Here is a 57,671-nt window from a genome sequence, read left to right as displayed (position 1 = left end):
CGCGGCCATGGAGCTCGGGACGGGCAAGCCGCTGCGGGTGGGGGCCAATGGCTCGTGGGTGCAGGGCACCTATGGCGTCGAGCTGGGCTCCGGTCTCGCCTCCGCGGTCCACACCTCCGGTGCCGCCTTCGAGCCGGAGGAGTCGCGGACGGGGACGCAGTCGCTCCCCAACCAGCCCGCGAGCGAGGGCCCCCAGTCGCCCAAGGGCCAGATCGGGCAGCCTCCGGCCGCGAAGGACCAGTAGCACGGGGCCGGTGCCCACGCTGGAGAGCAGCCGGGCGGGCGGGCGCTCGACAGAGACCCGCTTGGTAGCCCGGAAGCCTCGCGGTGCCCATCCCTGAAGGCGCGGCTGCTCCGCTCTCGCACCTCGCGAGCGGCGGGAGCGCCAGACGTGTTCCCGGGAGACGGACATGCACGACAGCGGTTTCAGACGGTGGGTGGTGATGGGGGCGCTGGCCTCGGCTTCGTGGCTGGTTTCGGCGTGTGGAGCCCTTCCGCAGCAGGGGAACACCTATGAGGTCGCCCCCGGCTTCGCGCGGACCCCTCAGCTGAGCGGCTACAACGGCACCATCCAGGACAACCCCACCAGCATCGACCCGCGGACGCCCGAGGCGCAGGGCACTCCGGGCCGCTCCCTGCGGATGGACCCCGGAGAGCGGGCCCTGCTCCAGTCACAGGGCGGCGCCGCCATGGGCGGCAGTGGCTCCACTCCACCCGCTCCGGGCCCCGCGGGCGGCCCGCTGTACGAGGAGCTCGGCGCGGAGGGCAGCGCCATCGCGCCGTCGAACGACGTTCCCGCCGCGCAGGGCGTGGGCAATGACCGGCCCACCAACCCCAATACGCCGGGGGGTGCTCCCGCCCGGCGCGATGCGCGGGGCAAGTAGGCCGTCCCGCGTCAGGAGCGTCCTCGCGGTGCCGGAGGGGTCCGGCGCCTCGGGAGACCCCTGTTCCGGGCATTGGCTTCACACCCCTTCATTCATGGACCCGGGCTGGCGCTGATGCCTGCCCGTGAGGAGAGCAACGGACATGCGCGGAAGCATTCGCAGGTGGTGGGCGGTGGGAACCCTGGCCTCGGCGTCGCTGCTGTTCCCGGCGTGCGCGGACACGAACAAGGGCACGGATACCGCCACCCAGGAGCAGATGGGCACGGGGGGCGCGGGCAGCGCGGGCATGGAGGGCCAGGAAGGCATCGGCGGCTCCGGCACCGCCGGCACGGAGACGCACAAGGCAACCCATGGCGCCAAGGGCGGCGGAACCATGGCCCGCGACGCGGGAACGCCGGGCCCGGCGGACGCGGGCACGGGTGGCGCGGGCCTGGACTCCGAGAGGGAGTCCGGAGACCTCCCCACGAAGTAGGCGGGAGGCCCGGGACGGGACTACCGCGAGGCCAGCATGACCTCGGTGGGGTCCTTCCCGTTGAAGCCGCTGGCGAGCCCCTCGGCGAGCGTCCGGTGTTCGGCGTCGCCGAGCGTGGCCAGCCGGTCCTCGGGGCCGTGGGCGAAGCGTGCCTCGAGACGGGCGAGGCGGCGGTGGGCCTCCTCGATGCGAGCGCGGGGCACGCGGCCGGACTCCACCGCGCGCACCAGCGCCTCGATGCACCGCCGCTGCACGCCCGCCTGATGGCAGACGAGGAAGAGGTCCACGCCGGCCAGCGTGCCCTGCACCGTGGCCTCCTCCACCGAGTAGTGGCCGGCGATGGCCTTCATCTCCAGGTCATCGCTCACCAGGACGCCGTCGAAGCCCATCTCCTGGCGCAGCATGCCGTCGAGCACGCGGTGGCTCATGGTGGCGGGCACCTTGGGGTCGAGCGCGTCGAAGAGCACGTGCGCCGTCATGAGCGAGGCGAGCCCCGCCTGGGCGAAGGCGCGGAAGGGAACCAGCTCCACGCGGCGCAGGCGCTCCATGCCGTGGGGCAGCCGCGGCAGCGTCAGGTGGCTGTCCGAGGTGGTGTCGCCATGTCCGGGGAAGTGCTTGCCGCATGAAGCCACGCCGCCGGCCTCGAGGCCGCGCCCCAGGGCCACGCCCATGCGGGCCACCTCGTCCGGGTCGCGGCTGAAGCTGCGGTCGCCGATGACGGGGTTGGCGGCGTTGGTGTCCACGTCGAGCACGGGGGCGAAGTCCCAGTCGAAGCCGATGGCGCGCAGCTCGTGCGCGAGCAGCCGGCCCACGCGCTCCACGAGGGCCACGTCGCCGCGCTGGCCGAGCTCGCGCATGGGGGGCAGGGCGGTGAAGGGCGCGCCGCGCAGCCGCGCCACGCGTCCACCTTCCTGGTCCACCGAGAGGATGAAGGGCCGGCCCGCGCGCGTCTTGATGTCGCGGCACAGGGCGGCCGTCTCCTGCGCGGTGCCCACGTTCCGCTTGAAGAGGATGGCGCCGAAGATGCCGTCCTTCATCAGCGCGGCGAAGTCGTCGTCGATGCGGGGGCCGGGGAAGCCCACCATGAAGAGCCGGGCACAATCCCGGTAGAGAGCGTTGCTCATGGGGCCGTACCTTCTCACGCCCTTCACTTCACGGGGAGGGAAGAGCACGGCGGATGCTCGCCGCCGTACGTGGCTGCCTGTCCATCCGTCAGGAAGGCCGCACTCGGGAGGAGGGGCGCCGGGCGGGCCCAGCCATGGCTCTCCTGGCGGGAGACGAAGTTCCCTCAGCCCATGACGGGGAGCAGCAGGGCGGAGGGAAGCTTGCCGCCCTGGCGGGGGGCGTAGCGGTCGGCGAGCAGCTTGACCCCATCGGGCATGGGCACTTCGACGTCCCGCTCGACGAGGACGTCATGGGTGTCCGCGGGAGGAAACGCGAGGAGACGCGCGAGGAAGCGGCTGGCGAGGGTCATGGCCGCCCATGATTGCACTCCGGCCCTTGACGCATCACACCTGAAATGAGGGCGACTCCTCTCTAGTGAGGGGCGCGAGATTGCCATCCAGGTCAGCCGCTCCGGAAAGAGAGGAAGCCACCGTGAGCACGATTCTCCTGGTCGACGACGAACCGGATCTCCAAGAGCTCTACACCGATGTATTGGAGGTCATGGGCTACCAGGTCATCCATGCGCACGATGGCCTGGAGGCCCTGGAGAAGGCCCGCCAGCAACGGCCGGACCTGGTCGTGACGGACTGGATGATGCCTCGCATGGATGGCGTCGAGCTCTGCCAGCGCCTGCTCCACGAGCCGGGGCTCGAGGGGGTTCCCATCATCCTTCATAGCTCCCGGCGCGCGCCCCGGATTCCCGGCGTCCGCATGACGCTCTCCAAGAGCTGTCCGCTGAACGAGTTCGAGGACGCCGTGGCCCAGGTGATCGACGAGAGCACCGGCGAGGTCCTCACCCCCGCTTCCCTGGAGACCTCCGAAGGGACTCCCGTGGAGGCCCTCGTGGAGCTCCACCACTGAGGGCCCCCGCCGTCAGCGGACCGCTCAGGGGTCTGGCTGGAACCGCGGGTCCGCGAGGAAGGCCTCGTCGGTGAGCGCACGCAGGAACGCGGCGAGGTCCGCCTTCTCCTGCGCGGTCAGCTCGAGTGGGTGAAGGGTCGGATCCGTATTGGGATGACCCTGCCCGCCCTGGGAGTAGTGCTCCACCACGTCCTCCAGCGTCGCCAGCGAGCCGTCGTGCATGTACGGCGCGGTGACGGCCACGTTGCGGAGACTCGGCACCTTGAACTTCCCCCGGTCCGAGGGCCTCTCGGTGATGGCTTCCCGCCCCAGGTCGGGGTCGTCCGGCCGTGTGCCGTTGTTGTGGAAGCCGTTGTTGGTCAGGTTGAAACCCACGTGGCAGTGGAAGCACTCGGCGCGCTCGGAGAAGAAGAGGTTCATCCCGCGCTTCTCCGTGTCTGAGAGCGCCGTGTCCTCGCCCTTCTGGAACCGGTCGTACCGGCTGTCACCACTGACCAGGGTGCGCATGAAGGACGCGAGGGCCTTGGTCACGCCCTCCGGGCCGGGCTTCTGGCCATACGCGGCCTGGAACTGGCGCACGTAGGAGGCATCGGCGGCCACGCGGCTCACGACGTCCTCCATGCGCATGTCCATCTCGAGCGGATTGACGATGGGCCCGATGACCTGGTGTTCCAGGGTCGGGGCACCGCCGTCCCAGAAGAACGAGGTGTTCCAGGCGAGGTTGAACAGGGGCGGCGCGTTCCGGGTGCCGAGCCTGCCCTCGACACCTTCGCTCACACGCCGGGGATCGGCGAACGCGTTCTCCTGCTGGTGACAGCTCGCGCACGCCACCTCGCCCGTGCGGGAGAGGCGCGTGTCGAAGAAGAGGCGCTTTCCCAGCTCCACGCGTTCACGTGACAGGGCGTTGTCCTCGGGGACGCGCATGGCGGGGAAGCCCGAGGGCACGGTGACGAGCTCGCCGGTGCCGCACGCGGTGAGCACCGAGCCCAGGAGCATGATGGACAGGAGGCGCATGTCAGTGGTGCTCCTGCTCGAGACGGAGGAAGCGCGAGCCACGGAGGTTCTCGGCCAGGGAGTCCGCGAGCGCTCCACCGTGGACACGCCGCTGCTCGTCGTTGGTGATGTCCGGCTGAGCGGCTCCAGCGGGTGACACGAGGAGGCGGTTGAAGTCCGCGATGAGCTCGGGGCCGGTGCCGCCCTCGGGCGTGAGGGTGAAGGGGGCATCGAGCTCGAGGGCGACGAAGCGCTTGTCCTCGCCCACGTGGAAGAAGAAGTTCTTCCAGGCGCCCGAGTCCTGGACCTGGCCCTCGAACTTGAGGAACACGTAGCCGGGGTTCCAGCTCCAGTACATGTCCGAGTCCACGTCCAGCGGCGCGTCCATGGCCGAGGCATCCGAGTGGTTGAGCTTCGCGCCGGACCCGCAGGACTCCGGCACGCCGATCGAGACGGCCATGCCGCGGTAGTTGCCCGCGGGCGCCTGGACGTAGACGTTCAGGGACTCGGGCCGCTCCAGGTCCAGCAGGGTCACCCCGTACGGCAGCCGGTGGCCCTGGGCGTCGACCAGCTCCGCGCTGACGCGCTCTCCGCTCTCGCCGAGGAGCGCCACCTGCGAGAGGTACAGCCGCGCCTTCAGGGTCTTGAAGGACGCGCCATGGGAGGAGGTCACCGGGTTGCCGAGCAGGAGCGGGGCCGTGCCAGCCATGAAGTGAACGCCGAGGCGCGTGATGGGGGCCGATGCGTCCACCGTGGAGGGGGGGAGGCATGTTTCTGGCGTGGCGGAGGAGTTGTCCCCACACCCGATGGCGAGCGAGGACGCGAGAGCGACGGCCACCCCGAGGCGCGTCGTCCGACCCTTGCTTCCCACCCACGTGAACCGCCCCGGTACCGCGACCGCCGTCTCACCCTTGCTGTTCATGTTCGTCTCCTGGCTGCGCTGGAGGCAGTGATTTGCCCCGAGCGCACCCGGAGACGCGGATGCCGCGGTCGAATTACAGGTGGATTATTCGAGCGATTTGCTCAGCGCACCTCGGCTTCCCGGAACACCACGCCGTCCAGCTCCAGGCGCTTCACCGCCTCCACCAGGCGCTCGCTGGCGAAGATGAAGCCCGGCGCATCACGGAAGCGGAAGACGTCGACGTCCTCGGGCAGCGAGGAGGCGTCGAGCCAGAACTTCTTCGGGAGGGGGTTCGGGTTGTTGCCACACGTAGGGCAGGCAGGATTGCGATCTGGCGAAAGGCATTCAGGGTGGAACTGACCGTGCAACTCCAACTGCAGTTCCAGCAACTCTGGATGCTTCTTCTGCCGGAAGCGTACCTTGATGGGGCAGCCTTGGAGGCCTCGTATGCCGGCCACCTGTAATTGCTCCAGTGCCTCCCGGCGCACGTAGAGTGTCCAGGGGTTCTGCATGAAGAGCTGGCCGAAGTAACCCAACCCCGAGCCCTCCACCGGGCCGAAAGCCGCGCCTGATTTCAGCATGGCCCATTTGGGAGCAAGGGGACGTACCAGCTCGCGAAGTCGGACGAACTCCTCGAAAGATACCGGTTCTGGCTCGTGGAGCTTCTCCCGTTCCGGAAGGCTCGAAACATCCACGCAGGGATACTGGAGTCCCCCAAAACCGCCACCCATGCGGCAGGCTGGACATGGCTGCGACCAGTCCAAGCCGGGCAGGCTCCACTTGTGTCCGGCGTTCAGGTTCCCCGTATAGAGGGGAGCGTCGTCTCCTGTGACTCCATAGAACTTCAAGCGTCTCTTCCTCCAACCCGTTGAGCCGTCAGTCCGCGAAGAGCTGGGGGCCCGGCGATACAACCTGGTGGCCGTAAGGCACGATGGGACCCACGATGTCGAAGCGATAGGCCAATTCGAACGCTTTGCGCATCATTTCCTCCCGCGGCAGTGTCTGGTGGAAATTGGCATTCATGAACTGCCGCCATGCCGTGTTCCACAGACCGCCGTTCGCGCCACGATGAATGCGCAGGTGCACCTGCTCCGGGATGGCCATCGTCCATGCGTGGACGTCGATGCCACTGTTCTTGAACCACTGCCTGAACTCCTGCGCCTGGGGGAACAGGTGGTGCTTGATCAGCGTTCCTTCGAGCCGGGGAAAGGCCGGGAGGAAGCCCTGCCGGTAACGGAAATGGAACGTCATCCGGGGCCGTGCATCCTCCCGGAGCCCCGCGCGTCTCCAGTTGCGATGGATGCTGGGACTGCGCATGGGGGGGCGGTAGCGCGCCAACTCCGCACCATGTGCCAGCGGAGCATGTGCCACGGCCTCCGGGTCCACGTCTTCGCAGCTGAAGACACCACACTCGCCCTCATCGCATGCGAGCACGACGCACTGATCGGCGCTCGGGGCTTCGCACGCGATGGGGCCGGTGTGCACCGCCGGAGACGTCGTGGCGCATGCGGACAGCAGCAGGACGACAGCAAGAGATAGGGGGCGCGGGAGCGGTCGGGTCACGGGAGCCCGGAACTGTATCGGGTCCCGTGGTTCAGAGGGCGTAGACCCTCACCCCAACCCTCTCCCAGACGGAGAGGGAGCTACTTGCGCAGCAGCGTGCCCTCGAAGAAGAAGGCCAGGGCCGCGGCCACGATGAGCCACGTCCACAGCGGCACGGGCGGGCGCTCCGAGTCCGCGCTCGAGGCCTTCACCGTCTCCTCGCCGAAGTGCGCGGACAGCGCGTCCTGCGGCAGCCGGCTCAAGTCACTCTCGGCCGGGTCGAGCGTCGCCGCGAAGGCCAGCGCGGGCACCGCGTTGCCATCCGCGCCCAGCACCGAGAACGTCCCCGGCTGCTCCACCGGACCCACCAGCACCGTGCCGTCCGGCTGCGCCTTGTGTGGCACCTCCTTGCCGTCCGGCGCCTTCACCGCCGACACCTTCTGCGTGCCCTCGGGCCGCAGCGTGAGCGTCTCGCCCACGCGCACCTTCTGCTCCTCGCGCTCCTCCAGCGAGCCCGCCAGGTACGCCGCGAAGCGCTGCATCAGCGGCAGGAAACTGGTGCGGATGGGGAAGTCGCTCCAGTCCCGGTCCACCGTGCTGGTGAAGAGCGCCACCCGGCCCTTGCCCCTCCTCGCCACCGCCACCGCCGGAGCGCCGTCCTCGTACGTGGCCAGCACCTGGCTCGCGCCCTGGGCCGTGCCGCTCCCGTCCGCCTCCAGCAGCATGTACCGGTAGAAGCACGCCCCCACGAGGCCCTCCTCGGCGCGGCCCGTGAACGGCGCGAAGAGCGGATGCTCCACCTTCACCTGCGCCAGCTTCGCCGCCTTGCCCTCCGCGTCCGGGTCATCGCGCTCCACGCTGGTGCGCACCAGCCGCAGGTTGCGCGGCAGCAGCGCGCCCAGCCGCGTGTTGTACGCCTCCGGATCCACGTGGTCGCCCACGCTGATGAAGAGGCCTCCGCCGTTCTCCACGAAGGCGCGCAGCTTCGCCGCGTCCGCCTCCTCCGGCGCCGTCACGTTCAGCAGGTACACCAGGTCGTAGCCCGTGAGGTCCTCGCGCCACCCGGCCGCCGCGTCCCGCACCGCCACCTGCACCGGCGAGCCCGGCGCCGACAAGGCCGCCTCCATGAAGAAGGCCTCGTCCCGGTAGCGCGTCGCGTGCGGCGCGCCGTTCACCACCAGCGCCTTCAACGGCCTCGGCACCGCCAGCACGAAGGCCCGCCGGTCATCCTCGGCCAGTCCGTCCGGCGTCAGCATGCCCTGGCCCACCACGGTGCCTCCCTGCTGGAAGCGCACCGTCAGCGACTTCTGCGCCGTGCCATTCGCCGGCACGTCCACGAAGCCCTTGCCCACCGTGCTCTCGCCCACCCGTACCGCCGCCTCCAGGTCCTTCAGCGGCTGGTCCGAGAAGTTCTTCACCGTGAAGGTGAAGAGGAAGGCACGCGGGCCCGCCTGCAGCGCGGGCTCCACCTTCAAATCCACCAGCGCGTGGTTGGGCAGGGCGTCCTCGCCGTTGGCCGCGTCGCGCAGCACCACCTCGGGCCGCACCGCCTCGCCCGTGGGGCCCTTCACCGTGGGCGTCGGCGCCTCCAGGCGCATGGAGCCGGCCGTCAGGTCCGACACCACCACCAGGCGCTTGCCCGCCACCGGGCTCTCCTCCAGCGAGCGCGCCGCCAGGTCCAGGCACCGCGACAGGTCCGCCGCCCCATACGTCGGCTGCGCCTCGTCAATCACCTGCCGCAGCTTCGAGCGGTCGAAGCCCGGCGCCGCGGGCGGCAGCGGCGAGCCCGTGCACACCAGCACCGTCGCCGGCTCCTCGGGCCGCAGGTCCGCCAGCGCGTCACGCGCCTCGTCCCGGCCGCGCTCGAAGAGCGACGTCCCGTCCGACCAGCGCATGGACAGCGAGGCGTCCAGCACGATGGCCGTGGCCGCCGGGCCCTTCACCACCGCGGCCGCCTCGGCGTCCTGCTTCAGCTCCGGCCTCGCCAGCGCCACCGGCAGCGCGAGCAGAATCAACGTGCGCAGCGTGTACAACAGCAGCCGCTTGAGCTTGAGCCGGCTCGCGGTGCGCTTCTGGCTGCGCAGCACGAAGGCCAGCGGCCCGAAGGGATGGGGCCTCGGCCGCCGCCGGTCGAAGAGATGGATGAGCAGCGGAATGAAGGCGGCCAGCGCGCCCAGCAGCATCCACGGGTGTGCGAACGTCACCGGCGCCTCCCGCGCTTGCCCAGGTAGCGCAACAGCACCTCGTCCAACCGCTCGTCGGTGCGCACCAGCTCGTAGTCCACGTCCGCCTCCGCGCAGGCCGACTTCACGTTCGCCAGGAAGGCCCCGAACTCCTCCAGGTAGCTCTCCTTGATTTCACGCGGATTCACCTCGATGCGGCCCTCGCCCTCCATGTCCAGGAAGAGCGTGGGGTCATCGAAGGGGAAGGTCAGCTCGGCCGGGTCCACCAGGTGGAACACCGACACGTCGTTCTTGCGCTGCCGCAGCGCGAGTATCCGCTTGAGCGCGTCCTGGTTCTCGTCGAGGAAGTCCGACAGCACGATGACGGAGGAGCGGCGCGGCAGCACCTCGGCGAGGTGGTCCGCGGCGGACAGCAGATTCGTGCCCCCATTGGGCGCGGTGTTCTCCAGCGCGTCCAGCAGCACGTTGAGGTGGCCGGCCGAGGCGCGCGGGGGCACGTCCTGGAAGCGGCCATTGGTCATCACCGCGAGGCCGGCGGCGTCCTGCTGGCGCACCAGCAGGTAGCACAGCGCACCGGCCAGCGTGGTGGCGGCCTCCAGCTTGGAGAGCGCGCCGCTGCGGTAGCCCATGGAGGCGGACGCATCCACCACCATCACCGCGCGCAGGTTCGTCTCGTGCTCGAAGCGCTTGACGTAGTACTTGTCGAACTTGCCGTAGGCCTTCCAGTCCAGGTGGCGCAGCTCATCGCCGGGCGCGTACTCCTTGTGCTCGGCGAACTCCACGCTCTGGCCCTGGTGGGGGCTCTTGTGGAGGCCGGACAGCACCCCCTCCATCACCGCGCGGGCGCGCAGCTTCACGCCCTGCAGCCGGGCCAGTGTCTGGGAGTCCAGCAGCATGCGCGGGCGCTATCCCTTCACCATCGCGACCAACTGGTCCACCAGCTTCACCGACGTGGTGCCCTCGCTCTCGGCGGTGAAGTTGGGCAGCACGCGGTGACGCAGCACCGGGCGGGCCACCGCCTTCACGTCCTCCACCGAGGCCACGAAGCGTCCATTCAGAATCGCCCGCGCCTTGGACGCCAGCACCAGGTACTGGCTCGCGCGAGGCCCCGCGCCCCACGACACGTTCTTCGCGATGAACTCGGGCACGCCCGGCTCCTTGGGCCGCGTGTGCCGCACCAGCTCCACCGCGTAGCGCACCACGTGGTCCGGCACCGGCACCCGGCGCACCAGCTCCTGCAGCGCCAGAATGCGCTCGGGCGAGAGGATCTTCTCCAGCCTGGGCTGCGAGCCGCCCGTGGTGGACTTGACGATCTCCACCTCCTCCTCGGCGGTGGGGTAGCCCACGTCCACCAGGAACATGAAGCGGTCCAGCTGCGCCTCGGGCAGCGGGTAGGTGCCCTCCTGCTCGATGGGGTTCTGCGTGGCGAAGACGAGGAAGGGCAGCTCCAGCGGGTAGGTGCGGCCACCGGCGGTGACGCGGTACTCCTGCATGGCCTGCAGCAGGGCGGCCTGCGTCTTGGGCGGGGTGCGGTTCACCTCGTCCGCGAGGATGATGTTGGCGAAGAGCGGCCCCTTGAGGAACCGGAAGGCGCGATGCCCGGTGGCCTTGTCCTCCTCCAGGATGTCCGTGCCGGTGATGTCCGAGGGCATCAGGTCCGGGGTGAACTGGATGCGGTTGAAGGACAGGTTGAGCACGTCCGCCAGGGTGGAGATGAGCAGCGTCTTGGCCAGGCCGGGCACGCCCACGAAGAGGCAGTGGCCGCGGGCGAAGAGCGCGATGAGCAGGTGCTCCACCACGTCGCGCTGCCCCACGACGCGCTTTTCGATCTGCCCGAGAATCTGGGCTTTGGCCCGGGCGAGCTCCTCGACGGCCTGAAGGTCCTCGCTGGTGGCTTCCGGTACCGGTGTCGGGGCGATGGGGGCGGCGTTTTCCATGAGAAGGGTTCTCTTAATCTCGGGCGGCGCGCGGTCCAAGGGGTTCGCGGGGGGTCCGCGGCACGAACGTGGGATGCCAACCGTTCCAGAGGGCGGGTATTCCTGCCACAGGACGTTCGTCCGCTCCAGGACACCCTGTGTCCGGTTCCCTACCCCCCAGGGGGGGTCGGCCGGACCCGAGACCGGGGGGATGCCGGAGGGAATGACCCCCTTACCTTCCCCCGGTTCGTCCCTCGGGGCCACTCCGGCACGTCCTCCCCCTCCGAGGAGGCCTCGTCCGGCGAGGAAGGGAGCGGTACCCGTCCGGTTGCCTCGACCCCCTCCGAGCCGGCTCCCGTGCCGCTCCAGCCGGAGCCCCCTCCCGTCCAGCCCTGGTTCCACCGGCTCGGCGGGCCGCAGGACGACTCCGGGACGGGGCTCGCCGTGGATGGGGCGGGGGACATCTCCGTGGTGTGGCTCTCCACGCCGCGCGAGGACGACGAGCGCGAGTCCGTGCCGGGCCAGCGCCGGGGCCTCACGCTGGCGAAGTACAGCCCGGATGGGGCCGAGCGCTGGGCCCGGGACTTCTCGCGGATGCGCGTGGCCTCGCCGCGCGTGGCGGCCTCGCCCTCGGGGGAGGTGTTCCTCTCTGGCAACGCCTTCCTGTACCCCCTGGACTTCGGCCTGGGCGCGGCCACCGATGGCTTCGTCGTGAAGTTCTCCGGCGAGGGCCAGCCCCTCTGGCAGCGGCGCGCGGGCCAGAAGGTGTACGGCCTGGCGGCGGATGGCGAGGGCGGGGTGCTCGTCACGGCCGAGGAGTGGACGCCGGAGGGCCCCGTGCCGGTGCTCGCCCACCATGACGCGCGGGGGGCCTTCCTCTGGGCGCGGCAGCTGGACCGGGTGGACGAGGGGACGCAGCTGCACGCCCTGGCGCTCGCGCCCTCGGGCCGGACGCTGCTCGCCGGACGCCTCGTGGGCCCGCTCACGGTGGATGGCCGGGCCTTCGGGAGCGCGGGGGGCCAGGCCCTGTTGCTGCTCGCCTTCGAGCGGGATGGGCGGCTCGCGTGGGGCAAGGAGCTGCGGGGCGTGGACGGCCACGTCACCGGGCTGCGGCCGGAGCGCGACGGGGGCGTGGTGCTGGTGGGCGAGCTGCGCGGTCCCCTGTCCTGGGGCGGCGCGCGGCTCTCGGGCTCCGAGGCCTTCGTCCTCGCGGCGGGCCCGGACGGCGCCGAGCGCTGGGCCCGACCGCTCGCCTGTGACTCGAAGCCGGCCTCGCCCGTGGTGGCGCTGGACGAGGCGGGCCAGGTGGTGGCCGTCTGTGGCGGCACGTTGAGCGCGTACGCCCCCGAGGGCTCGCAGCGGGACCAGCGCACGGTGTCTCCCGGCGAGTGCCCCGAGGGCGGCTGCCCGGTGGCCTGCACCACGCTGGACTTCGTCCCGGGGCGGGGCTTCACCCTCGCGGGCTACCAGCGCCACGGCGTGCGCTCCGGCGAGGCGTGGGACCAGGACGCCTTCCTGCGGCTGCTCGCTCCGTGAGCCGTCCGCCGTCCCCTGTTTCCCCAGAAATCGGAAAGAACCCGGTGGGTCTCCCCCGCTGAAACCCTCCGGGCACGTCTCGTGCGAGGGGGAGGCGTGGGACGGGGTCGCCCATGCGCGCACCTGGAATGGGAGCGCGGCAGGCAGGGGAGCGGAGGAGGAGAGAAAGACTTGAGCGGGCGGGTCTTACCCGCGACAGTCAGAAGCTATGGATCAGGGACGGCGCGCCGCGGACCGCAAGGCCGTGGGTCTGCTGGTGAAGCTCAAGCACACGGATATCGGCAACTTCGTCGAGGAGTTCGCCGTCAACATCAGCCCCGGGGGCATGTTCATCCGTTCGCGCGAGCCGCAGCCGGTGGGCACTCCGGTGAAGTTCGAGGTGCGCATCGCCGATGGTCTCCGGGTGATGAAGGGCTCGGCGGTGGTGCGCTGGGTGCGGCCGCCCGAGGACCTGTCCGGGCCTCCCGGCATGGGCATCCAATTCACGGAGCTGGACGCGCCCTCCCAGTCGCTCGTCGACCGGATGTTGCAGCGCAAGGGCGAGGTGTCTCCGGCGGCGCCCTTGGCCGCTCCTCCCGCCGCGAGGCCGGCGGCCGCTCCTGGGGTGGCGCCGGTGCAGGCGATTCCCACCGTGGCGCCCGTGGCCCCCGGCACGCGGCCCGTTCCCGCGGCCCGTCCGCCCGAGCCCCTCGTTCCGCCTCCGCCGCCGCCCGTCACCGCCGTCGACATTCCGCTCGACGAGCTCATCGCCGCCACGATTCCGCCCGAGCGAGCGCGAGCCGAGCCTCCGCCCGCCGCGAAGCCGCCCGTTCGCCAGAGCAACAGCATGCAGGAGTTCGATCTGGCGGACCTCTCGGCGGCGGCCACGCCCGGGCCCGCCACGCCGTCTCCGCCCGCGCGCGCCGGTCAGGCCAGCAGTGCGGTGGAGCTCGAGCTGGAGTCCTCCGACGACGACGAGCCGCTCGAGTTCGCACGGCCCGTCGCGGGTCAGCCCATGCGGCCCGCGGCGAGGAAGCCCGCGCCACCGCCTGGTGCCCGCCCCGCGGCTCCAGTGGCTCCTGTGGCCCCTCCCGCTCCCGTGGCACCCAGGGCTCCCCAGGCGCAGCCGGCGGCCCCGCAGCTCGCACCGGTGGCCGCGAAACCGGCGGCCCCGCTGCCTCCCGAGCCCAAGAGTTCCCCCGGGCAGGTGCGCACCGTCTTCCTCACGCCGCCGGCGAGCCTCGAGAGCAAGGGCCCGGTGATTGGCATCGACCTGGGCACGTCCAACTCGTGCGTGGCGGTGGTGACGAACAACAAGCCCGTGGTGCTGCGCTCGCGCGAGGGCTACAACACCATCCCCTCGGTGGTGTCGCTCTCGTCGCAGGGCAAGCTGCTGGTGAGCCACCGCGCGAAGAGCCAGGTGCTGCTGCGCCCCGAGCAGACCATCTACGGCGCCAAGCGCCTGGTGGGGCGTCCCTTCGACAGCGCGGTGGTGAACCAGGTGCGCGAGCGCTTCCACTACGAGATCATCCCCGACGCGCGAGGCCGTGCGGCGGTGCGGATGGGCGAGCACGTGCTGTCGCTGGAAGAGGTGCAGGGCATCATCCTGCGCGAGTGCAAGGAGTTGGCGGAGCAGCACCTGGGGCAGAAGGTGGAGCGGGCGGTGGTGACGGTGCCGGCGTACTACTCGGAGCCGCAGCGCGAGGCGGTGCGCCGGGCGGGGTGGATGGCGGGGCTGAAGGTGGAGCGGATTCTCAACGAGCCCACCTCGGCGGCGCTGGCGTACGGGCTGAACCGCGAGGTGACGAAGAAGGTGCTCGTCTATGACCTGGGCGGCGGCACCTTCGACGCGACCATCCTTCGAATCGACCGGAACGTGTTCGAGGTGCTGGCCACGGGAGGCGACATCTTCCTGGGCGGCATGGACTTCGACAACGTGCTGGTGGACCTGTTGCTGGAGCGCTTCCAGCAGCAGGAGAAGGTGAGCTTCCAGGGAGATCGCATCGCGCTGTCGCGGGTGACGGACGCGGCCGAGCGGGCGAAGGTGGCGCTATCGGAGTCCAGCTCCTACGAGGTCCACATCCCGATGCTGATGATGGACGAGTCGGGGCAGCCGAGGGACCTGCACGTCACGCTGACGCGGGCGGAGATGGAGAAGGCGTGCCTGCCGATGGTGATGCGCACGCTGGACGTGGTGCGGGACGTGCTGCTGGACGCGAAGATGAGGCCGGGGGACATCGACGACATCCTCATGGTGGGCGGGCAGGCGCGCATGCCGCTGGTGCGCGAGAAGCTGAAGGAAGTGTTCGGCAAGGCGCCGCACGCGGGGGTGAACACGGACGAGGCGGTGGCGCTGGGCGCGGCGTTGTACTCGAGCGCGGTGGACAAGGTGAGCAGCGTGGTGCTCATCGACGTGCTGCCGATGACGATCGGCGTGGCGATGCCCGGTGGAGCGTTCACGCGGGTCATCGAGCGCAATACGCCGCTGCCGGCGCAGCGCTCGTTCGCGATCTCCACGACGCGGGACAACGAAGAGGTGATGGAGCTGTCCATCTTCCAGGGAGAGGACACGCACATCTCGGCGAATGAGTACCTGGGCACGGTGCGGCTGGAGGGGCTGCCGAGGGGGCCGAAGGGCTCGGTGCGGGTGGCGGTGACGCTGCGGCTGGATTCCGAGTGCGTGCTGCACGTGACGGCGCAGGAGTACTCGACGCGCAAGGAGATGAAGGCAACGCTGGCGACGCGCTACACGCCGGAGGAGCTGCGGCAGCGGCTGGGGGTGGCCTCGGACGCGGCGAAGGCGGCGGAGGAGCGGCGCGGCCAGGACCTGAAGGAGCGCTCGGGCCGCTTCTGGGGCTTCCTGAAGAAGGTCGTGGGCAAGGCCTGAGGGAGTTCATGGTGCCCCCGCCGCGTTGCTGTCTCCCACGCTCGTGGTTGCTCGTTGGCCTCGTGCTGTGGGAGGCCAACGGCCAGACAGGATGCACCGATCGCAACAGCGTGGTCGGGCGCATCACTCCTGAGCACTTCTGGTTCAAGACGACCGTTGAGAGGTCCGATGCGCAACCGGGTGGATGGCAAGCCGTCTGCATCCACGCCCGCATCACGGAGGGCGACTCGGGGGCGACGACCGTCTGCAAGTTCGAGGTCGGCCTCCCTCTACGAAACGGCCAGAGGGAAATTCCTCTGTGGGTGGCTCGGCGGGACGCGGCGGAGATGGCCAATCGCGCTGCGTACAAGGTCCTCTCCAACGCTCCGCGTGGAGAAATGATGTTCACGCTGTGTAGCAATTTCAAAACCCTCTATGACCTGATGCTCAGGGAGAAGCATCCGGGCGCTCTGGTGGGAGCCTGTGTCTCCGAAGGTATCGAAACCGTCCTCTTCGACATCCCGAGGCCTTCCAAATCATGAAGGCATTCACGAAGGCGGAGCTCATCCGCATTGCGCACCAGCACTACCCTCCCGGAAGCACCGTCTTTGTCGACATCGACAGGTCCACACCCGAATTCCAGCGTTGGTCCGCTGCTTGGAAGACGGCGCTGGCCTGGGAGCCCTGGGACTCTCTTCTCAGTGAACTCATGGCTGCATTTCCCGGCCGTCCCGTCGGGGACGTGACGCAACCTGGTATGTCCGCCTGTCTCCGGTGTTGTGTGTACCTGGAGAAGCCACTACCCGAGGGAGGGCGGGTTCTGACCCGTCTGGCTGGTGCTGTGAGCGTGCTCGCCCCGCTCTATCTCGTCTACGTCACGGTGCAGCACATCCGGGCCGATGACACACGGACCCGGCCGCAGCTCTTCTTGCAGCCACCGGACGAAATCAGGCCGCACGCGGAACTGCTCGTGCATCAGCTGGAGCGGGCACTCGGCTACCAGCCATTCCCGCTCGGACTGGCCAACGAGCCTGTTCCCGGCCGATGCGTCTACTTCCTCAATGGAGGAGAGCCCTCGTTGCTCGATGCCCTTCTGGGCAGGGATCTGGGCAACCTGCCCTGAGTCCATGGGCACCGCCTGGTGCCCCTCAGGCCGCGCCTCCCTGGGCCTCGGCCATGGGGCAGGGAATCTCCAGCGTGAACGTGGCCCCTCGTCCTGGCCCCTCGCTGTGGACCTTCAGCGAGCCCCCCAGCTCCTGCGCCGCCAGGGCACTGGAGTGCAGACCGAAGCCGTGCCCGTCCTCCCGCGTGGTGAAGCCGTACTGGAAGATGCGCAGCAACATCTCCGGTGAGATGCCCACGCCCGTGTCCCGGATGTCGATGCGGACGTAGTCTCCAGGGCCTCGCTCCAGCGTCACGATCAACCGCCGCTCACCCGTGGCCGCACGCTCCAGGGCATGGCTGGCGTTGCTGATCAGATTGACGAGGATCATCAGCAGCTTGTGCTTGTCCGTCAGCACCGGAGGGAGCGCCGTCAGGTGCCGCTCCACCCGCGCTCCATGACGGGCGAGCCCGGCCGCGTTGATGCGCAGCGCGTCCTCCAGCAGCTCCTCCAGGTGCACGGGCTCGTGCATCCGTGGCGTGCGCGCGTAGTTCTGCTGCACCTTGACGATGTCGCCAATGTGCTCGGTGTACCGGCCCACGTCATCGAGCAGCAAGAGCAGCTCCTTGCGCTCGTTCAGCAGGGTCTCTCCCAGCTTGCCCAGGAAGGGCGTCACATGCCGGCCGCGCTCGTCCTGCGTGAGGAAGGTTCCAACGTCGGCCTGGTGCTCCTGGAGCATGCCCGCCACCCGTCCCACCTGCTCGAGCTTCATCCGGCCCATCCGCTCCCGGGCGAGCTGCGCCGCGGTGTAGACGCTGTTGAGCACGTTGCCCACGTTGTGCAGCACGTTGGTGGCGATCTCCGCCATGCCCGCGCGCCTCGCCGTCTGCACCAGCCGGACATGCACGTCCTGGAGCTCGCGCGTGCGCTCCTCCACCCGCTGCTCCAGGTGCTCGTTGGCCTGACGCAGCGCCTCCTCGCGCTGTTGGACCTTGTCGGCCATGGACCGGATGGCCCGCGCCAGCTGTCCCAGCTCGTCCTCGCGTGAGGTGTTCAGCTCCACCTGGAAGTCACCGGCGGCCACCCGCTCCGCGGCCTGGCTGAAGGCCAGCAGCGGCCGGGTGACGTGCCGACGGAGCACCCAGGACATGATGGCCAGCTCCGCCACCAGCGCGACGAGGCCCACCAGCAGCACCTGGCGCGCGGCGCGGAGCGCGGGCTGGGACACCACGCGCTCGGGCAGCACCGTGACGAAGTTCCAGCCGGGTCCCTCGAGCCGGGACATGCCGATGTACTCCTCATGCTCCGGCAGCTCCGCCACCGTCTGGCCCGGCGGACCGTGGCGCACCTGCTCGAAGATGCTCCGCAGGCCGCGCTGCTCCTCCTCGGTGACGCTGGGCGCTTCCTCGCTGTTCTTCCCGCCGCTGCCCGGGATGTAATAGACGCCCGTGTCTCCTTCCCGGGTGAACCGCGGATGGGCGATGAGCTGACCGTCGTCGCGGAAGAGCAGGTTGTACGCGCCGGGCAGATGGTCGTTGATGGTGCGCGTCATCAACTCCTGGATGAGCACGTCGTGGCCAATCGTCGCGACATGCCGGCCCTCCAGGTCCAGCGGCGTGGAGACCGAGACCATCCAGCTCTTGTCCACCGGATCCGAGTAGACGCCGCACCAGACCGTCTTCCGCTCCGGGTTCTTCCCCGGCTGGCTCAGCTCGTAGAACTCGAGCGTGAGGAAGGACTGAGTGCTCTCGGCCTCCTGGGTCCACGTGGGACGCTCCGGCCAGTAGAGCACCAGCACGTTTTCCGGCAGCACGACGTAGGTGTTGGTGAAGCGCGTGTGCAGGGCGGGCCCGTACTGGGCGAGCACGTCATACGCGGCCAGGATGCTCCGGCGCAGCCCCGCGCCCATCCGGACGTCCTTGGGCACCATGAGGCCCGGCATCTTCGTACCGTCGAAGCGCTCGGGGCGGTTGCGGACGCTGCCATCCGCCAGCTGGACGAAGAGGCGGTCGAAACGCGCGTCCACCTCCTCCGGAGTCAGGGCGAGGAGCCTCTCCTCCAATGCCTTCAGCAGCACGGCGTGGTTGTCCTGCGCCAGCACGAAGATGCCCTGCTCGCGCTGGCTGCGCTCCACCACGTACCGCTCCAGCCTCGCGAGGTTCTCGGTCCGGACCGACTGCAGCACGTGCAGGTAGCTGAAGAGCGTGGCCAGGGCCACCACTCCCGCGATGCGCGCCCCCATCTGCAGGAGCGTCGAGCGCGACAGGGAGCGACGGCGGGAGAACGGCATGGCGCGGCCTCTCTCGGGCGGGAGTTTCCGATTCTAAACGGTATTCCTTCTTTGATGTCCCAAGCATTGAGAAAACCCCTGATTTTTCTCGGAGTGCAGTAGGGCCACCCTCCGCGTCCTGTGCCGATGATTCAGGTGAAAGGCCTACATGCCGAGCCGCGGGCGGGGCTGATCCCAGCGGGAACGTGTCCTTCTTGGAGGCGCAAGGGGCAGCGGCCGCCGGGTGGAGTGCGCCGCGCGCCGGGGTGTATCTGGCCGCCCATGACCTCCAACCGACGTTTCACGCACCGGGCCTGGGGCCTGGTGCTGGCGAGCCTGCCAGTGATTGCCTGCGCGCATCTCCTGGGCCCGAGCCTCTGGCAGTTCGCGGGCGGCAACCTGCACAACACGCGAAGCGCGGGCGATGAGCAGCACATCAGCCCCCAGACGGCGCCCCACCTGTACGTGAAGTGGACCTTCACCACCGAGGGCGACGTCTCGGCGACTCCGTCCGTGGTGGAGGGCGCGGTGTACTTCCCCGACTGGGGCGGCTGGCTGCACAAGGTGGACGCCGCCACGGGCGCGCGCATCTGGTCCCGGCGGATCTCCGAGTACACGGGCATCCCCGGCAGCCGCTCGCGCAACACGCCGGCCTTCCACGAGGGGCGACTCTACCTCGGCACGCTCAACGGCGACTTCCTGGCCGTCGACGCGAGCACCGGCGACCTGCTCTGGAAGTCCCATCCGGACGCGCACCCGGCGGCTGTCATCACGCAGTCGGCCATCGTGGATGGCACCCGCGTCTACGTGGGCGTGGCCTCGTACGAGGAGAGCTACGCGGCGGATCCTTCCTACCCGTGCTGCACGTTCCGCGGGAACGTGGTGGCCATGGACACGGCGACCGGCGCGGTGGTGTGGCGCACCTTCGTGATGCCGGAGGGCTACTCCGGCGGGGGCGTCTGGGGCAGCACGCTCGTGCTCGACAAGAAGCGCAACTCCCTCTACGTGACCACGGGCAACAACTCCAACGTGCCGCCCGAGGTGCGCCAGTGCCTGGTGGATGCCACGGATGACGCCACCGCGGCGGCGTGCCTCGCGCCGGACGACTACTTCGACGCCATGCTCTCGCTCGACGCGAGCACGGGCGCCATCAAGTGGGGCCGCAAGCTCTACCCGCAGGACGTCTTCATCCTGACCTGCCTCATCCGCCCCGAGGACTGCCCCCCGCCGGGTGGCCCCGACTATGACTTCGGCCAGGGTGCCATCCTCTTCAAGACGCACCACGCCGATGGAGCCCCGCGCGAGCTGGTGGGCGCGGGCCAGAAGAGCGGCATCTACTGGGCGTTGGATCCGGACACGGGCGCCACGGTGTGGAGCACGCGCGTGGGGCCCGGGGGCGTGGGCGGCGGCATGATGTGGGGCTCGGCCATGGCGGACGGGCGCATCTACGCGGCCAACGTCAATTACGATCACCTGCCCTACACCCTGCCCAATGGACAGACGAGCTCCTGGGGCAATTTCACGGCGCTGGATGCCGCGACCGGGCAGATCGTCTGGCAGACGCCGGATCCGCTCGAGGGCGCGCAGGACCTGGCCCCGGTGACCACGGCGAATGGTGTGGTGTTCGGCTGCTCCATCGACCCGCGGGGCCACATGTACGCGATGGACGCGAGCACGGGCGCCGTGCTGTGGACCTTCGTCAGCGGCGGCTCGTGCAACGCGGGCCCGGCCGTGGCGGATGGGACGGTGTTCTGGGGCTCGGGCTACTCCAACTTCCAGGTGGGCACCCCGAACAACAAGCTCTACGCCTTCACCGTGCCGTAGTGCTTCCGTTTGAAGTCCTTGCGATCTGCGAGTTGGTGCCCGACTACGAGGCCTGGTTCGATCGGCAGATGAGCGCGCTCGAGGATTTCGACGTGACGCTGACGTACTGCTTCACGCCGGGCTCGTGCGGCATCAACGACCACCACACCAGCCCGCCCCACCGCATCGAGGAGTTCGCCGACTTCTGCGCGCGCATGACGCGCCGCTACGCGAAGCAGGTGCTGCGCAGCAGCGTGGCGTAGCGCTCCGCGGCCCGGCGCAGGCGCACCGCCTCCTCCGGGACGAGGCCCTCCAGCGCCGAGGCCGCCAGCGTGTGGTGGCCCAACTGGAAGGCCAGGTAGCACGGCCGGTAGAAGTCCAGGAGCGGCCCGCTGACGGCGTGGCCGCTCGCCCGTGCCACGTACTCGGCGAGGATGCTCTGTTCCGCCGCGTCCAGCTCCAGCTCCACGGCCGCGCCCACCACGTCCCACGCCACGTCCTGGCAGCCGATCAGATCATGCGCGTCGTGGTGGTCCACCGCGTCCGCCTTGAGGAGCCGTCCATCCGGCAGGACGAGCCACTCCCACGCGTGCGGCTTGTTGTCCGTCTCCACCGGGCGCACCTCGGCGGAGAGCCGCTCCAGGCGCGGAGCCCAGGGGCCCAGGGACTCGGCGAACCCGTCTCCCAGCACCTGGGCCGAGTTGTAGCGCGTCATCTCCAGCAGCTTCGCGAGCGAGGCGCCCCACCCGGGCTCCGCGATGAAGCGGCGCGCCCGGAAGCCGAGATAGGCCCCCACGCGCGCCACGAGCTCCGCGCGGTCCAGCCCGCGTGCCAGGGGAAGGGGCCGCGCGCCCTCGAGCCACCGCTGGACGAGGAAGCCGTGCCGCAGCCCCTCCACGTGCGGCGTGAGGCTCGCCTCCGAGAGCTGCCGCGCCCGTGCGAGCCGGCGCTCTCCGTAGAGCCCGAGGCCGGCGAACTTGAGCAGGAAGGCGCCGCGCTCGGACAGGACGAGGTACTTGCGCCGCTCCTGCTGCACGTGCACCGCGGGCCAGTGGCGCTCGTCCGGGAAGATCTTGTGCCGCCAGGCCCCTCCGCTCACGTCCACGAGCGGGCCGTGGACGGGGCCGATGAGGTCCTCGACCCAGGCGGCGAGCGGCGGCGGCGGGTCCTCCGGATGGACGAAGAGGGCGTCGAAATCGGCCGTGTACCGGCGTGCCCGGGCCCAGCGCACCCGGTGGCGCTCGCTGGCCACGGGCCCGAGCTCCCCCGCGTGGCTCGGGAAGAAGAGCAGCCGGTCCTCGGGGATGCCGCGCGCCTCGAGGAAGTCCGCCACCGCCCCGAAGGAGCTGCCCGACAACCCGGGCCCCTCGTCCACGATGGCGACGTGGGACTCCCGCGCGCGCGCCAGGAGCTCGCGCTCGAGCTCGGGCCCGAGGCTGAGGGGGCGCTGAAAGGGATGGCCTCCCGGCCCGACGGTGAAGGGCGGGGCCAGGGTGTTCGCGGCGGCGGCCACCACGCACGCGAGGCCCGTGCCGATGCCGTGGATGCCCACCACCACCGGCGGGCGTGGCAGCAGTCTCAGTGAGCGCGCGGCCTCCAGGTACAGCTCCGGGTAGAGCGCGTAGTAGGCGTAGCCCTCGGGCATCTTCACCGTCACCCGCTCCGGCAACTCCAGGCGCTCGAGTGCGTCGAGTACTTCGTCGGGAACGGGGCCGTAGCGCATGAAGCCGCTCACGTAGGAGTCCCGGACGGCGCGTGCGAAGGCCATGGGGAGCGCGAGGTAGGACGCGCCGCGTGGGCCCGGCTCGTCCTGGCGCCGCTCGGCGAAGTCCGCATCGAGCAGTCCCTGGGCGAGCTCGCCCGCCTCGATGAACAGGGACACCAGCGCCATGTGCCGGGCGATGCCCGCGGGTACGGCCTCCACCCGGCGCAGGCGTCCACGAAGGGCCGTGAGCACCTCGGAGGGCCGTACCTCCCGCGAATGGTCTCCGTAGACGAGCATGGAGCCGTTTCCCCCCTCCGCCTCTTGCTTGCCCGGCTCCCGTCGCCGTGGCCCGGGAGGCCGTCCGCGTTTCGGAGACAAGATAGGGGGCCACCTCCGTGTGAGGCCGATGTCATGCAGTGCGCGCCCGGTGTGCAGGCATCCTGTCAGGCGGCCGGTGGCGGGTCGGCTTCGGAGCGAGGAGTTGAAGGCCCAGGAGGAGGGACTCCTGCTGCGGTGGCGGGCGTTGTCGAATCCCTCCCTTGCGAGGGGATGACGTCAAATCGCTGAACCCGCGTCCGCCAGCTCAGGGGGCGTGTGCACCGGGCTCGGACGCTCGGCCAGGTCGCGGAAGTACCGGATCGTCTCCCTCAACCCATCCTCCAGCCGCACTCGAGGCTCCCAGCCGAGCAGCGTGCGCGCCCGGGAGATGTCCGGCTGGCGCTGCTTCGGGTCATCCCTGGGCAGCGGCTGGAAGGTGATGCGGCTGCTTCCACCCATGGCGTCGCGCACGGCCTCCGCGAACTGGAGGATGGTCATCTCGCGCGGGTTGCCGATGTTTACCGGCTCCTCCACGTCCGACATCGCCAGCCGCACGATGCCGTCGATCAAATCCGACACGTAGCAGAACGAGCGCGTCTGGCTCCCATCGCCGAAGACGGTGAAGTCCTCGCCCCGGAGCGCCTGCCCCACGAAGGCGGGCACCACGCGTCCCTCGTTGAGCCTCATCCGCGGCCCATACGTGTTGAAGATGCGCACGATGCGGGTGCGCACCTGGTGCACGCGCCGGTACGCCGCCACGATGGCCTCCCCATAACGCTTGGACTCGTCGTAGCAGGAGCGCGGGCCAATGGGATTCACATTGCCCCAGTACTCCTCGCGCTGCGGGTGAACCAGCGGGTCACCGTAGATCTCCGATGTGGACGCCTGAAGGAACACCGCGTCCTTGTGGTGCGCCAGCCGCAGTCCATTCTCCGTGCCGAGCGAGCCCACGCGCAGCGTCTCGATGGGCAGCTGTGCGTAGTCGATGGGCGAGGCCGGCGAGGCCATGTTGAAGACGAAGTGCACCGGCCCGTCGAAGCTGAACGGCTCGGTGATGTCGTGGTGCAGCGAGATGAAGCGCTTGTTCATCCTCAGCCCGGCGAGGTTGCGCTCATCGCCGGTGACGAAGTTGTCCAGGCTGATGACCTCGGAGGCTCCATCCGCGAGCAGCCGCTCGCACAGGTGAGATCCGAGGAAGCCCGCTCCCCCCAAGACAACCGCCCGTTTCCCGTGGATTCGATTCATGCACGGGAGGCTGGGGCCGCACAGGGCTTCCAGGGAGCGGTGGCCGATCATCCCGAGGATGCGTGGGTTGATTGCCCGACATGCCAGCACGGCTGCGTACGGCAGACAGCAGCGATGGCGTTCTCCTGTGCACGGCGTTCGGAGGGTGGCCCAGGGTGCGATTGTTCCCGCTCAGGGCCCAAGTCACCTCGCGTTCCTCACACACCGAGGCGCAGGAGAGGCAACGACGATGGATGCGCGAGCGGAAGGCGCTGGAGGCGGCGGTCATCGGTGGGCCCAAGGGCGCGCGGGTCGAGCGGGTGAAGCTCGAGGGCCGCGGCTGGTTCGGGCACCGGGGAGGGCTTCACCTGCTTCGGCATCGGCCGAGGGTCGTCACCCCGGGGGCAGGGGCGTGTACGTGCCGCCCCGCGACTCCACGGCCTGGCGGATGGCCCGCTCGAACTCCTCACGTTGGGTGAACATGCGGATGCCACCCAACGTGATGTTGGCCATCGTCACGCCCATCTCGACGACATTCGAGCTGAACAGCACGTTGAGCGAGCTGAGCCGTGGCATGAGGCGCATGCCCAGCTCCGTCAGCCCGGTGCGCGCCTCGGTGGTGTAGAGCGCCATGCCCTCCCAGTCGTGGAAGATGTCCATCTTCCCCAGGTTGCTGGCGGCGAACTCGTTGATGACGGCCACGGCGATGCGGGAGAACTCGGCTTCGAACAAAGCGCCGCGGAACCTCAACACGAGGACATGGGAGGCGGGGTTCCACTGACGCAGCTCCCCGTTGGGGGAGGTCCACGTCCGGGTTCCATTCTCGAGCGGCCGGGAGAGCATGGGGGGCGGTCAGTATGGCACGCCTTACTCGGTATACAGCGTCACACCGAGGCCGGGCCGGAACGTGCCGATGACGAGCGTGTCCGCGTTGGGCACGGTCGCCAGGCCCACCAGCAGGCTGGTGCTCACGGAGAGCTGCGGCGCGAGCCAGTACTCCAGGCCGCCACCGGCCGCGAGCGTCAACACGCTGGTGCTCGTGTTCGCGGCACCCACCTGGTTGAGTGAGCCCGCCAGCGAGAAGAAGGGACGGAGCGCCTTGCCCGGGGAGTCGCTGTAGATGTTCAGCCCGAGACCCAGCGACAGGCCCGTGAGGGACGTCTTCCCCTGCGACGCGTAGGCGAAGCCTGCATCCAGGTCGATGCCTGCCCGCTCGTTGATGAAGTACCGGATGCCCACGCTGGAGCTGGTGCCCGCGGACTCGCCCAGGCCCAGGGTGCTGCCGAGCAGCGAGGCACGCAGGCCGAACAGCCCCATGCGCGGTCCCACCGGCAGTGCGGGCGTCAGGGGGGCCATGGGGGTCACGGCCGGAGTGGCGGGCGCCGCCGGAGTGGCCGGGGTGGCGGGCGTCTCGGGCGTGGCGGGGGTCGCGGGCGCCGTCCCGGCCGTGTCCTGCGTGTTGCCCGCGTCCGGGTCTCTGACCTCGGCGAGGGCCTTCTGACGGGCCTCTTCCTCGGCGGCCTTCTGCTCGCGATAGCGCTGGATCTCCGCGGCGCGCTCGGCGGCGCTCTTCCGGCGGGTGGTGCCCGACGTCGTCTCGCAGCCGGTGATGGCCAGGGCGAGCAGGGCGATGCTCAGGGTCCGCATGGGGGTCTCCTCCAGAAAAGGGCGGAGCACATACCATCCACGCGCGCAGGTGGGCCACCCGCTCTCCGTGAGAGCGGGCTCCTTCGCCGCCAGGGTTTACGCCCTGTACGAGGTACCTCGTACGGCCCGCTCAGCGCAGCTTGCGCCGCAGGTGGTTGAGCAGATCGATGCGGGTGATGAGGCCGATGAACTCCTCGCCCTCCACGACGATGGGCACGAAGCCCTTGTCGAGCATCGGGAGCAGCTCGCGCACCGGGGTGCGGACATCCACGGTCTGCAGGCGCGTGGTCATGATGTCGCGCACCGGCAGGCGCAGGCGCGTCTCGTCGTCGATGGCCGCGAGCAGCAGGTCCGACTCGTCGATCATCCCCACCACCTTGTTGCCCTCGAGCACCGGCAGCTGGGAGACCTCGTAGAGCTTCATGCGCCCGTAGGCGACGAGCAGCGTGTCGTTGGGGGACAGGGTGACGACGGCGCGCTCGGCGTAGCGGCGGGTGATGACGTCGCGCAGGTCGCCGTGGGCCTGGCGGGGCAGGAAGCCCTGGTCCGCCATCCAGAAGTCATTGAACATCTTGGACAGGTACTTGTTGCCGCTGTCACAGACGAAGGTGCACACGCGCTTGGGCGTGGTCTGCTCGCGGCAGTAGCGCAGCGCCGCGGCGATGAGCGTGCCGGAGGACGAGCCCGCGAGGATGCCGGCCTTCTTGAGCAGCAGGCGCGCCGTCTCGAGGCTCTCCTTGTCGGAGATGGTGTAGGCCTTCTTCACGCGGGTGAGGTCCGCGTTGGGCGGGAGGAAGTCCTCGCCGATGCCCTCGACGACCCAGGAGCCGGCCTTGCCCATCCTGCCCGTCTGCACGTACTCGGCGAGCACGGAGCCCTCGGGGTCGGCGAGCACCATCTCGCACTCGGGAATCGCCTTGGCGAAGTAGCGCGAGAGGCCACCCAGGGTGCCTCCGGAGCCGACGCCGCACACCATCGCATCCAGACGGTTGCCGAGCTGGGCGGCGATCTCCGGGCCGGTGCTGGTCTCGTGGGCCAGGGGGTTGGCGGGGTTGGCGAACTGGTTGACGTAGAAGCCTCCCAGCTCGCGGGCGATGCGCTCGGCCATGTCCTGGTAGTAGTCCGGGTGGCCCTTCTCCACGTCCGAGCGGGTCATGACCACCTCGGCGCCGAGCGCCTTGAGGTGGAGCACCTTCTCCTGGCTCATCTTGTCTGGAATCACCAGGGTGAGCCGGTAGCCCTTCTGGGCGGCGACGAGCGCGAGGCCCAGGCCGGTGTTGCCAGCGGTGGCCTCGACGAGGTGCTTCTGGTGGGGACCGAGCTGGCCGGCCTGCTCGGCGGCGGAAACCATCGACAGGCCGATGCGGTCCTTGATGGAGCCGCCGGGGTTGTGGCTCTCCAGCTTGAGGTAGAGCTCACACGGGCCGGTGTCGAGCTGGGTCACCCTCACCATGGGGGTGTTGCCGATGAGGCCGATCAGGTCGGTGGGAAGAGGTGCGGAGCGCATGGCGGCGCACTGTACACGAGCGCGAGCGCTCCCTGGTGCTCACGGGCGCCGCCGTTGTGCTGCGCACACCCATCGCTCAGTCGAGGAACCGGCGCCACCAGCGGCGCCACTCTTGTTCATCAGCGGATTTGCCCTGGTCGCCGAGGTAGCCCCAGGGAAATGGCTCCTGCCAGGGCTCCAAGACTCGTGCGAGCTCGCGATAGGCGGGGAGCGGCTGACCGTGAGCCGTGTCTCCTGCTTCAGGCTCTGGCCCCAGCAGCACGAGGATACGCTCGCTGTCCAACGCCTGCACCTCCGTGGAAGGGGAGTGGAGCCGGGCGCGGAGGCCCGAGGCTCCTCCCAGCCCACCCAGCACTGGCTCTCCGAGGAAATTCATCCAGTGGACGCCATCCACCTTCACGCCCAGCTCGTCGCGAATGCCGGCGTCGCGAACATCGAAGCCAGGGTGGCGGAAGAGCAGAGGGCGCAGGGTGTCGAGCCGGCCGAGCCTGGGATAAGCGACGTCCAGCGCGAGCCCGGCATGTCCGGAGGCGAAGGGAAGGAGAGAGGCCAGCTCGAGGGCGAGCTCCCGTATGGCGCTGGCACCGCGCTCCTTGAGGTACTCCGTGGGCAGGGTGACACGGAGGACGCTTGCTCTATCGGGTGAGGCCTGCCGCGAGGGAACGCGGGCGTGGTACTCGAAGGAGAAGCCGCTGTCTTGCGTGCCGTAGATGCCGAAGTAGGGGTCCGCACCATCCTTCAAGGCCTGGGAGACCTCGTCGCGCGTGTAATCCTCCGCGTATCGGTGCTCCTTTGGGTTCAGGGTGGCTCGAATGAGTTCCCAGCCTCCGTCATCGAGCCCGCTGGGTTCCCAATCACAGCAGGTGTATTGCGAGAGAGCAGCCGGGTAGGCGCTGACCGCATGCAGGTAGCTGTCGAGCGCGTGGGACACCCCAGCGGCGATGTCGAAGTGGTCGCGGGGCACGAAGAAGACGGCGCGCACGACATCCCGGGCGATGAGGCGGTTCCAATGGCTCGTGACGTCCCCTGTCTCGGGAGCCCAGGACGTGTAGGGGATGGGCCCAGGGATTCGGACTCGCGGACGGATGGAGGTCATGGGCTCATCTACTGGCGAACGATCGCACGCTGAGGAGTGATGAGCGCGGGAAGGCACTCACCGCCAAGGCGTGCATAGGACGTCATTTGTGCCACGACTTCAGCGGTCCATGGATTGGAACCCACGTCGTAGCCGCAGGGGAACTTGAGATCGTAGATGCACTGAACCCGGGTGATGTTCCGGGTGAAGTGGATGACGATGTCGGGTTGCAACGAGCCGTCCCACCTGTCAGTCAGCAGTACCTCTTTGGTGAGCTCGTCTTTCCGAAGACGTGGCTCGATGGAGACGTTGTCGGGGAACTTTTCCGAGAGCCGGCGTTGAATGCACTCGAAGGCGGCGGCGTGCTTGAGCTTTCCGAGATGCCTGCGCCAGGTGGGGGCGAGCTTCTCCCTGACGGTGGGTTGTTTGCCGCACTCGGAATCAGGCAGGGAGCGCCCCTTTCCGAAGAGCTCATCATCCACCTTCGTATTGGCCTCCTTGACGCACGCGACCAGGATCTCCTCGACGGCTTTCTTCTGGGTTTCGTCGAGGAACTTGCTCACGGTGATGAAGCCCTGAAGGGCCTCGGTGGCTTGAATGACTGTCTCGAGCACCTGTCCAGCCCGGACCGCACCCGGAGCGATGATCTCCCCGGTACTCGCATTGATCGGAGCGCCACAGGCCGCGCCACATGATTGGTTGAACTGGGGGCGCGCGCCAGCGTGCTGCCCGCCCCAAGAGAGATGGGGTTGCGCATGTGCGGCCGGATGCGCGAACAGAACAGCGAGAACGATGATCGCTTTATTCATAGGTGGTAGCGCGCTGGCTTCGAAACGAGACGTCACTGGCGCGAGGTCCGTGTGACACGAGATCCACGGTCCTGCCTAGCAGCCGTTCGAGGTGCTCCAGGACCGCGTCGTCGTTCGCTGTACACTCCTCGAGAGAAGGCGTCACGTGCCCCAGCCACCTGGCCAGCCGCTCCTGCCTGTCGAGTGATGGCGTCGTGGCAACGGCCAGCCGCGTGACGAGACCGGCCTCGCTCCGGTGCGCGATGAACTCGGAGTCTCCGCGCATCGGCTCCCGCTGGTAGCCGGCACAGACCTTCCAGGTGCGCAGCTGCTTCAACAGGTCCAGGTGCGTGATGGCCAGCGCATCCACTCCACCCACCACATCGAGCGCGTACCGGGCCAGCACCGCGTCGAACCAGCCGTAGCGGACGTTCCCCTGCCACGCGTTGTGGGTGTTGTGCTCGGACATCACGGGCCGCAGGAGCTCCGTCTCCGTTGGCAATGGCCCCGCGCCATGCCGGGCCATGTGGCTGCGCAACACGCCGATCCGTTCCACCTCGGCATCCAGTCCACTCTCGGCGATCAGTGCCAACGCGTTCGCGGCGGTGCAGTCCGACCACGTCGTGAACGGATGGAAGCCGTGCCACTCGTCGAGCAGCACCCCCTGCGCTCCCTCGAACACCGTGGCCGGGGACTCCGCCATCCAGGCGCCCAGCAGCGAATCGGGCACCACCGCGCCGAGCTTCACCAGGTGCGTCGCCTGTTCGAGCCACGCCTCGATGACGCCCTCGTGCTCGAAGATGGCGCGCTCGTGTCCGGCCGGGCCTCCCGCGGGAATCACATCCCACAGCGCACGCAATTCCTCGTACTTGCGCTCACGGATGCGCTGGAGCTTCCTCCGCGCCCGTGCCGCATCGCGCAGGTCCCCGGCGAGCACGGTCTCCTCCGGATGCTCCAGCGCATCCTGGACCGTCTCCCCAACGCCGACACCGCAGCTGCCGTGCCGCGACTCACCCCGAGCCAGCTCGCGCAGGCGGTTGGCCGATTGGTGGAAGGGCGTGATGACGCGTGCGCGCTCGCTGATGCGGATGCGCGAGAACACATCCCCCACGCCCTGGGTGCGCAGGGCCTCGCCCTCCACGAGCAGGGCCGTGGGGTGGATGACGACGTACCTCGACAGGAACGTCCGGACACCTGGAACGAACGTCCCCGCACCGAACTGCGCGAAGGTGTGGTGCCGGCCCTCGGGCGTGACCACGTTGTGTCCCGCCTGCGCGCCGCCGTTGTACCGCACCACGACGGACGCTCCCGTCCGCCGCACCAGGAAGTCGGTCAGCAGCCCCTTCCCGCAGTCACCGAAACCCAGGTCGATGACGATGGAGGCTCGCCGTCCACCCGGCGTCTTCATTTGAAGACGTTATGGATGAGCTTCTGCAGGCCTCCTCCCTCCGACGGAGCGCCGGACAGGGCAGGGCCTCCGGTGCGTCCGAGCGCCTCCGCCAGGGGCGTCAGTGCCCGGACGGTCGCCGCCAGCCGATCGCCGGGCACGTTCGCGTCCCTCAGCACGCGGCTCAGTCCGTCCACGTCCTTCACCAGCCCCTCGTAGAGGCAGACGGCTCCCGCCGTCACGAAGCAGATGTCCTGCGGCGACTCCATGCACAACACATGGTCTCCCAGCAGGTCCCTCCACCGCCGCTCGCACTTGTTGCGGCGCTCCAGGTCCGGGATGACGAAGAACGGCACGAACGTCTTCTGCAGCTCGGCGACGATCTCCTCGGTCTTCAAGTCGTCGTCCAGCCTGTCCCCGATGATCCCGTCCACGATGTGCTTGGACAGGCTCGGATAGGGCAGCTCGTCACCCGTCATGAAGAGGTAGCCCTTCTTCTTCCGCTTCACCCAGCAGTCCATCTCCGTGTGCTGGGCCAGGAAGTACAGGCCGAGCTCATACGTCTCGTGACCCGTCCCTCCGCCGCCTCCCTCCAGGAAGCTCCACGTCAGCCACTGGTCCATCAGCTCGGCGGTGGACTCGAACTGGCCCACCTGCAGCGGCGCGCTGTCGCTCGTCGCATCCCCCACGGCCATGAAGAGCAGCTGGGGATCCGGCACATGGCAGTCCGTGAGCACCTTCATGAACTTCGGCAGCAGCTGCGTGGCCAGCAGCTTGGGAATCGTCCCCATCGAGCCCGTGACATCCAGCGCGAAGACGATGCCCAGCGAGTTGGGATGCTCGGCGCTGTCGCGGCTCTCCCGGAGGCGGACGCCCTTCGGGTTCATCAGCGCGTGGCAGGACTTCTGCTGGAAGACCTGCTGCGCCGGAAGCCGGGCGCGTCCGCGAAGGAGGGCCTCGTGTGCCTCGCTGCTGTAATTGCCGTGTCCCATCGTCAGTGCTCCTTCGTCTCCGCGAGCGGCCTCGCCCTCACGGCATCACGAGCGGGTGGAAGCTCGGGCGGCCAAAGACCGCGTGTCCCACTTCACCAACGCGCTCGCGAAGTGTCCAGGCGTCCTCCCTCGTTTCGACCCCGTCCCCCGCGGCGACCTGCCGGATGAGCGCCGCCAGTGCTCCTGGCACCGAGCCCGGCACCGAGCCTCGTGAAGGGTCACCCCCGAGGACCGCGGCGATGCAGCGCGCGCTCATCTTCAGGTCGGCCGCGGGCGTGAGCGTCTCCGAGCGCAAGAATTCCGCGGGGTAGTAGTCCTTGAAGCGGGTGCAGAGGGCGCGCAGGGGCGCCCCCACGCGGTCCGCGCAGCTGAAGCCCACGAGCCGCACCCCATGCTCGCCGTGCTCGACGACCAGGTGCTGCGGGAGCACCGCGCCGTGCACGACTCCCGAGCTGTGGAGGAACGAGAGCGTCTCGAGAATCCGGCGCCACATCCACACGGACACGCGCGGGTCGACGCCTCCCGGGTACACGTTGCGCACGGCCTCGAAGGTGTGGACGAAGCCCGCATGCCACCGCAGGGCCATGGCGCGCGAGCCGGTGTGCGGCCCATCGCGCAGCACGCCCCGGGCCACCGGCTGCGGAAGCCGGGTGGTGAAGGTCGCGGCCCCGGCCGCGGTGCTGCGCTGGAGCTCCTGAAGGATGTCCCACTCGTGGTCGAAGAGCGGCGCGTCCTCCGGGTCGCGCAGCACCTTCAGGAGCACTCGCTCGGTGGGCCAGCGGGCTCTCTGTGCGACATAGACGGTCGAGAGCTCACCCCGTGCGAGGAGCTGTCCGGGCGCCCAGTGGCCATCGCCGAGGGTCCACCAGGCCGGGTAGCCGTGGTTGGACGGCTGGTTCCACGCCTGGAAGGCTTCCCGGAAGCGCGCGGCGGAGACGGCCGTGGGGTCCACCTGCACCGTGGCCCCGCAGAACGAGCAGACGGCCGAGCGGGCCAGGCGAGCAGGCGCGATGGGCGCATTGCACTGCGGGCACTTGAGGACTCGCTCGGTCATGGGCGCGGATGGTATCCGACGAGACCCCAGGTGATACTGTTCTGGTTTCCACGTGATGCCGACCCCCATGCTTTTCGCAGCCGAGAGGCCCTCCCGCGCGGTGTGGTGTACGCGCTCGTTCCAGGTGGGAGCGGGGTTGGGGCTGGTCCTGGCGGTGCTGGGGCAGGGAGTCGTTGCGTGGTCGGGCCAGGAAGCTCGAGCCGCGGCCGTGCTGGTGTCCACGGGCGTCTTCGCGCTGGTGGGCCTGCTGGGCGCGGCGCTCACGGCTCCATGGATTCACCTGCGGGGAGGCCGCCCGTTGGCCGCGGGGCTCGTGACGGCGGGGCTCACGCTCACCGCCGCGCACCACGTGATGGCCACGGGCGTGCGCATCCTGTCGGGCGCGCTGCCGACGTTCTCCGGCCTGGAGATGTTCCTCGCCAGCCCCTCGCAGTTCTTCCACGCCGCGCTGGTGGGGCACCGGACCGAGATCTTCTCCCTCGGCGCGTCCGCCCTCGTGTTGGCGGCGTTGCTGTTCCTGCTCCTCGTCCGCCCCTCCGCGAAGCAGCGGCCGTACCCGCTGGCGCTGCTCGCGGCCGTGGGCCTGGGAGGCAGCGCCGCCGTGTTCGTGCTCGCCACCACGCCGGGCTTCCGGTCCGTGGGGGACGCCTGCCCCGAGTTGACGCTGCTGAGCTCGCTCGGGGATGACTCCGGGGACGCGGGGATTTCCGCGCGGAGGGATGCGCGGCCTCCTCCGTCCGTGCCGCCCGGTCCGCCGCTCTCCGCGGGTGAGGCGTGGCTCGCGTCCGCCCGGGAGTGGAAGGGACCCCGGCCCAACGTCCTCCTCATCCTCCTGGAGTCCGTGCCGGCCCAACACCTGGGCTACGCCGGCTACTCGCGGGCCGCCACGCCCAACATCGATCGCCTCGCCAGCCGGAGCCTGCGCTTCCGCCACGTGTGGAGCACCGCCCCCGCGTCCGCCTACGCGCAGATGGCGCTGCTGTCCTCGCTGCTGCCGCGCCGCCGGCCGTGGTTGGAGCAGTACGAGCAGATCAACTACCCGCGGATGCTCTTCCACGACGTCTTCCACACGCTCGGCTACGACACCGCCACCGTCTCCAGCCAGAACGAGAACTGGCAGGGCATGCGCCGCTTCCAGAACACGGGGACGCCCACCTTCTACCGGGACTCCAACGACCATCCCGGCCCGCACATGGGCGAGGGCGAGGAGCGCAAGCTCCCGGACCACCTCACCGTGGATGTCTTCCTCGAGTGGCTGCGCAAGCAGTCGAAGGCGCCGTGGGCCGCGTACGTGAACTTCCAGCGGACCCACTTCCCGTACGCGCTTCCGCCGGGCTTCACCGGACGCCACCAGCCCTCCGAGCCCAACCCGGGCACCTTCGGCTTCCTGCACTACCCGCGCGAGGAGCTGGAGGTGGTGCTCAACCGCTACGACAACGCCCTGGAGTACGTGGACGCGCAGGTGGGCCGGCTGCTGAGCCACCTCGAGGCCAGCGGCCAGTGGGAGGACACGCTCATCATCCTCTCCTCGGACCACGGAGAGCATTTCTACGAGGGCGGCCGCGTCACCCATGGCAAGTCCCTGACGGACATCCAGCTGCGCGTGCCGCTGCTCATCCACTGGCCCCGGCGCATCGCGAGCCGCGACGTGGACGTGCCGCTCTCCCAGCTGGATGTCCTGCCCACGGTGCTGGAGCTGCTCGGCCTCGCGCCGCACCCGTCCTTCCAGGGGCGGCCGCTGACGGAGCTGGAGCGTCCGGGCGCCCCGCACCCGGCCATCTTCTTCACCCTGCATGGGCTGCGGCTCGGGGATGGGGTGGTGTGCTGGCCGTGGAAGCTCACGCTGGACCGCTCGTCCCAGCACTACGAGCTCTACAACCTCCAGGAGGACCCGGGCGAGGCGCGCGACCTCTACTCCCCGGAGGCCCCCATTCCGGCCGCGCTGCTCCAGGTGCTGACGGCCCAGCTCGAGGCCCAGCTGCAGTACCACTCCCCCCAGGGCGCCCGGAACGAGCGTTACGCGCCGCGTCAGGTGTCCTGCCCGGACTGGAGCACCTTCGCTCCCGGGCCCCGGCTCCAGGTGGGCGCCTCGAAGCCCTGAGGGGGCCGGTGCAACAGGCCTGTCACGAAATGTACACCTGTTGAAATTTCGTGGTTTGGGTTCAACATTTATTCTTTCACAATCTGGTAACGCTGCTAAACATGGAGTCCCAACGAAACGGGAACTCCATGCCAAACGCCCATGACGCCTTCCTGAAGAGCCGCTTCTTCGCCGGACTGGACGGACTGCGGTGCCTGAGCATCGTGGCGGTGGTGGCCTACCACGTGGCGGGCAGCCATCAGGGCCTGGTGGGGCGGGGGTACCTGGGCGTCTCGCTCTTCTTCGCCATCAGCGGGTTCCTCATCACCACGCTGCTGCTGCGCGAGCGGGACAAGGCGGGGCACATCTCGCTGCGAGGCTTCTTCGCCCGGCGCGCGCTGCGCATCTTCCCGCTGTACTACACGGTGCTCGGCCTGTACGCGGCGCTGGTGTTCGTGTCGGAGAAGGACGCGGTGGTGCGCGGGGACTTCTTCGCCAACCTGCCGGCCTTCCTCACGTACACGTCCAACTGGTTCGTCCCGCCGGCCGCGGACAAGCGCGTCATCTTCTACTTCGCCTGGTCGCTGGCCACCGAGGAGCAGTTCTACCTGGTGTGGCCGCTGGTGATGGCCCTGTCGCGGCGCACGTGGACGCCGGTGCTCTTCATGGGCGGACTGCTCGCGGTGTCGGTGGGCGCGCCGTGGGCCGTGTCCGCGGGGCTGCTGGACGCGAGCCACCTGGGCGGGCGCGTGCTCACCAGCGTCTCGGCGTCCATCTGCCTGGGGTGCCTGGCCGCGCACCTGACGCACTCGCCCAAGGGCTTCGCCTGGGTGTCCCGGGTGCTGGGCCGGGCGTGGAGCGTGCCGCTCATGGCGGTGGCGCTGGCCGGCGTGGTGGTGTGGCACGAGGCGCCGAACTGGCTCGTCTCGCTGGTGATGACGGCGCTGGTGGTGGCCACCTGCATCCGCGAGCAGCATCCGCTGGCGCCGGTGCTGGGCCACGCGTGGGTGCGCTACGTGGGCACGGTCAGCTACGGCGTCTACCTGCTGCACATGCTCACCCTCAACGTGGTGCGCAAGGCGCTGCCGGGGCAGCACGTGGCCGTCTACTTCGTGCTGACGCTGGCGGCGAGCGTGGTGGCCGCCACGCTGAGCCACCGCTACTTCGAGAGCTGGTTCATCAAGCTCAAGGGCCGCTTCGACTGGCGCGAGGGCTCGCAGCAGGCTCCGGAGCCGCGCCGTGTCCGGGCGCAGCAGCCGGCCACGGCCGAGCCCGGCCCGATGGTGGGCGTGGGCGTCGAGGCCTGAGGGCCGCCGGGGCTGGAGCCCCCGGCCTCGCTCCCGTAGCATGCCGTGCACTCCCCGAGACAAAGGTGGAATGACGGCATGAGCGGGCGCTTGAATCTGGTGCTTCCCGAGGTCCTGGCCAATCCCTATCCGCACTTCGCGCGGCTGCGGCGGGACTCGCCCGTGTGCCAGGTGGACCCGGGCGGGCTGTGGGCCGTCACGCGCTACGCGGACGTGATGCACGTCCTGAAGAATCCCCAGGTCTTCTCCTCGGCGGGGCTCCAGCGCTCCATGTTGCCGCCCTGGCTGGACCACAACCCCATCGCCCACTCCCTGCTGGTGATGGATGAGCCCCAGCACGGGCGGGCCCGGACGCTCGTCAGCCGCGCCTTCGGCACGTCCATGCTCACCCGGCTCGAGCCGATGCTCCGCGCCACCGCCGGGCAGCTCGTCGACGCCATGCTGGCCCAGCGCACGGTGGACTTCCTTCCCGCGCTGGCCCTGCCGCTGCCCGCCGCCGCCATCGGCCTGCTGCTGGGGTTGGACCCCTCGCTCTTCCCGCGCTTCAAGCGTTGGTCCGATGACCTCGGGGCCGTCAGCGCCACCGCCGAGTCCGACCACGAGGGCCAGAAGCGCATCCGCCACACCATCCAGGAGATGGAGCACGACATGCGCGAGGTGGTGGCGGAGCGCCGCCGCGAGCCTCGCGAGGACCTGGTGAGTGCGCTGCTCCAGGCCCGGGTGGACGGCGAGGCGCTCAGCGACGCGGAGCTGATGGCCTTCCTGTTCCTGTTGCTGGTGGCCGGTTTCGAGACGACGGTGAACCTGCTGGGCAATGGCGCCGTGTTGCTGGCGGACCAACCGGGGCTGCTGGAGCGCCTGCGCGCCGAGCCGGCCCTGGTGCCCGCGTTCATCGAGGAGGTGCTGCGCTACGAGTCACCCGCGCAGTCCACCTTCCGGCTGACGCTGGAGGAGGTGGAGCTGGGCGGCGTGCGGCTGCCCCAGCATTCCGTGCTCATCCTCCTCCTGGGCGCGGCCAGCCGGGACGAGGCGTATGTCCCCGACCCGGAGCGGTTCATCCTGGAGCGTCCGCAGCGGGGCAATCTGGCCTTTGGTCATGGAATCCACTTCTGCCTGGGCGCGGCCCTGACGCGGATGGAGGCGCGCGTGGCGCTGGAGGCCCTGCTGCCTCGCATCCAGCGCCTGTCGCGTGGGCCGGAGCCGCTGCAATGGACTCCCTCCATCCAGCTGCGGGGGCTCTCGCGGCTGCCCGTGGAGCTGACTCCGGCCTGAGCCCGGCTCAGCGCTTGCGCGTCGAGGGCTTCTTCTTCTTCGGCGTGGGCTTCTTGTCGTCGTCATCGTCCTCGGGCAGGCGCGGGCCCGAGGCGAGGTCGAACTCGTAGGTGCCGCCAATCAGCGCGCGGAAGCGGTAGATGTTGGAGAGGTCCGGCGTCACCGCGATGCCGGCGACCGCTTCCAGCACCAGTCCCGGGAAGACCTCGCGGCGCACCACGGGGATGATCTCCACCTGGTTGGCGTTGTTCGTCCACACCGGGGTGATGGCGGGCTCGAAGTAGATGCGGCCGATGACCTCCAGGCCCACCAGGGTGAAGTTGTCGATGTTGTACGTGCCCGCCAGGCCCAACTGCACGGCATCCGGCACGTCGAAGTCCGCCAGCGCGCCCCGGTCCCGCGTGCCCTGGTGGAGGTAGCTGCCATTGAGCATGAAGCGCAGATCCTTGCTCACCCGCAGCTCGCCGACGAGCGTGCCCTCGTAGTCCCAGGTGCCATCGGACAGGTTGGGGGGGATGGCGTCCTGGTTGCTGGGACCGGTGGGGAAGGTGACGCGCGCGTAGGCCGCGAGGGCGAAGGGGCGCGTCTCCAGGAACGTCCACTGCAGGCCGAGGGGAATGTCACCGAAGGCCAGCTGGAAGTCGTTGTCGCCGGGCAGGCCGAGCCCGAGCAGCTCGAAATAGACGTTGGCCTCGAGGTTGTCGAGGATGCCCCAGCGGATGCTCGGGGAGAGCTGCTGGTAGGGGAGGGAGCGCTCGGACTCGAGGTTGAAGAAGCCCTGGTAGCGCAGGCCGAGCTCCAGGTTCCCGCTCCGCGTCGTCTCGGCGGTGCGGGTCACCATGGCCCGGTAGGGTTTGGCCTCCACGGGGGAGGCGAGGAGGAATACGGCGGCGGCGGCGAGGGAGAAGGTCGGAAGCCGGGCATTCATGCGGCGGGACACTAATCCCCCGGGCATGGATTGTGTCCACCCATCACTATGAATTGGCCATGGATGGATGTGGGGGAATTGGCGCGCTGCACCCTCCGGCCGCGAACTGTTACATTTGGTCTGACTGTCGGACCAGTTGCTCGTGTTCGCGCCCGGAAGTAGTCCTTCTATTCGCTCTGCGACGATGTCAAAGAACTTCGTGGACATTCCATCAGTCCGACGTGGACAGGAACTATATCCGGGGGTTTAGAGCGTGTTAGCCGTCGACTGAGCCCATGCTCAAGCGGTGTCTCCATGCGACTCCTTACAGCTGAGCGCTTTCGAGCCCGAGGGACTCACGTTCCGCAGGGAAGCCGGTTCAGCTCTGTGGTTTCCCAGCAGACCTCGTGGAAGATGCACGTTCGACAGCACAGGTGCGACTCGAGCTGGAGCACTTGGCAGCGCGAGCGCCGGAGGTCCAGGAGATCGGCGTGTTGGCAGTTTTGTGGATCCCCCGAGAGCGTGAAGCTGTCGGCGACGTGTTCGAACCGCCCGTCGCTGCCCGCGAAGCCGCGCTTCTTAGCGATCGGAAAGTTGTGGAAATCGCATTCCGGTCCCTTTGGGGGAGCCGCCTTGTAGAACCAGCCTTGGCCGGTGATGACGAGGAACTCGTGCTGTGTGTTGTGCTCTCCCGTTTGTCGTACCAGTTGTGGTCGGACTGGCGCCGCCGGGGCGAGCGCATCTGTCGACCCGGGCTCCGGCGCAAATGCCGACCCGAACTCCGGCTCCCGAATGTTGATGGGGAAGTGGACGGCCGACGACATCTCTAGATCGAGTCGGTTGAAAGCGTTCAGCACGCGTTGTTGGAATCGTTCGCCTTTCGCCGTGAGATCAGCAGTAAATGTGCCGAGCTGACTAGCGTCGCGCGGCTCGATGGCCGGGTTCGCGTTGTAGTCGACCACCGCGAATGCGCGACCGCCGCTGAGCAGCACGATCGCCGGATAGACGGCGCGCAGTGGGAATTCACTGCGCCTGCTGCCTGTCATGCTGGTTGCCACCACCACGCCTCTATAGGCTTTGCTCAGGGCAGTGGGATTAAGGATCTGCAGTGCCTCTCCCAGGTTCATTGTAAGTGGGAGTGTGTTGATGAGTCGGCGACGGGCTAGGAGCTTGTGGATTTCGCCGTGCCGCTCGACGATCTCTTCTGGCGAGACGAAGCAGTGAATTTCGCTCCAATCTGGTGCCCCACCATCAATGAATGCTGCTGAGGGATTCCTGAAGATGATGAGCCAGCGACCGGCCGTGATCACCACGCGCTTGAGAGTTGCGCGTTCTGCCTCGCCAAACGAGGTCACATAGGAGCGAAGGTCCTTAAGCCAATCGACCCATTGCGCCAGAATTCCGGGGTTATCACCGGTCTTCAGCTTGCCGAGCGCCTCGCTGATCAGCAGCGGCATCCGTGAGGCGCTGACGTTGTCCTCTCGCGGCGGTCGAGCGCTCACGGAGTCCGCGCCCTTCGCCTCCACGAGAAGGGTCGGCGCGCCGCGTTGGCTGACACCTAGGTAGTCGAAATAGAGTCGATCCCCATTCTCGGCCCAGCTTCTGGCTTCTTCCGTCACCTTGTTGGGATCGTCCGGATTCCAGTCGAGGGCGCGCAACATCGGATCGATCAGGAATCGCCGTGTTCGGCGTTCAAGTAGCGCCTCGCCATCGCCCGGCACAATCAGCTTGTCCGACAGGGCAGTTGTCGCCTGCTGCCGAATTACCGCCTCTTGGGCCTTGAACTGGGTGAAGGCCGTACGAAGCGCATCTCCAAAAGCAGCGATTCTGCTCTCCTCGCTCATCGCAGCAAGTCCGGCAATTCGAAGAGTACCTTCATCGCCTCAGGCCAACCTACGGACGAGAACAGTTCCAGGACTGCAACCAGGGTTTGACGGCGCGCGGCATCTTCGAAAATCTCACGGTAGTCGGCTAGGTAGAGACGGATCAATTTCACCAAGCTGTCCAGCCCGAGAGCTTCGAACTGGTATCCGTCTGCTGCGGCTGGCCCGAGCAGGAGCTTTGCGACCCGGTCGAACACCCCGGGAGGGTCGCCGTCCACGAGATACGCGAGCAACTCAAGGAGATTGTGGACCGTGCGGGCTTGGGCATGGGCAGCGATCGCGTCAAGAGTCGCGGAATGGTCGGCTAGGAAGCGCCGCTTGGCTGCAGAAGTTGAAAGACCAATCTTGGTTTCGCGGTTTCCTGGCGAGCGAAACGCGCCTGAGCCGAAATAGAATTGACTGCAGACTTCGTAGATCACGCGGTCGCCAGCCTCATAGAGGGGGCGCCAAGTCTCAATTGCTTCCTGTGAGGGGGCTCCGAGCAGATGGGGGTGGGCCTCATCCAAGGCGCGGACTGCTGCGCTAACCACGAGATCGAGCAGCTTTCGCGCTCGCGATGCCATCTCAAGCTGGTCAGGCTTCGGCTCGTTCAAGTACGAGAAGAAGAACACTTCTCGCAGGTCATGCAGCATCGGGGCGATATGAGCCTTGCCACGGCGCAAGTCAGAGGCCCAGTGCTCAATCCACTTCCAAGCGCGAACCTCGCCGAGGGCCACGTATAGGAAGGCCACCAAGTGCGCGAATGCATCGCCGTCGGGATGATGGCTTGAACTTTGCGCATCCCTGCGCAAGGCCCAATCGCGTTGCAGCACCCGGTCGAGGAATTCTGCGCACCGCTCGGGCTCGGCGCGCGACAGTGCCCGCAGCGATCCAGCGACGAAGAAGCGGAGCACTCCCCAGTGCGTCTCGTGGTCGGCTACATCGGCCACCAGAGTCCACATTCGCTCTCTAGCGACCTTCCATAGGACGTTCAGTGACTTCGTGACCTGAAGCCGTACCGTGGGGGCGGGATCGCGCAGGCATACTGCCATCCGGTTGACGATGTCGGGCCGCTCTCCGGCGAACCTCGGCGCGAGGGCTACGAGGCTCAATGCCGCATAGACGCGAACATCCCAGTTACCCCAAGCCATTTGCTCTGGCGGAGTGTCCGTACGCTCGGGATAGGGACTCGCCGACAGGCGATCTATCAAGGCGAGCAGAGGATCAAGTTCCGGTAACCCCTTGGCTCCTGGCGAATAGGCGATGCTCTTGGCGAGCCGCTCCACCCCGTTGCTGACCGCTCCCCAGCTTGAATGAACGAGCCTGGGATGAGGCTCCTGGGCCGCCCCTTTGTCGAGGAGCACGACAACGTCCAAGATGTCGGCCCAGAGCCGCGCAAGGAAGACGGCGTCGGCGTCTTGCTCGTTCTGCTTCAGGTGGTCCTCAAGCTGGCGGCTGGCCGCGCGGATTTCGCGGTCAGGGCTTCGCTCAAGGTCCGCACCCTCGCTTCGCAGCAGGCTTTCCACGATATCATCCGGCGAGGCTTTCCATCCGCCCTCTATGCTCAGGCGCGGCGGATTTCCCCTAAGTTCGTTCAACGCCGCAAGCTCGGAGCGACGCGTGCGCATCTCGGGCGTGACGAGTAGGTTCTCAGGCACGATCGCCAGGAATCGTTTGAGGACTAGGTCCCAACAGTTTGCTTCCGGCTCGCTTGGGAAGAGGTCTCGCGCCAAAGCCACAGTCTCGAAGGCCGAGCGGCTTTCTGGTGTCTGCCGTGGATAGGCTGCGGAGAGGAAGCTCACGGCGTCGCGATACAGACCCTCGAGCGCCGTAAAGTGCGGCTCTGCTGCCAACGGCCAGAGCATGTCATCAGCAACCTCGGGGCGTTCAGCGGCCACGCCGAACAGGCGGGCCCACACCGCCGCGTTCGTGGGAAGCTTGAGGGCAGCCATCACCGCCTCGCGGAAGGCTTCCCGAGGGCAGGTGCGGAGAAAGGTTACGAAGGTGCTCAGGGGCTCTTCTTCGTGGGTGCTCTCCCTTCGCCAATCCTGGAGCGATAGGATATCGTCGAAGACTTGGATGTCTTTTTCGCCTATCCTCAATCGCGTGAGCTTCTGCGGACTGCTGAGGCCGCGCCGCTTTGCGGCGTCAATCCCCTGAACGGTGCCGATCACCGCTGCAGTGGCGGCCATCGGGGCGGTTTTCAGGAACGACCCGAGCGCCTTATTCAAACGCCAGCGGGCGTGCTGGTAGTCCTGCCGACGGGTAGACGTCATCGCCAAAATCCGGCTGGGTGAGCCGCCCATCCAGGTCATCGCGTCGTCTGTCACATCGCGCCCGAATAGTGTCGCGTAGATCCGGGCGACGAAGACCGGGTCGTGCGGGATGATCGATGTGACGCCTTCTGCCAGCCAGGGCGCTTCCTCCGAGGCGTGCTTCTCGAAGCGGTCGTCCAGTATGCGACCGAGGAGTGCGCGAGAGGCGTCGGGATCCGTTCCATAGGATCTTGCAACGAAGCGGATGCCCGCTGTGGTTAGGGCCGGGTGCTCTGGGGAGAGTGACCATGCAGTGTTCAAGAGAGTCCGCGCAGCGTCGCCGAATGTGTTCAAGACCTTCGGAGCCGAGAGGTCGGATCGTTCCGCGAGAGTCATCAGCAGCACTCGGGATGCATCCGCCAACCGACCAACTTTGACCACCGCAGCGACGCGTGCGACGCGCGCCCATGCTTCGGCCGCAGACGATAGGAGACCGCCATGCTCGCCAGCCGCCATTCCGACGAACCGTGACAATTGGCCCACGAGTTGGCCGACGGCCTCTGATCTCTGCTCGGACTCAATGAGGGTGCAGAGGGCATCGACGTCCGATGGTGTGGCGACGCGCTCTGCAGCGGTTCTGATGGCGATGCTCAGCACTACTGGATCCGGGGCGGACACCCCGGCGAGGTCCGTCAGGAAGCGCCAGGTTTTCGGCCGTCCCTCCTTATCTGCCTCCCACACCTCCTCAAGCGCGAACCGCAGTGCGGGTCCAAGCATGAGCCCGAGTGTAGGATCTTGGGTGACTTGCGTGCGCAGTGCCCCGGGATCGTCACCCGAAAGATAGAAGCGAGCGGCTATGTGATCGAAGAGTACATGGTGGGCGAAGGCCACGCGGTCGCCCGCCGATGTGAGCACCCCGGCTTGGCGCACCTCGTCCACCGCATCGTTCTCGATATCGGTCGCGCGGACGGTGAGCTGTCGGCGCTGGACCATGGCGGATACTGCCGCCTTCACGGCAAGGCGAAGGCGTTGGCTTGGGAGCCGGATGTCCTCGTACAGGCCGATGAGCTCCGATTGAGTGGCTACGGTGCGGATGGACTGTGGGTTTTCACCCGCGCTAAGAAGCTCGGCGGCCAGCGAGAGATTGAAGATGTTGCGGAGCAGGTCGCTCAGAATGTCTGGCGCCGACGCCTCCAATTCGCGGAGCATTGGTGACGCTGCGGCCACTGCCGCCAACTCGCCGCTGGAGAGCCGTGGCACGTGGAAATGCCGGACGCCTCCCTGGTCCTGCTCGGCGAAACTCGGGTTGGGAGGCAGGCCGGGCATGATCTCGCGGAATCGGCGGCCGTTACGAAGGTCGAAGCTACGGATAGACGCGACGATAGACCAGCGTGCTCCCAGCTTCTGGACAGCCTCTTCGATGAACGACGCGATGAGCGCTTCGGATGGCCCCCCCCTTGAGGCATCAAGGGCGTCCACAATCAGCAATCCAGGGTCGGTGCCAGGCCATGCGCCCAGGACCTCCAGCGGATCGTGGTCCAGTTTGAGTTCGCTGCGGAAGTCGCTCCGCGTGCGGAAGCCGGAGAATCGCTCAACGGACAGAAAGAGGACCGGCCCCGGCGCTTTTCCCATCTGCTCCGCAAGCCTCAGCAGTACACCGGTCTTTCCGGCCCCAGGCTCACCGGTGACGAGTAGACTTCCGCTCTCAGCCGCTGCTCGGAGGGGGGCGAGACAATCCCTTGGAATTTCGATTCCGCCATCGATTGGCAAGCTCATGTGCTTGCTCAGGCGCCTCTGTTCCTCACGTGAATAGGCGAGGAGTATCTCTATGTCCTTGTCGAATCCTGGGGCGGAAATGTCGACGTGCCCCGCCGCTCGAAGCCCTCGTAGCACGCCAGCACGATCGACGGGGGCGCCCGTGCGAATGAACTGACGGCTGAGCCCGAGGAGGGTCGCCATCGGCGCTTCGCCGGCGCCGTCGGAGCCATAAAGGCTTCGGCCAAGGATGTGTACTCCGGTGCGCCATGCCTCGCTCGTCGCGTCCTCGGGAAACCGCCGGATCTGGAACAGGCGCGCGAGCGATACGAGGTCCTCCGCCTCAAGCGGCGCGTTTACATGGGTAGGCCAAGCTGCTTGGACGTGGGTTTCGAATAGGGTCAGGGCATCGCGCCCTTCAGCCGTCGCTCGGGCGATCACGTCACCCCAGGCGCCGCCATGGTCGAAGAGGCGGCAAGCCGCATTCAACTTATCGAGCGTGCGAGGCGCGTCTTCGGCGACGGCGAGCAACGCCCGGACTTGGCCTGTGGGCGACGGACTCCTCTTTTTTTGACGCACGTACAGGTCGACGACCTGGTCAAGCCCCTTCGCCAGAGCTGGCCGGTCCGGCCGTGTCTTGCACTGCACGTAGAGCGCCCCGCCGCCTTCGAGCCGCACGACGAGGTCGTCGATAGCGTCCCCGGTCTCGCATTGGAAGCCGGAAATCTTCAGGTCCGCCGTCAGACCGAAGGCCGAACCGATGGGGACGTCGGCGAGCATCTGGACGGCGAACCAAGTTGTGACGGCTGCTTGGAAGGCCATGCCCGATTCGGTAGCGCGGCCGCCGGCAGCGGTGGAGTTCTCGTTCATATGGTGGACTGACGAGTATAGGCCCGATGGGCGGCCTTTACGTATAGCAGGCACAAAAGTCGATGCGCCTGCGCGATGAGTTCTTCACCGTGACCTTCTACGGGCCACCACGCATGAGCCTGCCCCAATTCTCCCGCCCCACGATGCTGCCTTCGCTGCCCCTACTCCCGAGGTGCCTGCTGTCAGAACCATGCCCGTCGCCAGCCGCGAGACGGTCCGCACCTTCTCCGCATAGGGCTTGTGGCGGAACTCCTCCCACAACTGTGGCGAGTTCTCGTAGAGCTGCCTCACCGCACCCGGGAGTTGGGCCATCCCCTCGAGCATCTCGCCCGTGTAGAAGACGAGCCGGTAGAGGCCCTCCACCACATCCACGGCCGCGAGCACGGCACCCTCGGCCACCGCGAGCCCGGGGTTGTCGTCCGGCTCGTAGATGCCCGCTGGACGGGCCCCCTTCGGGGTCTCAAGCTTTTCATCCACCGGGAAGAGGAGCCCGCCGTCGATTTCGTTGAAGGGACCCACCTCGAAGCGCCCGGCGCGCAGCGTCCCGTCCTCGGCCAGCACAACATCCCCGGCCTTCTGGACCGCTACTCCTGAAGTGGCCTTCACCAGGTAGCCGTCAGGGCGCAGCACCAGCAGCTCCGAGAAGCGCCGCATGCGCGCGTGGAGTTCGTCCCGCGTCACCAACTCCCCACCCGTGGCCACCTCCAGGAGCAGGTGTGCCGCCATGCGTCGCAAGCCGAAGTTGCCCAGCGTCACCGGTGTGGCGAGCAGGTGGGGCATCAGCTCCAACGCTTGCTGGGGCGACAACGTGCGCCCGTACCAGGGCACCGCGGTGATGGGCACCCCGGCCTGCACGAGGAAGCCCTGGAAGTAGTCGAGGGTCATGGGCACCTCGAATGGCCGACCGTCGCTCACCCCATCCGGCCATCCGATGCCGCTCCCCTCCAAACCCTCCTGAGCGTCTATGTCGCTCGCTCGGTGGGCCAGGCGCGGCCGATTTGCCGCCCCACCACCCTCGGCCGCGCTCCCAGCGCCCTCGCGCTCCTCTGCGTCGGCGTTCGCGGCCTCCAGGTCTTCGTTGGGAGCGTCGGCTCTGGCTGCGGCCGCCACCCGAGCCTCAACCGCGCGCTCCTCTGGCACTGGCCTCTTGAGCTGTACCTGCCCCCAGTGGCGACCGCTGACGCCAGCGTTCCGCCCATGGGGTAGCCCGTGGCACATGTCGTCTGTAGCACAACGACCAACAGCGCCAGCGCACCCGGGGCCATGTGGACAGAAACCATGTCCGGGAGCTTGGAGGACCCGCTCATCTGGAGGAGTCGTCTTTGTTCGCTCGCTGTCGGCTACCTGCCGCCGTCCGTCGCGGGGGCCGCGGGCGCGGGCGCGGCGTCCTTGCCCGCGGGGGTGTTGAGGGAGGCCTCGCCTTCGACGAGCTCCTTGTCCTCGCGCATGAACTCGCGGGACACCTGCTCCACATCCTCGGGCTTGAGGCCGGTGAGCACCACGCTGGCCGCCCTGGTGCGCGTGACGAGCGCCGTCTCCCCGAGTGCCCCGTGGATGCGCATGAGCGCGATGTGGATTTCGGGGTCGAACGGGTCCGCCGCCAGCGCCTCCAGGTAGGCCTGTTTGGCCTTCGGGTAGTCCTTGCGGAAGAGCAGGATGCGGCCCAGGTGCACGCTGGTGCTCGGCGAGCCCGGGTGCACGCGCAGCGAGCCGCGCAGCACCTTCTCCGCCTCGTCCAGCCGCCGCAGCTCCAGCAGCGCCAGCGCGTACTTGTTGGACACGGACTCGTACTTGTCGCCCACCAGCCGGTGCGCCTTGGCGTACTCCTCCGCCGCCGCCTTGATGCGGTTGCGCTCGCGCATCAGCTCGCCCAGGTGCGCGAACTTGCGCGCCGGCACCTCCGTCACCTCCGCGAAGTCCCCGAAGGAGATCTCCCGCCCCTTCTTCTTCTCGTCCTGCTCCTTCGCGTTCTCCTTGAGGACGACCTTCTCTTGCGGCAGCAGCTCCTGCGGGAAGGGCTGCTTCTTGATGTGCGCCAGCCAGTTCTTCTCGAACTGGGCGAAGGACATCCCCGTGGCCGACTCCACCGCCTTGCGGTCCGGCTTCCCATCCCGCAGGCCGAGGATGATCTCCCGCAGGCCCTTGTTGCCCTGCGTCTCGTACACGTAGTCGATGGCGTAGTAGACCTCGGCGAAGGCCGTGGCCGCGTCCTCCGCCGTGGGCAGCATCGCGATGGACGGGTGCATCTTCTCGAAGGGGATGAGCTTGTCCTCCTTCACCCGCCGCCCCAGCAGCGCCTGCGTCGAGGGCGTCATCGCCAGCCCCGGCTTGCCCCGCCAGCGCGACTCGAGGAACTTGGCCAGTCCCTCGTGCAGCCAGATGGGCACCGTGTTGTGGCTCATCTGGCTCACCACCAGGTGGATGTACTCGTGCGACAGCGTGTCCTGCCAGTCGTAGCCCCGCGCCACCGCCTTGGGGCTCGTCACCATCAGCTTGTTGAACTTGCAGATGGCGATGGTGCCCGTCGTCTGAATCTGCTGGTACGTGAGCGTGCTGACCTTGGAGAGCTCGCGCGCGTTGTTCACCACCTCCACGCGAATCTTGCCTCCCGGCGGCCGGTGTCCGAGGTCCTCGGCGAGGGCGCGGTGGATGGACTCCAGCGTCTCCAGCGCGTATGGCACCAGCACCTCGTCCTTCCCCTTCGGGTAGAAGAAGATGAAGTGCTCGCTCTCCGCGCGCGCGTAGTCCTTCACGATGGCGCGCGTGTCCTTGGCCAGCCGCAGGTAGCTGCCCGGCTTGTCCTCGATGTTCGCCGCCTGCAACAGCTCGATGGCCTCGTCGTAGCGGCCCTCCTCGAAGGCCACCCGGCCCTGGAAGTATTTGAGCGGCTCGACGTCCTCCGGGACGATTCCCTCCAGCGCCTGGAGCTCGCGCCGCGCTCCCGGCACGTCCCAGGCGTCCAGCGCCGCTTCCACCTTCCCCAGCCGCTCCTTGGCTTCCGCCTTCAGCGCGTCCTGGGCCTGGGCGCTCGTGACGAGGAACAGGGACAGCAGGGCGAAGACAACCCGGTTCATCACTTGACCAGCTCCTCGTAGTAGCGCTTCACCTGGTCCTGGTACTTCTCCGGCGTCCCTTCCTTCATCGCGTCCAGCAGGTCCTTCCGGAACTCCTTCGGCGCCTGGTACGCCTCCTCGTCCGGAATCTCCACCTTGTCACGTGGATCCCGCCCGTTGCCCTGCTGCCGGCCCATGCCCATCGGCAACGGCAGTCCGCGCCCCTTGCCCCGGCCCCGCTGGCTCTCCTTCATCTGCTGCTGGAATTGCTTCAGCCCCTCCAGCGCCGCCTGCTGCTCGCCGTAGCCCCGGTTCGCGTCCTTGCCCTGCATCCGCTGCGCCGCCTCGCCCATCCGCCGGCCAATCTCGTCCATCTGGTCTCCCGCCTCCTGGCCGAAGATGGGCGCCATCTGCTCCATGTCCTGCATCTGCTGGCGCAGCTCCCGCGCCTTCTGCTCCAGCGACTGCTGCTGCTGGGCCAGCTGCTGCAACTGCTGCTTCTCCTGCTGCCCCATCTGCGAGCCCGGCGGCGGGAAGAGCGACTGCAGCTTGCGGTTCACGTCCTCCACCGTCCTCGCGTCCTTCTCCAGCTGCTCGGCCAGCTGCGCCGACTGCTGGCGCACGTCGTCCGGGTTGCCGTACAGCTCGTCCAGCGCGCGCTGCTGCTCCCCGTAGCTGGACAGCTGCTGCGCCGCCTCCGACGCCCGCTGCGCCGCCTCCGCCGCCAGGTCGAAGTCATCCACCTTCAGCGCGTTCTTCGCGTTCTCCAGCTCCGCCTGCGCCTCCTCCAGCGGCCGCGACGCCCGGCTGTTGAGCTCGTCCGGCTTCAGCTCCTGGTAGTGCTTCTGCACCTGCTCCAGCTGGCGCTGCAGCTCCTCCTTCATCCCCCGGCCCTTCTCCGCCAGCCGGTCCTTGTTCTGCTGCCGCGCCTGGTCTCGCAGCGCCTTGGTGGCGTCCGCCACGCGCTGCTGCTCCTGCGCCGTCTTCTGCAGCTCGTCCATGAACTCGCCGAACTTCCTGGCCAGCTCCGGGTACTGCTCGTTGCCGAACTCGTCCTGCGCCTCGTTCAGGCCGTTGAGCATCTCGTCCATCTGCATGGACAGCTCCTGAAGCTTCGCGAGCGCCTCGTCCGTCTTGCCCTCGCGCATCAGCCGCTCCACCTCGTCGAGCGCGCTCTGCATGTCCTGGTCCTTCATCATCTCCTGGAGGGCCTCGGCGTTGAGGTGCTCGTCCCGGATGCCCTGGCGCATCTCCGCCATGCGCTGCATCAGCTCGTCGATGCGCTTGCGCACCTGTTGAATCTGCTGCATCACCTGCTCGCGCACCTGCTCGTCCGGGTTCTGCTTGTACTGCTCGATGAGGTTGGCTAGCTCGCGCCGCTCGGAGGCCAGCTGCCTGGCCAGCTCCTGCAGGGCCTCCAGCTTCTGCCGGTCCAGCAGCGACTCCAGGTAGAGGATGTCCTTCTCCAGCTCGGCGATCTCCTCCTCCACCAGCACGCCCAGGCGGGCGCCGGTGCCGAAGTCATCGCCGCCCGTGCGGCGCTGCTGGGTGCGCAGGTAGATGCGCCGCAGGTCCCCGGTGGCGCGCACCCTGGGGCCCAGCGTCTGCGCCACGTTGGCGAGCGCCGCGACGAGCTCGGCGGGGTTGTCCCGCTCGCGGCCCAGCTCCTGGGCGAGCGCGCGCATGTCCGTCACCAGCGTCTGCCCGCTGGTGTCCACCGTCTGCGCCGCCGTCACCTTCTGCACGTCCTTCGTCTTGTCCCGGTCCGGGCCCTCCATGCGGTCCGCCAGGTGGTCCACCATGCGGCCCCAGAGCGCCTCGGCCTTCTGCAGGGCGGCGCGGCGGTGCTCGGCGGCGCTGTAGACGCGCAGCACCTGCGTGCGGCTCACGCCCCGCTTGGGGCCCTCCACCGCGTCGTTGTCCTTCGCCTCCACGTAGTAGGAGATGCGGTCCCCCGCGTCCACCTTCAGCGAGCCCAGGTCCCACGTATAGGTGCCCTTGTCGCGCCGCCCGTCCTCGCGGGGCAGGGGAATGCGCGTCTCCTCCTTCGCCCCCGGCGTGCGGAACACGAGCGCCAGGCCGTTGAGGCCGTAGTCGTCGCTGGCCTCGTACTTGAGCGTCACCTTCTGGCCCGGGTCGATTTCAATCTCCGCCGCGGGCGTGAGCAGCGTCACCTGGGGCGGGGTGTCCGCCTCCACGTTGAGCGGGATGTCCGGGCCGGTGGCGATGGCCTTGCGGCCCGTGCCGTAGAAGACGAAGTGGTAGTTGCCGGTCTTCTTCGTCACGAAGGTGCCGGTGAGCTCGCGCTTGCCGTTGACGGTGAGCGGGAGCGTCTCGCCATTGACGACGAGCTCCGCGCGCTCCACCTCGCGGTCCGAGCGCGTCTTGAGCAGCACCTCGGTGCCGGCCGGGGCGCTGATTTCACCGTTGGTGCCCGGCACGGTGCGCGGGGCCATCCCCGTGTAGGCCGGGTAGCGGTACGTCAGCTCGATGTCGCCGGTGATGGGCTCGCGCTGCTCTGCCCGCACCCTCTGCCGCGCGGAGCTGAGCGCCTTGTCCCACCCGGCGCGCCAGGACGCACCAGCCAGGCCCAGCACCCCCATCAGCACGAGCGCCACGCCACCCACCGCGAGGCCCGTGTGCTTGAGGCGCGTGGAGTCCACCACCGTGCCCGGGTCCACCTGGGCGGCGCGCAGGTCCATCTGCCGCAGGAAGGCCTCGGCGAGCTCCGCCGAGTGCTGGGGCTGCCGGCCGCGCTCGCGCGACAGCTCCACCGCGGCGAGCACGTCCAGGGACAGCTGCGGCTGGCGCTCGCCGATGAGGCGCGCGGTGCGCTGGTCATCGCCCACGGTGCGCAGGGAGAGCCACACGCCGAAGGCACAGGCCACGAGCGCGCCGGCCACCGGGGAGAGCAGCAGCAACCAGCGGCCGGCCGCCGGGGCGGCGAGGGCCAGGAAGCCACCGGCCACGGCCAGCACCAGCAGGGTGGCGGTGCCCAGCAGCGCGCCTTGCAGCCAGAGCTGGCGGCGTTGGCGGGCACGGACCGCGGCGAGCAGCCGCTCCACGCCCGGCGAGCGCGGCTCCGCCTCGGGCGCCGGAGGCGGGGCAGGGGGCTGCGGGGGAGGCGGAGGCGGGAGCTCCGCGCCTGGGGTTTGCGGGGATTCGAGGTTCACGCTGTCACGTCCGCTCGGTCGCGTGGCAACCCATGGCCGGGCCGCCTATTTCCCAAATCTGTAGCAGGCCCGAGCGCACGGCGCGTCCCCCTGTCCACCGGGGGGGTTGCTTCCGGTGCCGGGTGTCCGCCGGTGGAAGCTTGACGGCTGACCAGGAAGCCGGGGGGTTCAGCGGCTGGCGCTCTTCGAGGAGGCCAGCTCGCCCGCGTCTCCCGCCGGCCCTTGCTCGTCGTCCTTGGGCGAGTGGCCGGTGGGGTGGTCCTGGGGCTCCCCGGCGCCCAGCTCCTGGGCGAGCGCCATCAGCACCTCCTGGGCGTTCTGCAGGCGGGCGCGCGGCACGCGGGAGATGGCCCGCTGCACGGCGCTCTCCACGGTGCCCTCGGACGGCACGTCCAGCGCGCGGCCCGCGTCGGTGAGGGCGAAGAGCGCCTTGCGCCCGTCGAGCGGATCCGACTTGCGCTCGAGCAACCCGCGCTTCTCCATCCGCTTGAGCACCCCCGTCAGCGTGCTGGGGTGCACGTGCATGATCTGCGCGAGCCGTCCCGCGGTGATGCCGGGGAAACGGCCCACCAGCCGGAGCACCAGCCGCTGCGGGCCCGTCAGCCCCAGCGTGGCCTCCATTCGCTTCGACGTGGATTGCAGACCGTGATCCACCGCCCAGAGCAGGCGCATGAATTCCAACACTTCGCCAAGGGGGGGGCCTTTGGACTTGTCCGCTTGGGTGGCCTCGGTGGCCTCGTCAGTGGGCTTCATTTCTACAGTGTCCCCCAAATTCTACCTTCCTGTCGCGTACTCCCTCCCGGACAGGTAGTTCATCCAGGCCTTCCCTGCCTGGAAAATGCATTGCCCGGCGGGCCAGGGCGGGCTAGGGCGCGCGCGCTCCCACCAGGGGAGACGCCATGCCTTCGTTTGACTCCATACTTTCAGCCATTCCCGAGCCGGACACCAGGGCGGCGCGGCGGTGTCAGGCACTTCTGGACGAAAAGACGAAGCCGAGGGGGAGCCTGGGGAGGCTGGAGGAGCTGGCCTGCCGGTTCGCCGCGCTGACGGGCAGGCCGGTGCCGCCGTTGCCGGGCAAGGCGGTGGTGGTGATGGCGGCGGACCACGGGGTGGTGGAGGAGGGGGTGAGCGCCTATCCGGCCGAGGTGACGGGGCAGATGGTGGCGAACTTCGCGAGAGGCGGGGCGGCCATCAACGCGCTGGCGAGGCAGGTGGGGGCGCGGGTGGAGGTGGTGGACGTGGGGGTGCGCCACCCGGTGGAGGGGCTGGAGGGGGTGAAGGTGCGGCGGGTGGGGCCGGGGACGGCGAACTTCACGCGGGGGCCGGCGATGACGCTCGCGCAGGCGCGGGCGGCGCTGGAGGTGGGGGTGGAGGTGGCGGTGGGGCTGGCGGACGAGGGCGTGGGGCTGGTGGGGCTGGGGGAGATGGGGATTGGGAACACGACGGCGTCGAGCGCGCTGACGTGCGTCTTCACGGGGCTGGCGCCCGAGGCGGTGGTGGGGCGGGGGACGGGGGTGGACGACGCGGGGCTGGCGCGCAAGGTGGAGACGGTGAGGCGGGGGCTGGAGGTGAACCGGCCGGAGGCGGCGCGGCCGTTGGAGGCGCTGGCGAAGGTGGGGGGCTTCGAGCTGGCGGGGCTGGCGGGCGTGGCGTTGGGCGCGGCGTCGAGGCGGGTGCCGGTGATGATGGATGGCTTCATCGCCTCGGTGGCGGGGCTGGTGGCGGCGAGGTTGTGTCCCCAGGTGACGCCGTACCTGCTGGCGAGTCACCTCTCGGTGGAAGTGGGGCACGCGCGGGTGCTGGAGTTGCTGGGGCAGCGGCCGCTGCTGGACTTGGGGCTGAGGCTGGGGGAGGGCAGTGGCGCGGCGCTGGCATTTGGCCTGGTGGACGCGGCGCTCCGGGTGCTGCACGAGATGGAGACGTTCACCGGGGCGAGGGTGACGGACGTTCCGCCTCGCGCGGGGACGTGAGCGCGTGCGCTGCGCGCCTGGGTGAAGCAGGGGTCGGCTCAGAAGAGGCTCTTGAGCATCCCAGCACCGTCCAGCACCGCACGCACGTGGTCGGCCAGGGCGACGTGCGCCGGCTCGTGTCCGTTGAAGCGTTCCGGCGTGAGGATGATGAGAGAGCCCTGGTCCTCCATCGGCTCGACGCGTACGGGCTCGGGCAGGGGCGGCACCTCGCCCATCCGGTGTGAGAAGTACATCAACCAGCCCGTGTAGGGCTGGCCCACGGGATGCTCTCGCACCCGCTGATAGGCGTCCGAGAAGACGACACCACAGTCAGGCTCCCAGGCCAGCACCATGGCGCGGAGGAGTCTGGCCAGTACAGGCACGGTGAGCACTCGCTCCGAGCCCGGCTCCTCCCTGGGCAGATTGAGCAAACAATTGTTCAAGGACCCCACGGCGTCATAACCACAGGTGAACCTGACCGCGCCACCCCGCTCATCCTCTTCATGCCCCGTCCAGGCTCCAAGCATGAAGCCGACATTTCCGAGCCTGTATCCCCTCTTCTTGAAGAAGCGTGTGAATGTTTCGGCGGAGGGCTCGAATCGAAGCTGGAGCGCCTTCTTGCGCGAGTCCGCTTTTTCGAACCAGCGGGTGTAGATGGGATCGCACTCCGAGAGCAGGCGGAAGAAGGTCTCGGCCCGTCGGGCACACACCTCCGCGGACTCCACCCGGCATCCCCAATAGACAGCGGCGTCGTAGGTATCCATCGTCTGAGACACGCCCGAGGGCTACGGCGGTGTGTAGACCACGTCAATGCCCCTGATGCTTTCCTTCTGGAACAACCCCTTGAGGATGTCCACCATCCTGGGTTCCGCGACATGCCAACGGATGGGGGTGCCGTTGGCCACCCGGCTCTGCCGCCTGGCCTGTCTGATGAGCCTCTCGGCCCCCTTGAAGTACTTTCTTGCCTTGAGGTCCGCATCGAAGTGCTTGTCGTAGCCCAGGCCCTTGGTCTCCTTCAGGACGCGCTGGTTCAGGTCGAAGCCATCGAAGTCGGCCTTCTCGCCGTTGCGCCACACGCGGTACACCCAGCCCGCGGGCGCCTTCGTTACCTTGTGCTGGAAGGCGCGTGAGCGCGGCGACATCCGCTCGTTCTTGGGCACCCACTGCCCCGGCCCGCCCACCGGCGGCACCCAGCCGCCACCTCCGCCCGAGCCCACCTTGGCCAGGTGCAGGCCCCAGGTGACGCCCAGCCCCTGGCCCGCCATCGTCACGGCCCGCCCGGGCACCGCCACCAGCCGCAGCACCAGCTCGCCCCGCTTCGTCAGCGTCAGCAGCGGCACCGACAGCCGGCCGAGCTTCTCGCCCCACCCCACCGCCTTCACCGCCCCCGCTCCCGACGTCCCCACCGCCAGCAGCACGTTGGCCAGCAGCCGCGACACCTCTCGCACCTGCTCGCCCCGAGGCCTCTGGCGGAAGGCCTCCCGATACTCGGGCGCGTTCTGGAAGAGCACGCGCACCGCTTCCGGCAGCCGCGCCAGTCCCTCCAGACTCTCGCCGGGGTGGAACACGAGTTGGCCCAGGCTCTCGAGCGTGTCCACCAGCGCCAGCCCCGCTCCCTCCAGCGCGGGCAGCACCACGCCGTCATCCGGCACGTAGGGGCCGAGGGGCTTCACGCCACGGGGCACCTCCAGCCCCGTGTCCACCGGCCACAGTTGCCCGTCCTCCACCGCGTAGAAGGGGCCCACCTCGTAGCGGCCCGCCCGTAGCGTACCGTCCTCGGCCAGCCGCACTTCGCCGGCCCGCTGCACCGCCTCGCCCGTCACCGCCCGCACCAGGTAGCCGTCCGGGCGCACCACCCGCAGCCGGTGGAAGCGGTCCATGCGCGCGTGCAACTCCTCGCGCGTCACCGGCCTTTCGCCCGTGGCCACCTCCAGCAGCAGGTGCGCCGCCATGCGCTGGCGGGGAAACTCCCCCAGTCCCGCCTCCGCCTCCAGCAGGTGCCCCAACAGCCGCATTGCCTGCTGGGGCGACAGGGTGCTGCCGTCTTCCGGCAACACCTCGGGGGACACGCCCACCTGCACCAGCAGGCCCTGGAAGTGGTCCACGCTGAAGGGCACTGCCCAGGGGCGCCCGTCCCCCACGCCATCCCTCCAGCCCACGAGGCCCTCGTCCTCCAGCGGCGCGTCTTCCCCTCGCACCGGGCGGCGCCTCCGCGAGCCGGACTCGTCCCCAGGCGCGTCCGCCCTCATGGCCGGGGCACCGAGCCCCTCGTCGACATCGTCCTCCGGGTCATCCTCCTCGTCGGGCGGAGGTGAGTCCCCGGGCGGCACCGCCGTCCGGACGGCGTCCACCACGGGCCCGTACGGGCGCGCATGCGTGGAGAATGCGGGCGTCAGGCGGCGGGAGCCGTGTCCGGGGAGCAGCCCGGCCAGCGGCGCGCCCGTGGCGCACCCGCCCAGCACCAGCAGGGCCCACGTCAGCACCACACGGCTGGAGCACCAGCGCCCGGCAGGCAGCCCTTGGGGCGAAGGCAGACTCATGTGGCCGCGCTCACTCCCATCCACACCTGCCAGGCCATGAAGGCCAGGTAGAGCACGAGCAGCAGCAGTCCCTCGGGCCGGGTGATGGTCCAGTCGAAGCTGACGGACAGGGGGAAGAGCAGCAGGGTGAAGCCCAGCAGCACCAGGAGGATGGACATTCCTCCCGCCGGCAGCGGCACGGTGGCCATCACCGCCACCGTCCCCAGGATGAGCAGCAGGTTGAAGATGTTCGAGCCGATGATGTTGCCGAGGGCCATGTCCGCCTGGCCGCGGCGCATCGCGATGAGGCTGGTGAAGAGCTCGGGCATGGTGGTGGCCAGCGAGACCACGGTCAGCCCGATGAGCTGCGAGGACATGCCGAGCGCCCGGGCCGCGCCGACCGCCCCCATCTCGCCCAGCTTGCCTCCGAAGCCCAGCAGCGCGAGGCCGCCGGCCACCATGGCGGAGGCGAGCTGCCACGAGACGACGGGCTCGCGCTTCGCCACCTCCCGGAGGTCCTCGGCGAGCTCGGCGCCCACCTGCGCGGGCTTCCTCGCCGAGCGCAGCAGCATGGCCAGGAAGAGGCCGAAGCCCGCGATGAGCACCAGGCCGTCCACGCGCGACAGGCCGGGGCGCTCCGCCTCCAGCATGGGCGGCAGCAGGGCGAGCACCAGCAGCACCACCACCGCGCCGAGCAGCGCGGGCAGCTCCCGCCGCAGCAGCGAGGACTGTACCTTCATGGGCCGCACCAGCGTCGACAGGCCGAGAATCAGGCCCATGTTGGTGAGCGAGGAGCCCATCATGTTGCCGAAGGACAGCGCCGTGTCGCCACCGGACGCGGCCGCCACGTTGAGCGCGAGCTCCGGGGCCGAGGTCCCGAAGGCCACCAGGGTGAGGCCGATGGTGAGGGGCCGCACGCCACGGCGCTCCGCGAGGGCCACCGCGCCCTTGACGAGCAGGTCCCCGCCGAGCAGCAGCAGCACGACGCCCGCCGCGAAGAGGCCCAGGGAGGTCAGCAGTCCCGTTTCCATGGGCCCTGTCCTATCCGAAACCGGCGCCTATGCGCGGTGGGGATGTTCAGGTTTCTTCGTCGGGCAGCAGCGTGAGGAGCAGCTCGTCGTCGGGACCGAGCGGGCGCCAGCCAGGTGGTGGCGGTGTGGCTCGGAGTGCTGCTCTGGCCCTCTCGACGCGCTTCTCATGGGTTTCAGGGGTGTAGGCAGACCACGAGCCGAGCGCCAGGGCGATCTCTCCACGGGTTGCGTCGTCCATGACGGACGGCCAGCCTTCAGGGAGGCTCTGGAACAACATGCGTACGAGCATACTGCGCACCAGACGAGTGACCTGCTTGTGCCGCTCCGCCTCGGCGAGCAACCCACTGAACACCTGCACCCCGGCGATATCGTCCGGACCAAGCTCCTCGGCCAGCTCCACCAACGAGGCCGTAGGGCGAGCCTCGGCGAAGGCGGTGAGTGAATCGTAACCCCGCTCGCGGACCCGCTCGTACAGGCGTGCCTTGATGTTGCCCTGCCACGCACGTCCGTCGCTCATCGCCCTCTCCTGCTGATGAAGTTCATCGGGATTGCGTACTCCTTCATGCGCTCCGCGACGTTCTTGAGTATTTCATTTCGTGTCAACATCCGTCCGGCGTCGATCTCGGCATCGCGCAGTGCCTTCATGATCATCCGGTTCCACTCACCGGGCCAGGTGCGCCCCAGCTTCCAGTTCCCCCCACCATGGATGGCTTGGTGATGAGCCTGCTCCAGCCTGACGCAGAACTGGTCGATATCCATCTCGCCGGTGAAGCCGCGCTTGTTGAACCACTCGCGGAACTCTTGCGGCATGACGTGGTGCCCTGGTGGCTCGGCCATGCCGGCTCCCGCCTTGTCCGTCACGCGCATGCCGCGCACTTCCGGCCCCTCGCCCAGGGCCTCGCGCACGCCGCGCGGCAGCTCCCCGTGCGCCATCATCACCTGGCCGGCCTGTATCCGTACCGCCGCGCTGACGGCGGGAAGTGACAGGACGCCGGCCCGCACCAGCCGCTGCATCATCTCCACCCACTCGGCGGAGACGACAACGCGCGTGCCCATCATCACTCCGTGCGAGCCCACCATGAAACCCATGCCCAGCGTGACGGGAGCCGCCGCGCGCAGCGCGGGCAGGGTGAACTTCAGCGCCGACACCAGGGTGAGCGCCTCCGCGGCCTCCTTGAGCACCAGTATCTTCTGGAGGGTCTCCGCTCCCTTGCGCACGGTCTCTCGCAATGCCGCGAACTCGCGGGTGAGGTGGCCCACCAGGGCGGGCATGTCCTCCGCCGCCGCCTCCACCCGCGCGGGCTCCAGCGAGGAGAGCGCCGTCAGGGCGGGCTCGAGCAGCGTCTGGAAGCGCTCCATGTCCACGTACAACCACTCCACGCTGTAGAGGCGGCGGGAGAGCGCGTCGTCGGTGAGGAGGAGGAAGTCGAACCAGACGGCCAGCAGCAGGGAGCCGAGCATGGCGGCCTC

The 57,671-nt window shown here is 68.8% G+C and carries 46 protein-coding genes (1 of these 46 running past the window's edge); 14 read left to right on the top strand and 32 right to left on the bottom strand.

The genetic code is table 11. The features are described 5' to 3' along the window. The 3 genes from AC16DP_RS20610 to AC16DP_RS20600 all read left to right on the top strand — a co-directional run. Nucleotides 1-244, top strand: partial view of a hypothetical protein gene (locus tag AC16DP_RS20610; RefSeq protein ID WP_329735002.1) — the 3' portion only. The gene continues 350 nt to the left of window position 1, outside the view; the window shows 244 of its 594 coding nt (coding positions 351-594); the start codon falls outside the window, past its left edge; its stop codon occupies nt 242-244. A 166-nt stretch (nt 245-410) separates the two neighbouring features. Further along, nucleotides 411-884, top strand: coding sequence for a hypothetical protein (locus AC16DP_RS20605; RefSeq protein WP_329735001.1), 474 nt, complete (start codon nt 411-413; stop codon nt 882-884). Between the two features lie 142 nt (nt 885-1,026). After that, nucleotides 1,027-1,356: a hypothetical protein gene (locus tag AC16DP_RS20600; RefSeq protein WP_329735000.1), complete on the top strand. Its 330-nt coding sequence runs from the start codon at nt 1,027-1,029 to the stop codon at nt 1,354-1,356. 20 nt (nt 1,357-1,376) lie between these two features. On the opposite strand, the gene nagZ is transcribed toward AC16DP_RS20600, so the two are convergent. Together nagZ and AC16DP_RS20590 are read right to left on the bottom strand one after the other, a co-directional pair. Continuing rightward, complete coding sequence (gene nagZ / locus AC16DP_RS20595; protein ID WP_329734999.1) at nt 1,377-2,480, bottom strand: beta-N-acetylhexosaminidase; 1,104 nt, start codon at nt 2,478-2,480, stop codon at nt 1,377-1,379. Between the two features lie 164 nt (nt 2,481-2,644). Beyond that, entirely contained in the window at nt 2,645-2,830 is a 186-nt protein-coding gene (locus tag AC16DP_RS20590; protein WP_329734998.1) for a hypothetical protein, read from the bottom strand. Nucleotides 2,831-2,952: 122 nt separating this feature from the next. On the opposite strand from AC16DP_RS20590, the gene AC16DP_RS20585 reads away from it, so the two are divergent. Continuing rightward, nucleotides 2,953-3,381, top strand: a complete 429-nt coding sequence (locus AC16DP_RS20585) for a response regulator (RefSeq protein ID WP_329734997.1) — start codon at nt 2,953-2,955, stop codon at nt 3,379-3,381. A gap of 24 nt (nt 3,382-3,405) precedes the next feature. Here the strand turns inward: AC16DP_RS20585 and AC16DP_RS20580 are convergent, their stop codons facing one another. The 7 genes from AC16DP_RS20580 to AC16DP_RS20550 all read right to left on the bottom strand — a co-directional run bounded on the left by AC16DP_RS20580 (nt 3,406) and on the right by AC16DP_RS20550 (nt 10,937). After that, nucleotides 3,406-4,395 (bottom strand): cytochrome-c peroxidase, encoded by a 990-nt coding sequence (locus tag AC16DP_RS20580; RefSeq protein ID WP_329734996.1) that lies wholly within the window; start codon nt 4,393-4,395, stop codon nt 3,406-3,408. Nucleotide 4,396: 1 nt separating this feature from the next. Beyond that, nucleotides 4,397-5,296, bottom strand: a complete 900-nt coding sequence (locus tag AC16DP_RS20575) for an MbnP family protein (protein ID WP_329734995.1) — start codon at nt 5,294-5,296, stop codon at nt 4,397-4,399. A 101-nt stretch (nt 5,297-5,397) separates the two neighbouring features. After that, complete coding sequence (gene sitI6, locus AC16DP_RS20570) at nt 5,398-6,123, bottom strand: SitI6 family double-CXXCG motif immunity protein (RefSeq protein ID WP_329734994.1); 726 nt, start codon at nt 6,121-6,123, stop codon at nt 5,398-5,400. Between the two features lie 28 nt (nt 6,124-6,151). Beyond that, nucleotides 6,152-6,838: a SitA6 family polymorphic toxin lipoprotein gene (gene sitA6, locus AC16DP_RS20565; RefSeq protein ID WP_414640818.1), complete on the bottom strand. Its 687-nt coding sequence runs from the start codon at nt 6,836-6,838 to the stop codon at nt 6,152-6,154. Nucleotides 6,839-6,918: 80 nt separating this feature from the next. Next, nucleotides 6,919-9,021, bottom strand: coding sequence for a BatA domain-containing protein (locus AC16DP_RS20560; protein WP_329734992.1), 2,103 nt, complete (start codon nt 9,019-9,021; stop codon nt 6,919-6,921). Then, a complete protein-coding gene (locus AC16DP_RS20555; RefSeq protein WP_329734991.1) occupies nt 9,018-9,896 on the bottom strand; it encodes a DUF58 domain-containing protein in 879 nt (292 codons plus the stop codon). Before AC16DP_RS20555 ends, AC16DP_RS20560 begins: the two co-directional genes overlap by 4 nt. 9 nt (nt 9,897-9,905) lie before the next feature. Beyond that, nucleotides 9,906-10,937: an AAA family ATPase gene (locus AC16DP_RS20550; RefSeq protein WP_329734990.1), complete on the bottom strand. Its 1,032-nt coding sequence runs from the start codon at nt 10,935-10,937 to the stop codon at nt 9,906-9,908. A 336-nt stretch (nt 10,938-11,273) separates the two neighbouring features. Between AC16DP_RS20550 and AC16DP_RS20545 the strand changes: the two genes are divergently transcribed. The 4 genes from AC16DP_RS20545 to AC16DP_RS20530 all read left to right on the top strand — a co-directional run bounded on the left by AC16DP_RS20545 (nt 11,274) and on the right by AC16DP_RS20530 (nt 16,420). Further along, nucleotides 11,274-12,452: a hypothetical protein gene (locus tag AC16DP_RS20545; protein WP_329734989.1), complete on the top strand. Its 1,179-nt coding sequence runs from the start codon at nt 11,274-11,276 to the stop codon at nt 12,450-12,452. 208 nt (nt 12,453-12,660) lie between these two features. Further along, nucleotides 12,661-15,318 (top strand): TIGR02266 family protein, encoded by a 2,658-nt coding sequence (locus AC16DP_RS20540; protein ID WP_329734988.1) that lies wholly within the window; start codon nt 12,661-12,663, stop codon nt 15,316-15,318. An 8-nt stretch (nt 15,319-15,326) separates the two neighbouring features. Next, nucleotides 15,327-15,839, top strand: coding sequence for a hypothetical protein (locus AC16DP_RS20535; protein ID WP_329734987.1), 513 nt, complete (start codon nt 15,327-15,329; stop codon nt 15,837-15,839). 305 nt (nt 15,840-16,144) lie between these two features. Continuing rightward, nucleotides 16,145-16,420, top strand: a complete 276-nt coding sequence (locus AC16DP_RS20530; RefSeq protein ID WP_329734986.1) for a hypothetical protein — start codon at nt 16,145-16,147, stop codon at nt 16,418-16,420. 25 nt (nt 16,421-16,445) lie between these two features. On the opposite strand, the gene AC16DP_RS20525 is transcribed toward AC16DP_RS20530, so the two are convergent. Beyond that, nucleotides 16,446-18,689 carry an ATP-binding protein gene (locus AC16DP_RS20525; RefSeq protein ID WP_329734985.1) on the bottom strand — a complete coding sequence of 748 codons (2,244 nt, stop codon included), beginning with the start codon at nt 18,687-18,689 and terminating at the stop codon, nt 16,446-16,448. 261 nt (nt 18,690-18,950) lie between these two features. On the opposite strand from AC16DP_RS20525, the gene AC16DP_RS20520 reads away from it, so the two are divergent. Together AC16DP_RS20520 and AC16DP_RS20515 are read left to right on the top strand one after the other, a co-directional pair. Then, entirely contained in the window at nt 18,951-20,492 is a 1,542-nt protein-coding gene (locus tag AC16DP_RS20520; protein WP_329734984.1) for an outer membrane protein assembly factor BamB family protein, read from the top strand. 35 nt (nt 20,493-20,527) lie between these two features. Further along, nucleotides 20,528-20,734: a hypothetical protein gene (locus tag AC16DP_RS20515; protein WP_329734983.1), complete on the top strand. Its 207-nt coding sequence runs from the start codon at nt 20,528-20,530 to the stop codon at nt 20,732-20,734. On the opposite strand, the gene AC16DP_RS20510 is transcribed toward AC16DP_RS20515, so the two are convergent. The 10 genes from AC16DP_RS20510 to AC16DP_RS20465 all read right to left on the bottom strand — a co-directional run bounded on the left by AC16DP_RS20510 (nt 20,698) and on the right by AC16DP_RS20465 (nt 32,168). Further along, nucleotides 20,698-22,473 (bottom strand): hypothetical protein, encoded by a 1,776-nt coding sequence (locus AC16DP_RS20510; RefSeq protein ID WP_329734982.1) that lies wholly within the window; start codon nt 22,471-22,473, stop codon nt 20,698-20,700. The two genes, AC16DP_RS20515 and AC16DP_RS20510, sit on opposite strands and share 37 nt — an antisense overlap. Before the next feature lie 258 nt (nt 22,474-22,731). Beyond that, the gene (locus tag AC16DP_RS20505; protein WP_329734981.1) at nt 22,732-23,739 is read right to left on the bottom strand and encodes a UDP-glucuronic acid decarboxylase family protein; all 1,008 of its coding nucleotides are present in this window, start codon (nt 23,737-23,739) and stop codon (nt 22,732-22,734) included. Nucleotides 23,740-24,111: 372 nt separating this feature from the next. Beyond that, entirely contained in the window at nt 24,112-24,450 is a 339-nt protein-coding gene (locus tag AC16DP_RS20500; RefSeq protein ID WP_329734980.1) for a hypothetical protein, read from the bottom strand. A gap of 135 nt (nt 24,451-24,585) precedes the next feature. Then, nucleotides 24,586-25,365 carry a hypothetical protein gene (locus tag AC16DP_RS20495; protein WP_329734979.1) on the bottom strand — a complete coding sequence of 260 codons (780 nt, stop codon included), beginning with the start codon at nt 25,363-25,365 and terminating at the stop codon, nt 24,586-24,588. A 130-nt stretch (nt 25,366-25,495) separates the two neighbouring features. Beyond that, nucleotides 25,496-26,872 (bottom strand): pyridoxal-phosphate dependent enzyme, encoded by a 1,377-nt coding sequence (locus AC16DP_RS20490; protein WP_329734978.1) that lies wholly within the window; start codon nt 26,870-26,872, stop codon nt 25,496-25,498. A 76-nt stretch (nt 26,873-26,948) separates the two neighbouring features. Further along, nucleotides 26,949-27,968 carry a type VI immunity family protein gene (locus tag AC16DP_RS20485; protein ID WP_329734977.1) on the bottom strand — a complete coding sequence of 340 codons (1,020 nt, stop codon included), beginning with the start codon at nt 27,966-27,968 and terminating at the stop codon, nt 26,949-26,951. An 8-nt stretch (nt 27,969-27,976) separates the two neighbouring features. Further along, nucleotides 27,977-28,756: a hypothetical protein gene (locus AC16DP_RS20480; protein WP_329734976.1), complete on the bottom strand. Its 780-nt coding sequence runs from the start codon at nt 28,754-28,756 to the stop codon at nt 27,977-27,979. Next, nucleotides 28,749-30,143 carry an adenylosuccinate synthetase gene (locus AC16DP_RS20475; protein WP_329734975.1) on the bottom strand — a complete coding sequence of 465 codons (1,395 nt, stop codon included), beginning with the start codon at nt 30,141-30,143 and terminating at the stop codon, nt 28,749-28,751. Before AC16DP_RS20475 ends, AC16DP_RS20480 begins: the two co-directional genes overlap by 8 nt. Further along, nucleotides 30,140-31,114, bottom strand: coding sequence for a VWA domain-containing protein (locus AC16DP_RS20470; RefSeq protein ID WP_329734974.1), 975 nt, complete (start codon nt 31,112-31,114; stop codon nt 30,140-30,142). Before AC16DP_RS20470 ends, AC16DP_RS20475 begins: the two co-directional genes overlap by 4 nt. 37 nt (nt 31,115-31,151) lie before the next feature. Then, entirely contained in the window at nt 31,152-32,168 is a 1,017-nt protein-coding gene (locus AC16DP_RS20465; protein WP_329734973.1) for a serine/threonine-protein kinase, read from the bottom strand. A 67-nt stretch (nt 32,169-32,235) separates the two neighbouring features. On the opposite strand from AC16DP_RS20465, the gene AC16DP_RS20460 reads away from it, so the two are divergent. The 3 genes from AC16DP_RS20460 to AC16DP_RS20450 all read left to right on the top strand — a co-directional run bounded on the left by AC16DP_RS20460 (nt 32,236) and on the right by AC16DP_RS20450 (nt 36,827). Further along, nucleotides 32,236-34,269, top strand: a complete 2,034-nt coding sequence (locus tag AC16DP_RS20460; RefSeq protein WP_329734972.1) for a sulfatase family protein — start codon at nt 32,236-32,238, stop codon at nt 34,267-34,269. Between the two features lie 128 nt (nt 34,270-34,397). Continuing rightward, nucleotides 34,398-35,555, top strand: coding sequence for an acyltransferase family protein (locus tag AC16DP_RS20455; protein ID WP_329734971.1), 1,158 nt, complete (start codon nt 34,398-34,400; stop codon nt 35,553-35,555). A 78-nt stretch (nt 35,556-35,633) separates the two neighbouring features. Next, nucleotides 35,634-36,827, top strand: coding sequence for a cytochrome P450 (locus AC16DP_RS20450; protein WP_329734970.1), 1,194 nt, complete (start codon nt 35,634-35,636; stop codon nt 36,825-36,827). A 7-nt stretch (nt 36,828-36,834) separates the two neighbouring features. On the opposite strand, the gene AC16DP_RS20445 is transcribed toward AC16DP_RS20450, so the two are convergent. From AC16DP_RS20445 to AC16DP_RS20415, 7 genes are all read right to left on the bottom strand, one after another. Beyond that, the gene (locus AC16DP_RS20445; protein WP_329734969.1) at nt 36,835-37,755 is read right to left on the bottom strand and encodes a transporter; all 921 of its coding nucleotides are present in this window, start codon (nt 37,753-37,755) and stop codon (nt 36,835-36,837) included. Nucleotides 37,756-38,090: 335 nt separating this feature from the next. Continuing rightward, the gene (locus AC16DP_RS20440) at nt 38,091-39,578 is read right to left on the bottom strand and encodes a hypothetical protein (protein ID WP_329734968.1); all 1,488 of its coding nucleotides are present in this window, start codon (nt 39,576-39,578) and stop codon (nt 38,091-38,093) included. Further along, on the bottom strand, nt 39,575-44,476 hold the full coding sequence (locus AC16DP_RS20435) for an NACHT domain-containing protein (RefSeq protein WP_329734967.1): 4,902 nt from the start codon (nt 44,474-44,476) through the stop codon (nt 39,575-39,577). The genes AC16DP_RS20440 and AC16DP_RS20435 overlap by 4 nt, the downstream gene beginning before the upstream one ends. A gap of 84 nt (nt 44,477-44,560) precedes the next feature. Then, nucleotides 44,561-45,361 (bottom strand): hypothetical protein, encoded by an 801-nt coding sequence (locus AC16DP_RS20430; protein WP_329734966.1) that lies wholly within the window; start codon nt 45,359-45,361, stop codon nt 44,561-44,563. Between the two features lie 455 nt (nt 45,362-45,816). Further along, complete coding sequence (locus AC16DP_RS20425; protein WP_329734965.1) at nt 45,817-47,550, bottom strand: peptidase MA family metallohydrolase; 1,734 nt, start codon at nt 47,548-47,550, stop codon at nt 45,817-45,819. Further along, nucleotides 47,550-50,702, bottom strand: coding sequence for a DUF4175 family protein (locus tag AC16DP_RS20420; protein WP_329734964.1), 3,153 nt, complete (start codon nt 50,700-50,702; stop codon nt 47,550-47,552). Before AC16DP_RS20420 ends, AC16DP_RS20425 begins: the two co-directional genes overlap by 1 nt. A 168-nt stretch (nt 50,703-50,870) precedes the next feature. Beyond that, complete coding sequence (locus AC16DP_RS20415; protein ID WP_329734963.1) at nt 50,871-51,455, bottom strand: MarR family winged helix-turn-helix transcriptional regulator; 585 nt, start codon at nt 51,453-51,455, stop codon at nt 50,871-50,873. Nucleotides 51,456-51,601: 146 nt separating this feature from the next. Between AC16DP_RS20415 and cobT the strand changes: the two genes are divergently transcribed. Further along, a complete protein-coding gene (gene cobT, locus AC16DP_RS20410) occupies nt 51,602-52,672 on the top strand; it encodes a nicotinate-nucleotide--dimethylbenzimidazole phosphoribosyltransferase (RefSeq protein WP_329734962.1) in 1,071 nt (356 codons plus the stop codon). A 38-nt stretch (nt 52,673-52,710) separates the two neighbouring features. Here cobT and AC16DP_RS20405 read toward each other — a convergent pair whose 3' ends face one another. From AC16DP_RS20405 to AC16DP_RS20385, 5 genes are all read right to left on the bottom strand, one after another. Next, complete coding sequence (locus tag AC16DP_RS20405; protein WP_329734961.1) at nt 52,711-53,427, bottom strand: Imm52 family immunity protein; 717 nt, start codon at nt 53,425-53,427, stop codon at nt 52,711-52,713. A gap of 9 nt (nt 53,428-53,436) precedes the next feature. Further along, nucleotides 53,437-55,191, bottom strand: a complete 1,755-nt coding sequence (locus AC16DP_RS20400) for a Tox-REase-5 domain-containing protein (protein WP_329734960.1) — start codon at nt 55,189-55,191, stop codon at nt 53,437-53,439. Further along, nucleotides 55,188-56,201 (bottom strand): calcium/sodium antiporter, encoded by a 1,014-nt coding sequence (locus tag AC16DP_RS20395; protein ID WP_329734959.1) that lies wholly within the window; start codon nt 56,199-56,201, stop codon nt 55,188-55,190. Before AC16DP_RS20395 ends, AC16DP_RS20400 begins: the two co-directional genes overlap by 4 nt. Nucleotides 56,202-56,247: 46 nt before the next feature. After that, nucleotides 56,248-56,718: an NUDIX hydrolase gene (locus tag AC16DP_RS20390; protein ID WP_329734958.1), complete on the bottom strand. Its 471-nt coding sequence runs from the start codon at nt 56,716-56,718 to the stop codon at nt 56,248-56,250. Further along, nucleotides 56,715-57,671 (bottom strand): DUF2380 domain-containing protein (locus AC16DP_RS20385; protein ID WP_483956826.1); only part of this gene is annotated, 957 nt, incomplete at its 5' end. The genes AC16DP_RS20390 and AC16DP_RS20385, both read right to left, overlap by 4 nt.

Source organism: Archangium sp., from assembly GCF_057119385.1.
The sequence above is the reverse complement of the archived record's forward strand: the minus strand, read 5'-3'. Positions and strand labels throughout refer to the sequence as shown.

Excerpts from the sequence above, each read along its gene's own strand:
- AC16DP_RS20475 (WP_329734975.1), bottom strand. The coding sequence starts at position 30,143 with ATGAAGACGCCGGGTGGACGGCGAGCCTCCATCGTCATCGACCTGGGT.
- AC16DP_RS20440 (WP_329734968.1), bottom strand. The coding sequence starts at position 39,578 with ATGAGCGAGGAGAGCAGAATCGCTGCTTTTGGAGATGCGCTTCGTACG.
- AC16DP_RS20470 (WP_329734974.1), bottom strand. The coding sequence starts at position 31,114 with ATGGGACACGGCAATTACAGCAGCGAGGCACACGAGGCCCTCCTTCGC.
- AC16DP_RS20445 (WP_329734969.1), bottom strand. The coding sequence starts at position 37,755 with ATGAATGCCCGGCTTCCGACCTTCTCCCTCGCCGCCGCCGCCGTATTC.
- cobT (WP_329734962.1), top strand. The coding sequence starts at position 51,602 with ATGCCTTCGTTTGACTCCATACTTTCAGCCATTCCCGAGCCGGACACC.
- AC16DP_RS20505 (WP_329734981.1), bottom strand. The coding sequence starts at position 23,739 with ATGAATCGAATCCACGGGAAACGGGCGGTTGTCTTGGGGGGAGCGGGC.
- AC16DP_RS20485 (WP_329734977.1), bottom strand. The coding sequence starts at position 27,968 with ATGACCTCCATCCGTCCGCGAGTCCGAATCCCTGGGCCCATCCCCTAC.
- AC16DP_RS20550 (WP_329734990.1), bottom strand. The coding sequence starts at position 10,937 with ATGGAAAACGCCGCCCCCATCGCCCCGACACCGGTACCGGAAGCCACC.
- AC16DP_RS20490 (WP_329734978.1), bottom strand. The coding sequence starts at position 26,872 with ATGCGCTCCGCACCTCTTCCCACCGACCTGATCGGCCTCATCGGCAAC.
- AC16DP_RS20435 (WP_329734967.1), bottom strand. The coding sequence starts at position 44,476 with ATGAACGAGAACTCCACCGCTGCCGGCGGCCGCGCTACCGAATCGGGC.
- AC16DP_RS20580 (WP_329734996.1), bottom strand. The coding sequence starts at position 4,395 with ATGCGCCTCCTGTCCATCATGCTCCTGGGCTCGGTGCTCACCGCGTGC.
- AC16DP_RS20540 (WP_329734988.1), top strand. The coding sequence starts at position 12,661 with ATGGATCAGGGACGGCGCGCCGCGGACCGCAAGGCCGTGGGTCTGCTG.
- AC16DP_RS20590 (WP_329734998.1), bottom strand. The coding sequence starts at position 2,830 with ATGACCCTCGCCAGCCGCTTCCTCGCGCGTCTCCTCGCGTTTCCTCCC.
- AC16DP_RS20510 (WP_329734982.1), bottom strand. The coding sequence starts at position 22,473 with ATGCTCGTCTACGGAGACCATTCGCGGGAGGTACGGCCCTCCGAGGTG.
- AC16DP_RS20495 (WP_329734979.1), bottom strand. The coding sequence starts at position 25,365 with ATGCGGACCCTGAGCATCGCCCTGCTCGCCCTGGCCATCACCGGCTGC.
- AC16DP_RS20395 (WP_329734959.1), bottom strand. The coding sequence starts at position 56,201 with ATGGAAACGGGACTGCTGACCTCCCTGGGCCTCTTCGCGGCGGGCGTC.
- AC16DP_RS20415 (WP_329734963.1), bottom strand. The coding sequence starts at position 51,455 with ATGAAGCCCACTGACGAGGCCACCGAGGCCACCCAAGCGGACAAGTCC.
- AC16DP_RS20480 (WP_329734976.1), bottom strand. The coding sequence starts at position 28,756 with ATGAATAAAGCGATCATCGTTCTCGCTGTTCTGTTCGCGCATCCGGCC.
- AC16DP_RS20400 (WP_329734960.1), bottom strand. The coding sequence starts at position 55,191 with ATGAGTCTGCCTTCGCCCCAAGGGCTGCCTGCCGGGCGCTGGTGCTCC.
- AC16DP_RS20525 (WP_329734985.1), bottom strand. The coding sequence starts at position 18,689 with ATGCCGTTCTCCCGCCGTCGCTCCCTGTCGCGCTCGACGCTCCTGCAG.
- AC16DP_RS20455 (WP_329734971.1), top strand. The coding sequence starts at position 34,398 with ATGCCAAACGCCCATGACGCCTTCCTGAAGAGCCGCTTCTTCGCCGGA.
- AC16DP_RS20465 (WP_329734973.1), bottom strand. The coding sequence starts at position 32,168 with ATGACCGAGCGAGTCCTCAAGTGCCCGCAGTGCAATGCGCCCATCGCG.
- AC16DP_RS20430 (WP_329734966.1), bottom strand. The coding sequence starts at position 45,361 with ATGACCCTCGACTACTTCCAGGGCTTCCTCGTGCAGGCCGGGGTGCCC.
- AC16DP_RS20520 (WP_329734984.1), top strand. The coding sequence starts at position 18,951 with ATGACCTCCAACCGACGTTTCACGCACCGGGCCTGGGGCCTGGTGCTG.
- AC16DP_RS20605 (WP_329735001.1), top strand. The coding sequence starts at position 411 with ATGCACGACAGCGGTTTCAGACGGTGGGTGGTGATGGGGGCGCTGGCC.
- AC16DP_RS20460 (WP_329734972.1), top strand. The coding sequence starts at position 32,236 with ATGCTTTTCGCAGCCGAGAGGCCCTCCCGCGCGGTGTGGTGTACGCGC.
- AC16DP_RS20600 (WP_329735000.1), top strand. The coding sequence starts at position 1,027 with ATGCGCGGAAGCATTCGCAGGTGGTGGGCGGTGGGAACCCTGGCCTCG.
- nagZ (WP_329734999.1), bottom strand. The coding sequence starts at position 2,480 with ATGAGCAACGCTCTCTACCGGGATTGTGCCCGGCTCTTCATGGTGGGC.
- AC16DP_RS20390 (WP_329734958.1), bottom strand. The coding sequence starts at position 56,718 with ATGAGCGACGGACGTGCGTGGCAGGGCAACATCAAGGCACGCCTGTAC.
- AC16DP_RS20575 (WP_329734995.1), bottom strand. The coding sequence starts at position 5,296 with ATGAACAGCAAGGGTGAGACGGCGGTCGCGGTACCGGGGCGGTTCACG.
- AC16DP_RS20535 (WP_329734987.1), top strand. The coding sequence starts at position 15,327 with ATGGTGCCCCCGCCGCGTTGCTGTCTCCCACGCTCGTGGTTGCTCGTT.
- AC16DP_RS20425 (WP_329734965.1), bottom strand. The coding sequence starts at position 47,550 with ATGAACCGGGTTGTCTTCGCCCTGCTGTCCCTGTTCCTCGTCACGAGC.
- AC16DP_RS20450 (WP_329734970.1), top strand. The coding sequence starts at position 35,634 with ATGAGCGGGCGCTTGAATCTGGTGCTTCCCGAGGTCCTGGCCAATCCC.
- AC16DP_RS20555 (WP_329734991.1), bottom strand. The coding sequence starts at position 9,896 with ATGCTGCTGGACTCCCAGACACTGGCCCGGCTGCAGGGCGTGAAGCTG.